Raw genomic sequence first — 57,114 nt, 5'->3', positions numbered from 1 at the left:
GTCTCGATCACCGGCGTGATCGGCTGGTGCTCGCTGACGCCCCGCAGGAACGGCGGCATGGTGTGCGTCGGCACGAACGCGCTGCTCAGGTAGGGCAGGAACAGCATGAGGAAGCTGAACGCGCTCGCCGACTCCACCGACTTCGCCACCGAGCCGAGTCCCGCCGCCAGCCACGACAGCGCCAGCACGTAGAGCAGGAGGAGCCCGGCGGTGGCGAGCCACTCCACCGGTGCCGCGGACGGGCGGAAGCCCATCGCGACCGCCGCGCCGACCACGACCGCGGTGGACAGGGCGTTGCGCGCCACGCTCGCCGTGACGTGCCCGGTCAGCACGGCGAAGCCGCCGACCGGCATCGACCGGAGGCGGTCGACCATGCCGCCGTTCATGTCGTCGGCGACGGACACCGCGGTGGACGCGGCACCGTAACCGGTGCAGAGCAGGACGATCCCGGGCACCACGTAGTTGACGTACGCCGTGCCGGTGGTGATCGCGCCGCCGAAGACGTACACGAACAGCGCCATCATCATCAGCGGCAGGACGATGGACATGACGAGCGTGTCGACGTTGCGCCTGCCGAGCCGGATGCTGCGGCCGACCATCGTCAGCGAGTCGGCGATCGCGTGGCTCATGCGGGCACCCCTTCACGGGTGGTCAGGGCGAGGAAGACGTCGTCGAGGGTGGGCCGGTGCGAGGAGACCCGGACGGGCACGGCGGAAGCCGCGCGCAGGTCGTCCAGCACGGCGTGCAGGTGCGCGGCGCTGCCGTCGGAGCCGACGCTGAGCACCAGCCGCTCGCGGTCGGTGGAGCCGCCGAGCACCGCGGCGGCGACGTCGAGCGCGGCGGCGGAGGCGAAGCGCAGGTCGAGCCGGTCGCCGCCGACCCGGGCCTTGAGGTCGTCCGCGGTGCCCTGGGCGGCGACCTTGCCCCGGTCCAGCACCACGATCCGGTCGGCGAGGCGGTCGGCCTCGTCCAGGTACTGGGTGGTGAGGAAGATCGTGGTGCCGGTGCGGACGAGGTCGCGCAGGGCGTCCCACATCGTCGTGCGGGCGGCCGGGTCGAGGCCGGTGGTCGGCTCGTCCAGGAAGACCACCCTGGGCGCGGCGACCAGGCTCATGGCCAGGTCGAGCCGCCGACGCAGGCCGCCGGAGTAGGTCTTGACCCGGCGGTCGGCGGCGGCCACGAGGTCGAACCTCTCCAGCAGCCCGGCGGCACGCTCCCTCGCCGCGGCCCGGCCCAGGCGCCGCAGCCTGCCGATCATGACCAGGTTCTCCCGGCCGGTCTGCTCGGCGTCCACGGCGGCGTACTGCCCCGTCAGGCTGATCACGTCGCGCACCCGGGCCGGTTCCCGCACCACGTCGAACCCGGCCACCCGCAGCCGCCCGCCGTCCGGGCGGGTCAACGTCGACAGGATGCGGATCGTAGTGGTCTTGCCCGCGCCGTTGGGGCCGAGCAACGCGAAGACCGACCCCTCGGCGACCTCCAGGTCCATCCCGTCCAGCACCGCGGTCGACCCGTACGCCTTGCGCAGGCCGGTCGCCTCGACGATCATCACTGCCCCCTAGATGTGTATCAGGTACGCCTAAAAGCGTATCTCATACGCAGTTGCTCGCGGTAGCCCTAAACTGGCCGGCGGCGGTGACGAGAGGGTGGACATGACCGAGGACGACGGCCTGCCGGCGGAGATCGCGATGCTGTGGGGCCTGCGCGAACCGCCGCGACGAGGCCGCAAGCCGTCCCTCACGGTCGGCGACATCACCCGGGCCGCGATGGAGGTCGCCGACGCCGAGGGGCTCGGCGCGGTGTCCATGGCGCGGGTGGCCAAGGAACTGGGCAACTCCACCATGGCGCTCTACCGGCACGTGGACGACAAGGCGGCGCTGCTCAAGCTGATGGCCGACGCCGCGCTGGACGAGCCGCCGGAGATCCCCGCCGGGGGCGACTGGCGGGCCGGGCTCACCTCGTGGGCCACCAGCGTGCTCACCGCCCTGCGCAAGCACCCCTGGTACTCGCGCGTCCCGCTGCACGGGCCGCCCGCCGGACCGCGCAACCTGGCCTGGTTCGACCGGGCGCTCGGGACGCTCGCCGACACCCCGCTGGAGGAGGCCGAGAAGGTCGGCGTGGTGATGGGGCTGATCACCCTGGTGCACGGGCAGCTGCGGTTCAGCGTCGAGCTGATGGAGGGGTTCCAGGACAACCCGGAGGCGTTCGGCCGCACCTACGGGCACGCGCTGCGGGTGCTGGTCGACCCGAGGCGGATGCCGGCGCTGGCCCGGGTCGTGGAGGCGGGCGTGTTCGACCACGACGAGCGGTACGACGAGAGCGACGTGGACGCCGACTTCACCTTCGCGCTGGGCCTGTACCTCGACGGCGTGGCGGACCACCTGGCCCGTCGGGGGTGATGGCGCCGCGGGGCCGGTCGGGACCCCGCGGCACCGCGATCACCGCCGGGCGACGTCGGCCCGCGCCACCCGTTGCCGCACGGGTGCGTCGGCCGACATGACTGCCAGGCCCGCCGTGATCAGGACCAGGTTCTTGACCACGAACTCGCCGGTCATGGTCAGCAGCAGCGGGTTGCCCGCCTGGAACGCGACGGACGGCTGCACGACGAGCGTGGCGAACGTCCCGGCGAGGTGGAGCACGACCAGCAACGCCACCCAGCGCAACCGGAAGCCCACCACCAGGGCGACGCCCAGCACCACCTCGACCACCCCGAGCCCGCACACGAACGCGGTCGGGTCGAGCCACGGGACGGTCCGGGCGACCAGTTCGGCCACCGGCGTCGTGCCGGTCACCTTGAGCGCGCCGAACCACAGGAAGACCACGCCGAGCGAGCCCCGGAGCAGGGGGACGCTCACCGTGCGCAGGGCGTTCGCGGGCGCGTCCAGACGGGACGGGAACTCCGTCATCCACATCACTTCCTCACGCGTGCGGGACCTCGTCGACCCGTGGCGGAGTCGGCCCGTCGTTCGGTCCACGCTGACCGGACAGTTCTGGGAGCGCTCCCAGAACTGTAACGGTAAGGAAACTCCCTGTGAAGACTCGATTCCACATCGTCCGGACGGCGGTGCCGCGAGCCGGCACCGGTGAGGCCGCTAGTCGTACCACTCGATCGGGTCGTGGAACGCGCCCGCCGGCAGCGGGTCGCCGAAGAACGGCCCGGTGCCCGCCACCGCGCCCGCCGCGCGCCACCACTCGGCCTGCTCGCGCGTCGCCAGCCCGTCGACCAGCACGCGCGCGCCCGCCCGCGCCACCAGCGGCACCAGGTCGGCCAGGTGGTCGGCCTGCCCCGCGGCCTGGCGCGCGACCAGCCGGCCCGCCACCCGCACCGACCGGATCGGCAGCTCCGCGGCCACCGCCAGGTCGTCCGGGCCCAGCCCGAAGTCGTCCAACGACGTGGCCACGCCCAGCTCGGCCAGCACGGTCAGGTTGTCCACCGCGTCGGACTCCGCCAGCACGCCGACCGGCATCCCGATCGTCAGCCGCGCCGGGGGCAGGCCCGTGCCGTCCAGCACCCGGCGCACCCTCCGCACCAGGTCGCCGTCCCGCGACTGGTTCCGGGTCAGCGAGACGTGCAGCGGCGCGGCGGAGCCGGCGCGCCGACCCCACCACCGCACCTGGCCGCACGCGGTCGACAGCTGCCACTCGCCCAGCGGCAGGATCAGGCCGGACCGCTCCGCCAGCGCGACGCACCCGGCGTGGTCCACCGGGTCGTCGCCCCGGTCCCAGTGCAGCGTCGCGACCACGCCCGCCAACGCCCGCTCCGCCAGCCCGACCAGCGGCTGGTAGCGCACGTCGACCTCACCCTGCTCCCACGCGCCCGGCATGGCCACGGCCAGCGCGTCGACCCGCCGCTCCTCCGCGTCCTGCCGCTCGTCGAACAGCGCCCACTGACCGCGACCGCTCGCCTTCGCCCGCCGCAACGCCTGCTCCGCCGCGCGCATCACCTCGGCGGGCTCCCAGCCCGGCGGCGGGCGGCGCACCACGCCCGTGCTCACCGACACGGCCAGCCCGCGGTCGTCGAAGTAGACCGGCTCGGCCAGCTCCCGGTTGATCTCGGCGACGGTGGCGGCCACGTCCGGCGTGGTGGCGGTGTTCTCGACCAGGACGGCGAACTCGTCGCCGTCGAACCGGGCGATCATCGCCTTCTCCCGCGCCAGCACGGCCTTCAGCCGCTGCGCGACGTGCCGGAGCAGCCGCTCGCCGGTGGGTCGGCCGAGGCTGTTGCCCACCATGCCGAACGCGTCCACGTCGAGGTGGAACACGCTGATGCCGCGCACCGGGTCCGCCCGGCGCAGCGCGCTCTCCAGGTAGGTGGTGAAGTACTGCCGGTTCGGCAGCCCGGTCAACACGTCGTGCAACGCCTGCCGCCGCAGCTCCGACTGCAGCAGCATCAGCTCGGTGCCGTCCTCGACCACGGCGACGAAGTGGCCGGGGCGGTCGTCCGCGCCGCGCAGCAGCGACAGGGCGACCGTGATGCGGGCGACGTCGCCGTCCTTGCGCAGCAACCGCTGCGGCTGCCGCACCCGCTCGCGCTCGCCGTCCAGCAGCGAGCGCATCGCGTCGCCGAGGGCGCGCACCGACGCGGGGTGCACGAGGTCGAGCAGGGCGAACCCGGTCAGCTCCTCGGTCGAGTAGCCGAGGATCTCGCCGATCGCTGCGTTGGCCCGCCGGATGCGGCCCTCCGGGTCGACCACGAGGATGCCGCTGGCGGACGAGGTGGCGACCTCCTCGAACCGGGCCTCGCTCTCCCTCAGGTGCCACTGCGCGTCGCGGACCGCCTTGAGCAGCGACAGCTGCATCGACTCCTGCTGCTCGAATACCGCGCGCCTGCTCGCCGCCAGGAACCCCGAGGACAACGCGCCCAGCACCGCCACGACCGGTTCGGCGTACCGCTCCGCGGGCTGGAACTCGGACAGCCCGAGCAGCCCTTTCCCGAGCACGCCGAGGGTGGCGCGCAGGCCGTCCTCGGTGACGTACCCGAGCGCGACGAGCTGTTCGCCGATCTGCTCGCCCGCCGGGTTCACCGACGGACCGGAAGAGGCTCGGGCGTGCACGGCCGCGCACAGGTCGTCCAAGCGGTCGCGCAATTCGCGGTCGAGGTCGGTGCGGCTCAGCGCGACGGCGACGGCGCTGCTGAGCAGGTACGACCACTTCCGCGCGAGCACTTCCCGACCACGTCCGGGTGGTGACGTCGGCCCTTGTCTCTGACTGGGGATAGACATTTCCCGTTGTCCTGTTGTGATATGCGGACTCGCGGGAGTTTACTCACTCCCCACTGGTCGACACTCGACCGGACGTGTGAATCGCGAACACCCGCGGTGACTTTCCGCCGGCTATTTCCGCCTTTTCGTCGGAACCGGGCGCGGGCCGGCGCTCCCGCCTCGGCGGAGCGGCCGACGGGCCGGCCGGGTGCGACCACGCGTCAGCGGTCGCCGAGCGATTCGAGCAGGTGCCTGAGCGCGGCGGCCAGGCGGGACCGCTCCTCGGGCGGCAGCGCCCGGAGGAGGCGGTCCTCCGTGGCCAGGTGGTCGGGCAGCGCCCGGTCGACCAGGTCGCGTCCGGCGTCGGTGAGGGACACGACCACCCCGCGCCCGTCGTGCTCGTTCGGGGCGCGGACCACCAGGCCGCGGGCTTCGAGGCGGTCCAACCGCTGGGTGACCGCGCCCGAGGTGACCATGGAGGCCCGCATCAGCTCGGTCGGGGTCAGCCGGTGCGGCGGCGCGCTGCGGCGCAGGGTGGCCAGGACGTCGAACGACGCCCGGTCGAGGTCGTGGGCGGCGAAGGTCTTGCCCAGCTCGACGTCCACCAGGCGGGCCAGGCGGCCGAGCCTGCCGATCACCGCCATCGGCGAGACGTCGAGGTCGGGCCGCTGCGCGTGCCACTGGCCGAGCACCAGGTCGACGTGGTCTGCCACGGAACTACCTTAGCGGTGAGGTACGTCACGACCGAGATAGCTTAGCGCTGAGCTACTTTGTCTTAGTGCTAAGCAAATGGGTGACCGCGTTCGCCCCGGCCGTGTGGGGCACGACCTACTACGTCACCACCGAGCACCTGCCGCCCGACCGACCGCTGCTGGCGGGCTTGCTGCGGGCGCTGCCCGCCGGGTTGCTGCTGGTGGCGGTCACGCGGCGGCTGCCGAGCGGCGAGTGGTGGTGGCGGTCGCTGGTGCTCGGGACGCTGAACATCGGCGTGTTCCTGCCGCTGCTGTTCCTGGCCGCGTACCGGCTGCCCGGCGGCGTGGCGGCGACGGTCGGCGCGGTGCAGCCGCTGCTCGTGGCCGGGTTGGCGGTGGTGCTGCTCGGGCAGCGGGTGACCGCGCGCGTCGCGCTCGCCGGGCTGGCCGGCGTGGCGGGGGTGGCGCTGCTCGTGCTGCGGGCCGACGCCCGGCTGGACGCGGTCGGCGTGGCGGCGGCGCTGGGTGGCGCGGTGTCGATGGCGGCCGGGGTGGTGCTGGGCAAGCGGTGGGCCGCACCGGCGCCGCTGCCGGCCGTGACGGGGTGGCAGCTGGTCGCGGGCGGCGTGGTGCTGCTGCCGGTCGCGCTGCTGGTCGAAGGGCTGCCGCCCGCGTTGACTGCCGAGAACGTCGGCGGCTTCGCCTACCTGGGGCTGGTCGGTGGCGCGCCGGCGTACGCGCTGTGGTTCCGGGGCGTCCGGGAGCTGGCCGCCACGCAGGTCACGTTCCTCGGCCTGCTCAGCCCGGTCGTGGCGACGGCGGTCGGGTGGTTGGCGCTCGGGCAGGGGTTCACGGCGTGGCAGGCGGTCGGCGCGGCGGTGGTGCTCGGCGCGCTCGTGGTGGCGCAGCGGCGGGTCGCCCCGCGGGAGCGGACCGCAGTCGGGCGGTGAGCGGGGTGGGGGCGGGACGGGCCCGCCCCCACCCGCGGTCACGTCAGTTCCGCGCACGTCCTCGCATCGGGGTCGGCGGCGGCCTTGGGGACCCACCGGATGTTCGCGAAGGACGCCTGGAACGCGCCTTCGGTGTAGACGAGGAACGGCGTGTTGACGTTCTCCAGGTCCAGCCCTCCCTGGGCGAAGCAGGAGATCGGGATCTTGACCGTCGACTTCACGCCGGTCGGCAGCGCGGTGAACAGGCCCGTCGCGTTGACCTCGGCGAAGCACGGGTACTGGCAGTGCGTGCTCACGACGGTCCGGGCGGCGGGCGGCTGGTGGACGATCACGTCGAAGACCAGGGCCGCCCCGGCGTTGAGGTAGCCCCGCAGGTCGGTGCCGCCCGCCGGGTCCTGCACGTAGACCTGGCCCGGGCCGGTGCCGGTCCAGGTGGTCTTCATCGCGTCGCCCTGCACGTTCACGTCGGCCGGGACGACGGTGATCGGGCCGTGCGCGGCCTCGCCGTCCGGCCCCAGCTCGGTGCCGCCCCAGTTGTCCGGGGAGCCGATGTAGCTCTTGTAGGGCGCGACGTCGGTCCGGACGTGCAGTTCCAGGTCCTCGGTCGCGGTGCCGCCACCGCCGCTGCCCGAGCAGCCGGACTCCGGCGAGGTCTCGTCCAGCTCCCCGACCCGGCCGGTCTGCCAGGTGCTCAGGCCGTAACCGGGCTTGAACAGCGGGTCGTAGCCCTCCGCGCCCGGGTTGAGCGGGGTCTGGCAGGCGCTGCGCGGCCAGGAGAATGACAGCTTGCCCGTGTAGCCGGGGTAGGTGTGCCTGCCGCGCACGAGCAGGTCGGCGACGCCGCCGCCCTCGGTGCCGGGCAGCCACGCGGCCACGAAGGCGTCCGAGCGGTTCAGCTCCTTGTTGACGTGCAGCGGGCGGCCGGAGAGGTAGACCGTCACGACCGGGGTGCCCTTGCCGGCGACCTTGTCGAGGACGGCCAGGTCGTTCGGGTAGAGCTTCGCGGCCTCCAGGGTGCGCTTGCCGATGTCCCCGACGCCCTCCGCGTACGGGGTCTCGCCGATCACCGCGACCACGGCGTCGAAGCCCGTCGGGTCGACGTCACCGGTCTCGCTGAAGACCACGTTCCGCTCGCCCAGGGCCTCCTTGAGGCCGCCGAGGACGGTCGTGCCGTTCGGGAAGTCGGCGTTGGTGTTGCCGGTGCCCTGCCAGGTCAGGGTCCAGCCGCCGGTCTGGTTCTGCAGGCTGTCCGCGCTCTTGCCGACGACCAGCACCTTGGAGCGGGGGCTCAGCGGCAGCACGCGGTCGTCGTTCTTGAGCAGGACCTGGCTCTCGCGGACGGCCTTGCGGGCGAGCTCGCGGGCCGCCAGGGCGTCGGCGGACCCGGCGTGGTCGCGCAGGGAGGGCTTCTCGCCGTCGAGCACGCCCGAGCGCAGCTTGACGCGCAGGATGCGGGTCACCGCGTCGTCGATCCGGGCCACCGGGATCCGGCCGTCCTCGACCTGGGCGACGGTGTTGGCGATGAACGCCTTCCAGTCGTTGGGCACCATGACGACGTCGATGCCCGCGTTGATGGCCTGCGGGCAGCTCGCGTTGGTGCAGCCGGCGACCTGGCCGATGCCGTTCCAGTCCGACACGACCAGGCCGTCGAAGCCGATCTTGCCCTTGAGGATGTCGGTCACGGCGAGCTTGCTGCCGTGCAGCTTGCCCTCCTCGATGCCGAGGTCGGGGTTCGTCCAGCTGTTGAACGACACCATGACGGTCTGGGCGCCGGCGGCGAGCGCGCCGTAGTAGCCCTGGCCGTGGATGTTGATCATCTCGGCCTCGGACGAGGGGTTGACGCCCTGGTCCTTGCCGCCGGTCGTGCCGCCGTCACCGATGAAGTGCTTGGCGGTGGCCAGCACGTCGACCCGGTTGCGGCTGCCGCCCTGCAGGCCGCGGGTGGCCTCGTAGCCGTACGCGCGGGTGATCCTCGGGTCCTCGGAGAACCCCTCGTAGGTGCGGCCCCAGCGGTCGTCCCGGGGCACGGCCAGCGTGGGCGAGAACGCCCAGTCCTGGCCGGTGGCGCGGATCTGCTCGGCGGTCGCCCGGCCGATGTCCCGGACCAGGCACGGGTCGTGCGCCGCGCCGAGGCCGATGTTGTGCGGGAAGACCGTCGCGCCGTAGACGTTGTTGTTGCCGTGCACGGCGTCGATGCCCCAGATCACGGGCACCTTCGTGCGGCTGGCCCTGGACGCGTCCCAATAGGCGTCGGCCAGGCGGAGCCACGCCTGCGGTGCGGCGTGCTTGTCGCGGTCGGGCCACGAGCCGCCGCCGTTGAGGACCGAGCCGATGCCGTAGTCGCGCACCTCGTCGGGGGTGATCGCGCCGATCTCCGGCTGGGTCATCTGGCCGACCTTCTCGGCCAGGGTCATGCCGGCGAGGATCTTCTTGACGCGCCGCTCGTCGGCGGGGTTCGACTTCACCCGGCTCTCCACGCGCGGCCACTGGGCCAGCTCCGGGAGGTCCTTCTCGATGCGGGCGCAGCCGTGCTCGGTGCGCGGCTCGCCGATGACCGGCTGGCGCGGGCCGGGTGACGCGGCGGCGCCCCCGGTGAGGAGACCGGCGGCGAGCACCGCGACCAGCGCGGCGCCCAGGTGTCTGCGGGACATCGGTGTTCCGTTCGTCAGACGGCTGTGTCCGCCCGATCCTCGTTACCGGCCGGGACGCGGTCAAGAGTCCCGTGGGAGCGCTTCCTCGCAGGTGGCGGTTACGGTCCGCGATCTTCGTCCCGGTCCGGGTTCGTGAATTGGTTTCGGGTTGGAATTGCTTACTTGACTCCGGAGTAGGTAATCGACCAGACTCGACCGCGGTCAGCAAGGTCCACTCAGGACTCTCTCCGCCAAGTCCTTGCCACGCCTGGAAGAGCACACCATGTCACTGAGGTCACCCCTGTCCCGTCGCGCCCTGATCCTGGCCGCGGCGGTCACCCTCGGCTTCACCGGTGCGGTCGCGCAAGCCGCCGAGAACCCCTACGAACGGGGTCCGGCCCCGTCCAACTCGAGCATCGAGGCCGTCCGCGGGCCGTTCGCGACCAGCCAGACGACCGTGTCGTCGCTGAGCGCGCGCGGCTTCGGCGGTGGCACCATCCACTACCCGACCACGACCGCGGAGGGCACCTTCGGCGCGGTCGCGGTCGCCCCCGGCTACACGGCCTCGCAGTCCAGCCTGTCCTGGCTCGGGCCGCGCCTGGCCTCGCAGGGCTTCGTCGTCTTCATCATCGACACCAACTCCCGGTACGACCAGCCCGCCTCGCGCGGCGACCAGCTCCTGGCCGCGCTGGACTACCTGACGGGCAGCAGCTCCGTGCGCGACCGCGTCGACGCCACGCGACTGGGCGTCATGGGCCACTCGATGGGCGGCGGCGGCGCGCTCGAAGCCGCTCGGGACCGGCCCACCCTGCAGGCCGCGATCCCGTTGACCGCCTGGAACACCACCAAGACGTGGTCGACCGTGCGGACGCCCACCCTGGTCGTCGGCGCGGAGGACGACACGGTCGCGCCGGTCGCCACGCACTCCGAGCGGTTCTACACCGGGCTGCCGTCCACGCTGGACAAGGCGTACCTGGAGCTGGCCGGCGCGAGCCACTTCGCGCCCAACACCTCCAACACCACGATCGCCAAGTACAGCATCGCCTGGCTCAAGCGGTTCGTCGACGACGACACCCGGTACGAGCAGTTCCTGTGCCCCGCGCCGCGCGGGGTGGCGATCTCCGAGTACCGCGACACCTGCCCGCACTCCTGAAGTACCCGTTCACCAGCGTGAATGGTATCGGAAAGCGCTTGCTGCGCTGACCGGCGGTGCGCTACCGTCGCCCCTGGGAACGTTCCCAGAGAGTGGCGTCCCGCAACGCACGGCGGCGGCGTTGACGGGTTCGAGGGGCCGTCGTCGGCACGGCGGGGCGCGGGGCGAGAGCGCTCTCCCCCACGCCTTGGAGACCTCGACGAAGAGGTCAACCCGGCCGGCGACGGCCCTTCGCCGTGCGCCGGCCCAGGACGCGCCCGCTCAGGTCGGTGACACCCCGCGGTAGGGCAGCGTCTGGCGGTAGACCACGTTCGTCGTCGTGGAGCCCAGGCCGGTCAGCGCCTCGACCACCCGCTCCAGGTGCGGCATCGACGTGGCGGCGACCTTGAGCGTGTAGCAGTCGTCGCCCGTGGTGCGCAGGCACTCCAGGATCTCCGCGCGGTCGGCGATCAGCGCGTGCAGCGGCTCGTGCCGGTTCCCCGGGTACTTGAGCCGGACGACGGCGAGCACCGCGTAGCCGACCTTGGCCAGGTCGACCTCGGCCCGATAGCCGGTGATCACGCCGGCGGCCTCCAACCGGCGGACCCGTTCGGTGGTGGCCGAGGCGCTGAGGTTGACCCGGCGACCCAGCTCGCTGAGCGCGATCCGGCCGTCGCGTTGCAGCTCGCCGAGGATGGCCCAGTCGGTCGGATCGAGGTTCCCGGTCACCACGGCATTTTACCGGGGATTCCACGGCCGGACGGCGTGCGGACCGGGGTTGGTCCCTTCAGGAGCGAGGGGGTGCGCGCCTAGCGTTGGCGGCGTGGAACAGGATCGGGCGAACTTGCGCAGGGCGGTCGAGTTGGCGGGGCAGGCGCGTGCGGCGGGCAACCCGCCGTTCGGGTCGTTGCTGGTCGGACCGGACGGGTCGGTGCTGGCGGAGGAGCGCAACACCAGCGTGACGGACGACGACATCACCGCGCACCCGGAGTTGAAGCTGGCGCGGTGGGCGGCGCGGTCGCTGGCGCCGGAGGTGGCGGCGGCGACCACGATGTTCACCAGCTGCCAGCCGTGCGGGATGTGCGCGGGCGCGATCGAGCGGTCGGGGTTGGGGCGGGTGGTGTTCGCGCTGTCGACCGAGCAGCTCAACGCGCTGAAGCCGGGCGGCGGCTTCGCGCCCGTGCCGCAGGAGGGGCCGGCGCTGCCGGAGGAGGGTGCCGCCGCGGTGGCGGAGTACTACCGGGCCTGAGCGTTGAGTTCGAGGGGTCTCAACGTTCGACACACGCGACCCGGGCGTTCGACACACCGGGCTTGAGCGTTCGACACACGTGACCTGAGGGTTCGACACACCGCGCGGGGGGGCGCGGTGTCCGATTCGCGCGGTTGGGGTTCACAGAACGTGTGCGGTTCGCTACCTTGAGGTCTGGGAGCGCTCCCAGCCCGGTAGTCGGTTAATCCTCAACGTGGAGGACACACACATGACCTTCAAACGCGGTCTCCGCTCGGTGATCGGCGTCATCAGCTCCGTCCTGGCGGTCGCGTCCGCCAGCGTCGTCGTGCTGGTCGGCGCGTCGGGCGTCGCGAGCGCGCACGGCTCGGTCACGGACCCGCCGTCGCGCAACTACGGCTGTTGGCAGCGCTGGGGCAGCGACCACCTGAACCCGAACATGGGTCAGACGGACCCGATGTGCGCCCAGGCGTGGAAGACCGACCCGAACGCGATGTGGAACTGGAACGGCCTGTACCGCAACGGCGTCGGCGGCAACCACCAGGGCGCCCTGCCGAACGGCCAGCTGTGCAGCGGCGGGCTGACCGAGAGCGGCCGCTACCGCGCCCTCGACACCGTCGGCGCGTGGAACACCACCACGAAGCCGCGCCAGTTCACGCTCACGATCACCGACCAGGCCAAGCACGGCGCCGACTACCTGCGGATCTACATCACCCGCCAGGGCGTCGACACCACCACCACGCCGCTGCGCTGGAGCGACCTGGAGCTGGTCACGTCGACCGGCCGCTACGGCACCACGGGCCTCTACCAGGCCCAGGTGAACGCGGGCAGCCGCACCGGCCGCCACACGGTGTTCACGATCTGGCAGGCCAGCCACATGGACCAGGCCTACTACCTGTGCAGTGACGTGGTCTTCCAGTAAGACCCCGGCCCCGGTGGCGTGACGCTCGCCGACGGGCGCACGGGGTGCGGCCGCCCTCGCCGCATCCCGTGCGCCCACCCGCGCCAGGGCAGTTCTCGTCAGGGCAGGTACCTCGGGGCAGGTACATCAGGGCAGGTTCGTGGTGGCCCAGAACGCCTCGCCGGCACCAAAGACCCCGGCCGCGTCGGCGTTGTGCGGCAGGAACACCGACTCGCCACCCCGCAGCACGACCTCCTCGCCGCCGCGCCGCACCACGACCGAACCGCTGGTGCACAACAGGAGTTGCGGCCCGCCGCCGGCCAGCACCGCGCCCGGTCGCACGGCGTGCAGCAGGAACTCCGGGTCCGGCGTCCGGTAAGTCCTCAGTGGACCGTTCCCCTCACCGTCGAGCACGGCGGCCGGACCGGACCGGTGGTCCACCAGCGACAGCACCCCCGGCACGTCCACGGGCTTGGTCGTCAGGCCGGCGCGGAGCACGTTGTCGGAGTTCACCATCAGCTCGACGCCCGTGCCGCGCAGGTGCGCGTGCAGGACGCCCGCGCCGACGTGGAGCGCCTGCCCGGGCCGCAGCCGCACCGCGTTGAGCAGCAGCGCGGCCACCACGCCCGCGTCGGCCGGGTAGTCCTCGGCCAGCCCGGCGACGTGCGCGAGCGCCGGCACGCGGGCCGCCGCGTCGGCCACCTCGGCGACCAGGGCCCGATCGGTGCGGCACAACGCCCACCGCAGCGCGCTCCCGGTGTCGTCGGACGAGAGCGCGGCCCGCATCGGCGCGAGCGACGGCAGGCCCAGCTCGTCCAGCAGCGCGACCGTCTCGACGGGCCGGCGGAAGCCGGACAGGGTCTCGAACTCCGTGAGCGCGACCAGGACCTCCGGCTTCGCGCGGTCGTCGCGGTAGCCGCGCTCGGCGAACCCGGTCGCGGCCTGCTCCCGGTTCGGGTGCACCTGCAGTGACAGCGGCGCGTCCACGGCCAGCACCTTGAGCAGGAACGGCAGCCGCGGCCCGAACGCGGCCAGGCTGTCCGGACCCAGCAGCCCGGCGGGGTTGGCCGCGAGGTGGGCGTCCAGCCGCACGTCGCAGCCCGCCAGCCGGGACGGGTCGTCGGGGTGCGCGCCGACCCACAGCTCGGCCTGCGGCACGGGGCTCGGCCCGGTCTCGCCGCGCATCCGCGCCAGCGCGGTGCGCGAACCCCAGTGGTACTCCCGGACGATCGCGTCCAGCTTGCGCACGGTGCTCCCTCAAATCCCCACGGGCAGCGGCGGCACGGGGGCGTCCGCGAGGAGCGCCGCCGCGCCGATCAGCCCCGAGTCGACGCCCAGCACCGCCGGGCGCACCTCGACCCGGCGCATGAACTCCAGCCCCGCGTAGTTCGCGAGCGGCCGGGTGACGGCCGGTTCGAGCAGGTCCCACGCCTGCGCCACGCCACCGCCGATGACCACGCGGTCGATCTCGCACAGCGCCGAGGCGACCGTGACGACCCGCGCGACCGCCGCGCCGGACCGCCCGAACGCCGCCCGCGCGGTCGGGTCGCCCGCCCGTGCCGCCGCGGCGAGCGCGACGCCGTCCGCCGTGCCGCCGAGGGGCTGCCAGCCCTGGTCCAGGGCCCAGCGGACCATCGACGGCCCGCTGGCGATGGCCTCGGCGCAGCCGGTGGCGCCGCAGCCGCACGGCGGGCCCGCCGGGTCGACCACGAAGTGCCCGACGTGGCCCGCGTTGCCGGTGGTGCCGAAGTGCGGCCGGCCGGCGAAGACGAACCCGCCGCCGATGCCGGTCGAGACCACCATGCCGAGCAGGCACTCGCTGCCCCGCCCGTTGCCGTGGTGGTACTCGGCCAGTGCCGTGCACAGCGCGTCGCCGCCCAGCCGCACCGGCAGCCCGGGCAGCAGCTCGCCGACGCGCGTGGTGATCGGGAAGTCGCGCCAGCCCGGGATGTTGACCGGGCTGATGGTGCCGGTGCGCAGGTCCATCGGGGCGGCCGAGGCGATGCCCGCGCCGAGCACGGTCCGGTCCGCGGCCAGGGCGAGCAGCTCGCCGAGCACGCCCGCGAGGCCCGCCCAGACGGTTTCCGCGTCACCGGGCGGCGTTGGCGTGGTGCGGCGGGCCAGGACGGACCCGTCGGACCCGACCAGCGCCGCGGCGAGCTTCGTGCCGCCGATGTCGATGGCGACCGCGATCGGGTCGAGTGCTTGCCCCATGGACTTAGTTAAGCGGTTAAGCAAAGTTTCGTCAAGGTCCGTTGACGCGCCGGTCACCCGAGGTGAAGCGGTTCACCTCGGGTGACCGGGTGGTCACAGGTGCCGTTCGATCTCGGCCAGCTCGTCGTCGTCGAGCGCGAGGTTCGCCGTCGCTGCCACGTTGTCCTCGAGCTGCTTCACGCTGGAGGCGCCCACCAGCGCCGACGTGACGTTGCGCAGCACCCACGCGATCGCGAGCTGGGCGAGCGTCTGCCCGCGCCGCCGCGCGATCCCGTCGAGCGCCCGCACCTTCGCCAGCGTCGCCTCGTCCAGGTTGGACGCCGACAGGAACGGCGACGCGCCGGCCGCGCGCGAGCCCTCCGGCACGCCGTCGAGGTAGCGGTCGGTCAGCACCCCCTGCGCCAGCGGGGAGAACGCGATGCTGCCCGCGCCGACCTCGGCCAGCACGTCGAGCAGGCCGTCCTCGACCCACCGGTTGAGCATCGAGTACGACGGCTGGTGGATCAGCAGCGGCGTGCCCAGCTCGCGCAGCACCCGGGCGGCTTCCCGGGTCTGCTCGGCCGAGTAGTTGGAGATGCCGACGTAGAGCGCCTTGCCCGAGCGGACGAGGTGGTCCAGCGCGCCCATCGTCTCCTCGACGGGCGTGTCCGGGTCCGGCCGGTGGTGGTAGTAGATGTCCACGTAGTCCAGGCCGAGCCGGGTCAGCGACCGGTCGAGCGAGCCGACCAGGTACTTGCGCGAGCCCCACTCGCCGTACGGGCCGTCGAACATGTGGTAGCCGGCCTTGGTGGACACCAGGATCTCGTCCCGGTGCGGCCGGAAGTCCCGCGCGAACAGCCTGCCGAAGTTCTCCTCGGCGCTGCCCGGCGGCGGCCCGTAGTTGTTGGCCAGGTCGAAGTGGGTCACGCCGAGGTCGAACGCGCGGCGCAGGATGGCCCGCTGGTCGTCGAGCCGGCGGTCGTGGCCGAAGTTGTGCCACAGGCCCAGCGACACGGCGGGCAGCTTGAGCCCGCTGCGGCCGGATCGGCGGTAGGGCATGGCGTCGTACCGCGACTCGGCGGCGAGGTAGGTCATGTGGTTGTCCTCATCGGGTGCTCTCCCGCGGGATGAGCGCGGGCTTGGGCGACCAGCGCTCGGCGACCTCCACGCCCTCGATCAGCTCGAGCACGGACTCGGCGACGGTGACCCCGAACTGGTGCACGTCCACGCTCATCGTGGTCAGCGCGGGCGACGCGAGCCGGCACAGCGACGAGTCGTCCCACGCGACCAGGCTGAGCCGGTCGGGCACGGCGACGCCGAGTTCCTTGGCGACGTTCAGGCCGGCGACGGCCATCACGTCGTTGTCGTAGATGATCGCGGTGGGCGGCTCCGGCGCGGTGAGCAGCGCGGTGGTGAGCTTCGCGCCCGACTCCTCGGAGTAGTCGCCCTCCACCACCACGGGCTCGATGCCCGCCTCGGCGCACCCCTCGACCAGGGCGGCGGTGCGCGCCCTGGTGTGCAGCAGGGCGTCCGGGCCGCTGACCCGGGCGATGCGGCGGTGGCCCAGCTCCAGCAGGTAGTCCAACGCCTCGCGCACGGGGGTCGCGTCGTCGGTGCGGACGGCGGGCACGGCCAGCTCGTCCGGCTCGCCGACGTACAGCGCGGGCAGCCCGATCTCCCGCAGCACCGCCGGGCGGTGGTCGTCGACGGTGCGGTTGACCACCACCACGGCGTCGACCACACCGCCCGCCGCCCACCGGCGGTAGGCGGCGATCTCGGCGTCCTGGGTGCCCACGATGTGCAGGAGCACGGACCGGTCGCCCTCGGCGAGCCGCTCCTCGATGCCCGCGATGAACTCCATGAAGAACGGCTCCGCGCCCAGCAGCCGCGCGGGGCGGGCCAGGACCAGGCCGACCGGACCGGTCGAGCCGGAGGTCATGTCCGCACCGCGCACAGGCTGTTGGCCGAGCGCAGCACCAGCGGTCCGGTCAGCTCGGACGGGTCCGCCAGCTCGGCCGAGGTGCGGACCAGGAACGAGTGCGCGGCGCCGGCGGGCAGGCTGACCAGGGCGTCGTCCACGACGGCGTCCTCGGCGACCCGGTCGGCCAGCACGGTCACGTCGCGGGCGAAGGAGGACGCGGTGACGTCCACCCGGTAGCCCTCGGGCACCCGGCGCACCTCGGCGGTCAGCGGCGCGGGGTCGTAGGCCAGCTCCAGGTCCTCGCGGAACAGGTGCGCGGTGCGCGCGTCGGCCGTGCTCGCCACCAGCACCTCCCCCTTCGCGTCACCCGGCGTGACCAGGTCCGCCGCCAGGTCGAGCCCCGCCACCGACCTCGCCGGCACGTCGAGCGGGAGTTTAGCCGTCACGAGCACGTCGCCCGCGAACGTCCGGCGCTCCACCGCCACCTCGCCGGTCCACGGCTCGTCGGTGTCGTTGACGGCGACCAGCACGTCCCGGCCGTCCCGCGGCTGCACGGTGAGCAGGCGCGGCGCGAAGGAGTGCCGCAGCGCGTAGTACAGCGGCTTGGGCCGCTCGTCGCCGTCGATCGCCGCCCACGAGGTGACCGGCCAGCAGTCGTTGAGCTGCCAGACCAGCGCACCGGCCGTGCGCGGCCAGTGCGAGCGGAAGTGCTCGACGCCGAACGCGACCGCGCGGGCCTGGTTGAGCTGGGTGGCCCAGTGCCAGTCCTCGAACGCCTCCGGCGCGGGCAAGTGCGGCGCGAGGCCGCGGTCCAGCTTGCCGTTGCCGTCCTCGGCCTTCTGGTGCAGCAGGAACGCGGGCGAGGTCGGCGTCATCGGCTCGTCGTGCACCCACTTGGTGAGCGTCGCCCAAGTGGGCGGGCCCTGGAAGCCGAACTCGGAGCAGAACCGCGGCACGGAGTCGCGGTAGTGCGCGTAGTCGACCCGGTTCCAGACCTCCCACTCGTGGCGGGTGCCGTGCGTCTCCGCGTTGGGGTGCAGCTCGCCGGGGCTGTACGGGCTGCCCGGCGAGTAGTGCCTGGTCGGGTCGAGTTCGGCGACGATCGCCGGCAGCAGCTCGGTGTAGTAGCGCAGCCCCCAGGAGCGGCCCCGCAACTGCTCCGACCACCCCCAGTCGGCGAAGCCCCACAGGTTCTCGTTGTTGCCGTTCCACAGGGCCAGCGAGGGGTGGGAGGTGAGCCGGGCGACGTTCTCGCGCGCCTCGGCCTCCACCTCCTGCCACAACGGCGGCTCCTCGGCGTACGCGGCGCAGGCGAACAGGAAGTCCTGCCAGACCAGCACGCCCCGCTCGTCGCACACGTCGTAGAAGTCGTCGGTCTCGTAGATCCCGCCGCCCCACACGCGCAGCATGTTCAGGTTCGCCGAGACGGCCTGGTCGACCCGGCGCGCCAGCCGGTCGCGCGTGACGCGGGTGAGGAAGTGGTCGTCGGGGATCCAGTTGGCGCCCTTGGCGAACACCGGCCTGCCGTTGACGACGAACGTGAACGGCGTGCCGATCTCGTCGGGCGTCGTGTCCACCGCGATCGTGCGGAAGCCGATGCGACGATCGACGCGGTCCACCACGCGGTCGTCCGACCGGAGCTCGACGTGGAGGTCGTAGAGGGGGTGGTCGCCGTAGCCCACGGGCCACCACAGCTCGACGTCGGGCACCTCGACGGTCACCGCGGCGGAGTCGCCCTCCACCCGGACGCGCCCCTCGGCGCCGGCGACGGTGGCGACGGCGGTCAGCCCGGTCTGCCGAGCGCGGTCGACCTCCACGTGCACCTCGACCCGGCCGGTGCCGTCTCCGGCCACGGTGACCAGCGGGCGGACCCCCGCCAGGCGCGCCTCGGTCCAGCGCTCCAGCCGCACCGGCTTCCAGATGCCCGCGGTCTGGAGGTCGGGCCCCCAGTCCCAGCCGAACGAGCACGCCATCTTGCGCACGGCGTTCATGGGGTGCGGGTACGCGCGATCGCGCCGGCCCAGCACCTCCTCCTGCCGCTCGGCGTAGGCGAGCGCGGAGTGGAAGGTGACCACGAGGTCGTTCGGGCCGTCCGCCAGGTGCTCCCGCACGTCGAAGCGGTAGGAGCGGAACATGTTGGCCGTCTCGCCCAGGACGTGGCCGTTCAGCTCGACCGTGGCGACGGTGTCGAGGCCGTCGAACGCCAGCTCGACCGCCTCCCCCGGCCGGGCGGCCTCCGCCTCGAACGTCGTCGCGTAGCGCCAGTCCACGCGGTGCATCCACGCCAGCGCGGCTTCGTTGGTGTCGAGGTAGGGCTCGGGGACGAGACCGGCGGCCAGCAGGTCGAGGTGCGTGCTGCCGGGCACGACGGCGGGGACCTCGCGACCGGCGACGCCCTCCGGGACCGGCCCGCCCACCGCGCTCAGGCGCCACCCGTCGTGCAAGGTCGTGCGAATCATCTGTCCTCATTTCCCGGGAGCGGCGGTGGGTTTCTGCCGTGTGACGGTCCAGGTATGGCGATTCTTACGCCAGCAACTAAAGTAAGTCAACGAGGATCACCGCCAGAGAGGAAGACCACAAGTGGCAGACGTGACGCACCTGCGGGCAGCGGGGGTGAGCCTGGTGCTCGACTTCTCCGGGGGCACCCTCCCGCGGGTCCGCCACTGGGGCGCCGACCTCGGTGAGCTCACCCCGGAGGAACTGGCGGCGGTGGTGTCGGCGCAGGCGCCGCACCCGATCGGGTTCTCCGTCGACGGACCGGTGGACGTCGCCGTGCTGCCCGAGCAGTCGGCGGGCTGGCTCGGCACGCCCGGCGTCGTCGGCAACCGCGGCGGGCGCGACTTCTCCACCGCGTTCCGGGTGGTGTCGGTGGACGGCCCCGCGGTGCGCGCGGTGGACGAGGTCGCCGGGCTCGCGCTGGACCTGGTCGTCGAGCTGACCCCCGCCGGGTTGGTGCGGCAGCGGGCCGCGCTGACCAACACCGGGTCCTCGGACTTCGCCGTGGACGCGGTCAACCTGACCCTGCCCGTGCCGCCGCAGGCCGTCGAGATCCTCGACTTCACCGGCCGGTGGGCGCGGGAGCGCAGCCCCCAGCGCACCGCGTGGACGCACGGCCTGCGCGTGCGCGAGAACCGCACCGGCCGCACCGGCTACGACTCGGCCTACCTGTTCGCCGCGGGCACGGCCGGGTTCGGCAACCGCTCCGGCGAGGTCTGGGCCGTGCACACCGCCTGGTCGGGCAACCACCGCACGTTCGCCGAGCGCGGCTACCACCCCGTGTCGCTGCTGGGCTCCGGTGAGCTGCTGCTGTCCGGCGAGGTCGTGCTGGCACCGGGCGAGTCGTACACCTCGCCGTGGCAGTACGCCTCTTACGGCACCGGGTTGGACGAGGTGTCCGCCCGGTTCCACCGGCACCTGCGCGCCCGGCCGTCCCACCCCGCGTCACCGCGGCCGGTCGTGGTGAACACGTGGGAGGCCGTGTACTTCGACCACGACCTGGACCGGCTCAAGGCGCTCGCGGACGCCGCCGCGTCGGTCGGCGCGGAGCGGTTCGTGCTGGACGACGGCTGGTTCGGGTCGCGGCGCGACGACCGGCGCGGCCTGGGCGACTGGTACGTGTCCGACGAGGTGTGGCCCGACGGGCTCGGACCGCTCACCGACCACGTCACCGGGCTGGGCATGCGGTTCGGGATCTGGGTCGAGCCGGAGATGGTCAACCCGGACTCCGACCTCGCGCGGGCGCACCCCGACTGGATCATGGCGGCGGGCGACCGGCTGCCCCGCCCCGCCCGGTCCCAGCAGGTGCTCGACCTGGCCCGGCCCGAGGCGTTCGCGCACGTCCTGGAGCGCCTGGACGACCTGCTGACCACCTACCCCGTGTCGTACCTGAAGTGGGACCACAACCGGGACCTGGTCGAGGCGGGCCACCGGCCGACCGGGCGCGCGGGCGTGCACGGCCAGACCCTCGCGGTGTACCGGCTGCTGGACGAGCTGCGCCGGCGCCACCCGGACGTGGAGGTCGAGTCGTGCTCGTCGGGCGGCGCGCGGGTGGACCTGGAGGTGCTGGAGCGCACCGACCGGGTGTGGGTGTCGGACTGCATCGACGCGCTGGAGCGGCAGTCGATCCAGCGGTGGACCAACGCGCTGATCCCGCTGGAGCTGATGGGCACGCACGTGGGCGCGCCCGAGTCCCACACGACCCACCGGTGGCACCCGGTCGACTTCCGGGCCGGCACGGCGCTGTTCGGGCACTTCGGCATCGAGTGGGACCTCACCGCCGCGTCGGAGGAGGACCTGGCGCGGCTGAGGGCGTGGGTGGCGCTCTACAAGGAGCTGCGGCCCCTGCTGCACACCGGGGTGTCGGTCCACGGCGACCACCCGGACCCGGCGGTCGAGGTGCACGGGGTGGTGGCGGAGGACGGGTCGGACGCCGTGTTCGCGATCGTCGCCCTGGCCACGTCCGCCTCGTACCCGCCCGGCCCGGTGCGCCTGCCCGGCCTGTCGCCCGACACGAGGTACCACGTGCGGCCGCTGCCGCCCGGCGACGTGCCCGACGGGAACGCCGACAACTGGGGCGTGCGCCTGCCGTGGTGGCGCGACGGCGTGACGCTGCCGGGGCGGGCGCTGTCGACGGCGGGCGTGCAGGCGCCCGTGCTGCACCCGGAGCGGCTGGTGCTGGTGCGCGCGACGGCGGTCGGCCGGGACGGCTGACGGCGTACGTCTACGGGGTGAAATCGGGCCCCCGAGCGCCCCGCCTACCGGAGCGGCGGACCCGGAGGCGCTACAGATCACCACTGCCGGTGCAGGGCACGTGCGACGCCACCAGGGAGCGGTGATCACCGTGGAGGGACTTTTCGGCGGGACGGGCGCGGCGGTCGGCGAGGTCGGCCTCCGCGCCGCGCGCCCGGGGGCGAAGCCGTGACCCCCCGCACGGCCCCGACCGGCCTCCTGGTCGCCGTGCTCCTCGGCGCGTCGGCGTGCGCCAACGCGGTCGAGGGCAGACCGGTGCCGCTCGGGGGCTCCGCCTCGCCCGCCCTCGACCGGACCGACCCGTGCGCGCTGGTGGACCGGGAGGACGTCGAACGGGCCGTGGGCCCGCTGGACGAGGAACCCCGCCGCCGCGACCTGGGCACCGCGCGCAGCTGCGAGTACGAGGTGGACTCGCAACTGGTCGTCATCGACATCCGCACCAACGTGGGCCTGGGCGGCGTGAACGCGGCGGGTCCGGTGACCGAGTCGACGCTGGGCGGGCACCGGGTGAAGAGCTGGGTCACCGAGAGCGGCAGCTGCTTCTACGCGTTCGGGGTGACCGTGTCGTCCCGGGTCGACGTCGCCGTGCAGGCCAAGCAGGGCAAGGCCCAGTGCGACCTGGCGAAGCGGCTGGCCGAGGTGGTCGAGCCGGAGCTGCCCTAGCCCGGCGGACCGGTGACCGGAAGCCGGCCGCGGAGTCGGGCCCGGCGCGATCCCGCTCTGCGGACCTTCGGTCTGGTAGCGCTCCCAGAACGTGCGCTACGGTCGGCGCACGGAGTGTCGGTCCCGGTTGTGAGCGTCACCGGGGCGAGGACCGACCGGAACGCCGGCGGCGCGCCCTCACCGCCCTGACCGACCGGGGAACGACCCAGTGAACCCTCGCACCACGCTGGCCGCGGTCGCGGTCCTGCTCACGGCCGTCGCCTGCGGCGGCCCCGCCGACGACCAGGCCGCACCGCCCGCCGCCACCTCGTCGCAGGCGTCCACCGCGCCGCGCGGCGTCGGCCCGGTCAAGGGCGGCCCGCTGGACGGCGTCGACCCGTGCACCCTGCTGACCAAGGCGGAGGCCGAGCGGGTCACCGGACCCCAGACCGCCGAACCCGCGGTCGAGCAGCTCGGCTCCGCGCGGGTCTGCAACTTCGCCCCCCGGCAGGCCCTGCTCGGCGTCGGCGTCCGGACCGCGCAGGGGCTCGACCAGGTGCAGTCCAACGGCAACGTCGTGCAGGAGGTGGTGGTCGGCCGCCACCAGGCCAAGCAGGCCGTCGGCGCGACGGGCAGCTGCGGGGTCTTCATCGGCGTCACCGAGACGTCCCGGGTCGACGTGCTGCTGAACTCGGGCAGCGCGACCGAGGACCCGTGCCCGGCGGCGATGCGGGTCGCCGAGCTGGTCGAGCCGAGGTTGCCCTAGCACCATCACTCGACCGTGGGTCCGTCGGCCGGATGAAGATCTTCACGACCGGGTCGTTTTCCCCGTCACGCCAACGGTTCCGCCGGCCGCTGCGCTTAGGTTCGGGGCGCTGAGCTTCGACGAGTGCCAGTGGAGGGTGACGATGGCTGACCACCAGCAGGAGCGACCGGGCGAGCCGCTCGGCGGCGCGGACCGGCGGGGGTTCCTGAAGGGCACCGCGGCGGCCGCGCTGGGCGCCGGCGCGGCGGCGGTGGCGGGTCCCGCGAGCGCCGCCGCGGCCGAGCGGACCCACCCCGACGGCCTGCCGCCGGTCGGCGCGGAGATCCCGTGCAGCTGCCTCGCCGTGAACACGCCGCTGCGGATCAGGACGAGCCTGGTGACGGTGGACTTCCGGGGCGGCATCAAGGTCCGGGTCGAGACCAACCCGGACGACCCGGAGAACTCGGTGCGGTTGCGGGTGGTCGGCCACCGGGTGTCCGCCGAGCTGCCCGGCGGCGACTCGGCCGACACGTCGGCCGGCACGATCACCATCGAGCAGAACGACGTCGACGTCACGCCCGAGAGCGTGCTGCGGCTGACGCAGAAGTACCCGCCGCGCTACGAGCAGGTGATGGTGCTGCGGTTCACCATGACGATCGACCAGCCCGACGAGGTGCTGCGCCGCGCCGGCGTCCGGTCGCCGAAGGCCTACGAGCCACTCGTGCTGGAGACGAAGAACCCGGCGGTGCTCGTCGGCACCGTGACGCAGTTCCCGCCGAGGGGCGACGTCTACCGGTTGCAGAACCCGGTGGACCTGGTGCTGCCGGACGACCCGGACACCGTCATCGCCACCATCGAGGAGTTCCCCGTCAAGGTCGGCGGGCTCTGACCGCGGGGGGTCGGCCGGAGCCCGCGCCCTGGTGCGCGGGCTCCGGCGCCTCGACCGCGGCGCGTTGCGCCGGGACCGTCCACCCCGGTCGGCCCGCCGCGAGGACGAGGACGCCGGCGCGCAGCACGCAGGTGGTCACCAGGGCGAAGAACAGCCCGAACACGACGTGCAGGTGCACCAGCAGCCCGTAGACCGCGGCCGTGGCCAGGCCGAACGCGACCTGGTTGCGCGGCCGGGTCGGCGTGGTGCCCGGATCGGTGATCATGTAGTTGGTGTAGAGGATGAACGCCGTGCCGGTGATCGGCAGCAGGGCGCTCACCGCCGAGACGTCCGTGACGGCCGCGCGCACGAGCGCCTGCGCCACGAACCCGCCCACCCACGCGGCGATCAGCGGCACCCGCCCGGTCAGCTTGGCGTTGACCAGCGTCCCGGCGATCAGCAGCAGCGCCGGGACGACCGCGTCCCACCACCCGGTGAGCCACTCGGTGAACTCGTAGGGCGGTGCGACGGACACCCACGGGAACAGCAGCAGGACCACGACGATCCCGGCGTTGCTCGGGTTGAGCACGTGCCGGGACCTCCCGCCCACCGGCACCCGCACGACGTACTTGCCGGCGACGCCGACGACCGCGGCCAGCACCGTCGGCAGTAACCGGTCGTTGGCGTACAGCAGCATCGCGCACGCCATGCCGGTGATGTAGGCGGGCAGCAGGAAGTCCACCACCTCGCCGAGCCGGCCCAGGCAGCGCGGCCGACGACCGTCCACGACGGCTTCCAGGCCGTCCAGCACGAGTTCGGCGACCACCGCGGCCGACACCGCGACCACCGGGGTCAGGTACGCCTGCTCGAAGCCGAGCACGGTGTGGCCGAGCGCGGTCAACGCGGTGATCGACACGCCGAACCGCCGCAGCGCCGCGGAGCGCCGGGCGGCGGGTGACTTGGCCACTACTCCTCCTCGATGGAGCCGTCGGGGTGGAGCAGGAGCCGGTGCCAACCCGGGGCGAGCGGCACCGACGCCGCGTGGCGCCGCCCGCAGTCGTCGCGCCACGAGAGGCGCACCGGCACGGTCGCGGGAGGGGCCGGGCCCAGGCCGAAGTGCAGCTCCGGAGCGTTCACGCCGTTGTGGCCGTTGGCCGGGTAGAGCTGCCGCAGCACCGTGCCGCCGGGCACCGGCACCTCGGCCTCCGCGCCGATCGCCGGGGTGGTCGCGCCGGTGGCGACGCCCCCGCACGCGCCCACCGGCTCGCGCAGCCGCAACCCGAGGAACGCGCCCGCCGGCGAGGTGTTGCGGTAGAGGGTGGACCGGGCCCACTGGTTGGCCACCGCGAAGTCGAGCCGCCCGTCGTCGTCCACGTCGCCCACGGCGAAGGCCCGGCTGACCGCGTCCGTGCCGACGCCGACGTCCCGCGCCACGTCCACGAACCGACCGGTCGCGTCCCGGGTGAGGAAGGTGTTGCGGTCGTGGCCGGACAGGTCGGCGTCGCCGGTGAACCGCGGCCACAGCGCCGGGTGGCGCAGCGCGAGGTCGTTCGCCATGGCCAGCTCCTGCAACTGCGGCCAGCCGTCCACCCCGCCCGCGAAGAACCCGGTCGCGTGCATCACCTCGTCGCGGCCGGAGTTGTCGAAGTCGGCCGCCTTGACGTCCCACGACCAGCCCGAGCGGGACAGGCCCAGGTCCTCGGCGAGGTCGTCGTAGGGCGCCTCGCCCCGTGCCAACCGGTCCGCCACGGCGGCGCGGCCGGCGGTGGCGACGAACGCGAAGTTGCTCTCCTGGAGGGCGAACGGCTCGGTGATGTTGCTGACCAGGATGTCCGGCACGCCCCGGGCGTCCAGGTCGGTGAACGCCACGCCCATGCCCTTGAACGAGTCCGCGCCCAGCACCTTGGACTTCGGCGTCGTCGCGTGCCGCCTGCCCCGCACCGCGCGGAAGGACGGGAAGCCGGGCGCGGACTGGTTGACCAGCAGGTGGTCCGGCCCGAAGTCGTTGGCCACGTAGAGGTCCGGCAGCCCGCGCCCACCGAGGTCCTGGGCGCCCAGGGCCAGCGCCCAGCCCGTGCGGACGCGCGCCGGGAACGCGTCGGGGGCTTCGGTGAACCGACCGCCGCCGGCGGCGCGGAACAGCCGCAGCGGGCCGCCGTTGGTCGCCTGCGAGAGCGAGTCGGGCATCGGCTGCGGCCCGGTCGCGGCCGGGTCGAGCAGCCGGGCGCCGCCCGGGAAGTAGTCGCCGAACACGAGGTCGACGTGGCCGTCGCCGTCGAAGTCGCCGACGGTCGCCGCGTTGGTGTTCCACACCCGCCGCGGCTCGACCAGCTCCCGGGCGCGGAACGCGGACGCCGAGGGCGGTTCGCCCGGCGACCGCAGGAACAGCACCGGGGAACGACCCCAGTAGTACACGACGACGTCCTGCCACCCGTCCTCGTCCAGGTCGACCGGCAGGCACCCCATCGGCGCGGTGGGCGGGTCCGCCGCCGGGCCGCCCGGTTCGAGCGCGAACGGCGCGTAGCGCGGGCCGGTGGTCGGCGCGGGCCGGACCTCGACCCGGTCGGCGCGCGGGTCCACCAGGCAGACGTCGCGGGACACCGCGCCGCCGTCCACCGCGAACAGGGCGGCGGCCGCGCCCATCGAGGAGATCCACGACCTGATCCCCTCGTACCCCGGCGCCACGGTCCGCGCGCCGGCGGCCCGGCCCTCCGCGCCGAGCGGGTGGGCGGTGAACCCGAACCGCTGCGCCAACGCGGCCCGTTCGGCGGGCGGCGGTGCGGGCGTGACCGTGAAGCCGACCACGGCCAGGCACCCGAGCAGCGCCACCGCGCGCACGAGGTGGCGGCGGACCAGGGCCCTCACCGGGCGCCGTTCCCGATCAGCGCCCGCTCCATCAGGGCGGTCGTCAGGTACGGCCGGGCGAGCCGCTGGAAGTCCGCGTCCGGGTCGAACTCGCGCACGGTCCCCTCCAGCACCAGCAGCGACAGGATCGGGAAGGCGAACCGGGGGTCGGCGGCGTACCCGTGCCGCCGCTGGGCGTCGAACAGCCCGGCGGCGAACGCGGCCAGGTCGAACGCACCCGCCCGGCGACCGGCGTGCACCGCGACGAGCGCGGCGAGGTCGGCGCGGAACGCCACCGGGTCCGCGCCGCGCGCCGGGGTGGCCGTGGACAGCACGATGTCCGCGCACGCCTCGCCGTCGCCCTGGCCCAGGCAGTAGAAGAACGCGGCGAACTTCTCCCGCGCCGCGTCCGGCAGCCGGACCGCGAACCCGGCGTCGAGGAGGACGACCGTGCCGTCCGGCCGGAAGTAGAGGTTGCCCGGGTGCAGGTCGCAGTGCACGACGCCGTCGACGAACAGCATCCGGTACACCGCGCGCAACGCCGACGCCACCGCGGCCCGCCGCTCCCGCTCGCCCAGGTCGCCGGGCCGCCGCCGGTCCAGCCCGTCGACGTACTCCATCACCACCATGTCGTCGGTGGACAGCAGGCGGTCGACGCGCGGCACGAAGACCCCGGGCACCTCGCGCAGGGCGTCGCGGAAGCCGTCGAGCAGCTCGGCCTCGCGGGCGAGGTCGAGCTGGGCCAGGACGCGCTCGCCGACCTGCTCGACGACCTCGACCACCGGCGCACCGCGCAGGGCGGGCCACCGCGCCACGACCCGGGCCACCGCGTCGACCAGCGCGAGGTCGGCCGCGAGCGCCCGCTCCACCCCCGGTTTGCGCACCTTGACCGCGAGCACGCCGCGCCCCGGCACCACCAGCCGGTAGACGCAGGCGATGCTCCCGGCCCGGACCAGGACCGGGTGCGCGCCCCCGAACCGCGCCCGCAGCCTGCGGACCGCCGACCGCGAGGGCACGGGTCGGGCGCGGTCGTGCAGCGGCGCGAGCGCCCGGCGCCACCGGAGCGGCAGCACGTCGGCCCGGGTGCTGAGCAACTGCGCCACCTTGACGTACGCGGGGCCCAGCGCCACGACCGCGTCCGACAGCCACCGGTCGACCGCGGGCCGCTCGCCCCGGACCCGCGCCGACACCGCCGCCAGGGCGATGAGCGCACCGCGCCCGAGGACGACGGCCACCGCGCGGGCCGCCCGGCCGATCACCACACCAGTGCCGAGCGCGCGCGAAGTCATCGGTCGGGTCACTCCTCGGGTCGGGCGCCGGGCTCCTGCCGCCGGCGCCCTCCTCGATAACGACCCGGGCCGCGGCCGGGCAAGCCGCTTAACGCTTCCGGGGACCGCTGTCACCGATCGGGGTGAACCTCTCCGGACGGCGTGCCGCGAGGTGGCCCGACCGGGCCACCCTCATGCGGTGGCCTCCTCCCACGCCCCGGTGGTGTGGTCGTACGCGGCGGCGGCCCCGGCGCGCTCGACGTCGGCCGGGTCGATGTCGACGGACCGGCCGCGCGCCTCGGGGTTCGGCGCGGCGGAGGCCAGGATCTTCGTGTACGGGTGCCGCGGGTCGAGGATCACGTCGTCGGCCGGCCCCCGCTCGACCACGCGCCCCTTGTAGAGCACGAGGATGTCGTCGGAGAAGTGGCGGGCGGTGGCCAGGTCGTGCGTGATGTAGAGGACGGCCAGGTCCTCCTCGCGCTGCAACCGGGCCAGGAGGTTCAGCACGCCCAGCCGGATGGAGACGTCCAGCATCGACACCGGCTCGTCGGCGACGACGACCTTCGCGCCCGGCGCGAGGGCCCGGGCGATGGCCACCCGCTGCCGCTGGCCGCCGGACAGCTCGTGCGGCCGCCGCCCGGCGATGTCGCGGCCGGGCAGCGACACGCGTTCCAGCAGCCGCACGACCTCCTCCCGGCCGTGCGGCCTGCCGTGCAGCTCCAGCGGCCGGGCGAGGTGGTGCTCGATGGTGTGGAACGGGTTCAGCGAGGCGAACGGGTCCTGGAACACCATCTGCACGTTGTCGCGGTACTGCCGGTCGGGCACCGCGCGGCCGTCCGGCCCGGTCAGCGCGATCGCGCCGCCGGTGGGCTTCTCCAGCCGGGCGATCATCCGGGCGATGGTCGACTTGCCCGAGCCGGACTCGCCGACCAGGGCGACCGTGCGGCCGGGCGTGAGGGTGAACGACACGTGGTCCACCGCGCGCAGCCGGACCCGGCGCAGGCCGACCCGGACGTGGAAGTCCTTGACCAGGTCGCGAGCTTCCAGCGTGGTCATCGGACGCCTCCCGGCGAAGTGGGCTCGCCGGACCGGTCGACCGGCGTCGCGCGCTCCCCGGAGCGGACGAACGAGCCGCGTTCGCCGGTCAGGCTGGGGAACGAGTCGAGCAGTTGGCGGGTGTAGGGGTGCGCGGGCCTGGTCAGGACGTCCTCCGCGGTGGCGTACTCGACCACCTCGCCCTCCTTCATGACGGCGATGCGGTCGGCGAGTTCGAGCAGCAGCGGCAGGTCGTGGGTGATGAACAGGACGGCGAAGCCGATCTCGTCGCGCAGCCGCAGGATCTCCCGCAGGATGCCGCGCTGCACGACCACGTCCAGCGCGGTCGTCGGCTCGTCCATGATCATGACCTGCGGGTCGAGCAGCAGCGCCATGGCGATCACCACGCGCTGCCGCATGCCGCCGGACAGCTCGTGCGGGAAGGAGCCGAGCCGCCGCGCGTCCACGCCGACCAGTTCGAGCACTTCCTCGCACCGGGCCTTGCGCTGGGCCCTGGTCATCCCCGGCCGGTGGGTGGTCAGCACGTCGTCCAGCTGGGCGCGGACGGAGGTGACCGGGTTGAGGGCGTTCATCGCGCCCTGGAAGACCATCGACAGCTTCGACCAGCGGAACGCGCGCAGCTCGCCCGGTGCCAGCGCGAGGACGTCGACGTCGCCGCCCTCGCGGTCGTGGAACGTGACGGAGCCCGCGGTCACCTCGGCGGGCGGGCGGTGCAACCGGTTGACCGCGTAGGCCAGGGTCGTCTTGCCGCAGCCGGACTCGCCGGCCAGGCCCAGGATCTCGCCGCGCCGCAGGGTGATCGACACGTCCTTGACCGCGTGCACCGGCCGGTCCACCCGGTAGACGACCGACAGGTCCTTCACGGTGAGCACCACGTCGTCGTCCACGCGCCGCACGGGCTCGGGCGTGCGCACGTCGTCGGCCCGGGCGCGGCGGGGGATGTCGCGCAGCTTCGGGTTGATGATCTCGTCGATGCTGAAGTTGACCAGCGCGAGGCCGCACCCGAACAGGGCGATGACCAGGCCCGGCGGCACGAACCACCACCACGCGTCGCGTTGCAGCGCGAACCCGTTCTGGGCGTAGTAGAGCATCGTGCCCAGCGTGGAGGAGTTGGACGCGCCCAGGCCGAGGAACGACAGGCCGGCCTCGCTCAGGATCGCGTAGATCACCGAGAACACGAACTGCGAGGCCAGCAGTGGCAGCAGGTTGGGCAGGATCTCGACGGTGATGACGCGCCACGGCTTCTCGCCGGAGACCTTGGCCGCGGCCACGTAGTCCCGGTTGCGCAGCGACAGCGTCTGCGCCCGCAGCACGCGTGCCGACGCGGCCCAGCCGGTGATCGCCAGCACCACCGCGATCGTCCACGAGCCGCGCTGGTCGGCGGGCACGAACGCGGAGATCACGATCACCAGCGGCAGGCCGGGTATCACCAGCACGACGTTGGAGAACAGCGAGAACGCCTCGTCGACGTACCCGCCGACGTAGCTGCCGACGATGCCGAACAACGCCGACAGCGCGGTCGCCATCACGCCGACCAGCAGGCCGACGTAGAGCGAGCCGCGGGTGGCGTGCGCGAGCTGCGCCACGATGTCCTGGCCGGTCAGGGTGGTGCCGAGCCAGAACTCGCCGCCGGGCGGGGTCAGGCCGATGTCGCGGATCGCGTCGGGGTCGCCGACCAGCAGGGGGCCGACCACGCCGAGCAGCGTGATCAGCCCGATGAGGACCACGCCGACGACGAGCTTGGGCGACCGGCGCGGCAGCGTGGACCGCCACCCGGCCCGGCCGCGCGAGGGCTCGACGGCGACGGCGCTGAGGTTCGTCACGGTGTCCGTTCCCCTTCTCAGCCGCTCGCCCGGGTGCGCGGGTCGATGACGGCGTAGAGCAGGTCGATCACGAGGTTCGCGCCGAGGACGGCGACCGTGATGACCAGGAAGATGCCCTGCATCAGGGCGTAGTCGTTGTTCTGCACGGCCTGCAGGAGCTTCGAGCCGATGCCGGGGTAGGAGAAGACCTGCTCGGTGATGATGGAGCCGGCCACCACGAACCCGAGCGAGATCGCGAACCCGGCCACGGACGGCAGCACGGCGTTGCGCGCCGCGTACCTGATCATGATCCGGGAGTCGCGCAGCCCCTTGGCCCTGGCCGTGAGCACGTAGTCCTCGGCGGTGGCCGACACCATCATGTTCCGCATGCCCAGCAGCCAGCCGCCGACCGAGGAGATGACGATCGTCAACGCGGGCAGCGTGCCGTAGTGGATCGCCGAGCCGATGAAGTCGGCGTTCCAACCCGGTGACAGGACCACGTCGTAGCCGCCCTGCAACGGGAACCAGCCCCAGGCGGAGGACAGCAGCGCGACCAGGATCAGCGCCAGCCAGAAGTACGGCACGGCGGCGAGCACGGTGGTGGCGGGCACCAGGCCGTCCAGCCAGGTGCCGCGCCGCCAGCCGACGAACGCGCCCAGGACGATGCCGAGGGCGAACGACAGGAACGTCGCGATGCCGACGAGCACCAGGGTCCAGGGCAGGGCTTCCGAGATGATCCGCGACACCGGCGCGGGGAACGCGCTGACGGAGATGCCGAGGTCACCCCGGACCATGTTGCCCAGGTAGGACAGGTACTGCCGGGCGAGCGACTCGCCGCTGTTCGTGCCGAGCAGCAGTTCGTACGCCCTGCGGGCCGACGGGTCCACGGTGCCGCCCCGCTGGGCGAGCTTCGCCATGAGGATGTCCACCGGGTTGCCCGGCATCAGCCTCGGGATGAAGAAGTTCAGCGTCAGCGCCGCCCAGAGGGCGACCAGGTAGAACGCGAACTTTCGGGCGTAGTACCTCATCGGTCCGCCTATCGCCTCACTCGGTCGTTCACTGCCCGGTCGGCTTGAGCTTCAGGTAGATCTCGGAGTGCTCGGGGCGCGCCCAGACGGCCGGGAACGCGTAGAGGTCCTCCTCGGTGGGCCAGCCGGTGAACTTCTTGGCGTTGAACTCGCTGGTGGTGCCGCCGGTCAGGACCGGGATGTAGGGGATCGACTCCTCGATCTCGGTCTGGATGGTGTCGAAGTACGGCCGGCGGGCGGCGTCGTCCTCGGGGTCGATGCCCTTCAGCGCGGCGAGCGCCGCGTCCACGTCGGGGTTGGAGAAGCGGGCGAAGTTCGGGTTCGCGACCTCGCCGACCTTGGCCGTGGTGGCGGTGCTGAAGAAGTAGGAGGCGTTGTAGAACGGGTCGGGCGCCGGGCCCTGGTTCAGGGAGTCGATCAGCAGCTCGAACTCGCCGCGGCCGCGCGCGTCGGACCACTCGTTCCAGGACAGCTGCTGCGCGGTGATCTTGATGCCGACCTGCTGGAGCTGCTGCGTCATCGTGTCGACGGCGGTGATGTAGTCGGTCCAGCCGGCCACGACCTTCAGCGTCAGCGCCAGCGGCTTGCCGTCCTTCTGGTAGATGCCGTCGCCGCCCTTGGTGTAGCCCGCGCCCTCCAGCAGTTGCGCCGCCTTGGCCACGTCCGGCTGCATCGGCGCGGTCTTCTCCTTGAGCTTGCCGGAGATCTGCGCCTTGTCCCGCTCCACGAGGGCCGCGCCCGGCGAGACCTCGCCCGCGGTGTTCTCGAAGGCCAGCGAGTTGATCTGGGTGCGGTTGATGCCGTAGTAGATCGCCTTGCGCACGGCCGCGTCGGTCTGCGGGCCCTGGCAGCCCAGCGCCGCGTTGGAGCAGGTGAAGAGGGCGACCTGGTTCATCGGGACGGTGATCGCCCGGTAGCCGGGGTAGTTCTTCTCGACATCGGCGATGTCCGGGACCGGGCCGGTCTGCCAGTCGATCTGCCCGGCCTTCAGCGCGGCCTCACCGGACTGGTTGCCCGACAGGGCGAGGTAGCGGACCTTCTTCAGCGCGGGCTCGCCGGAGTGGTAGTCGGGGTTGGCCTTGAGCGTGAACGCCTGGGCCTTGAACTCCTCCAGCAGGAACGGGCCGGTGCCCACGGGCTCCTTGACGACGTCGGTCGCCGGGGTCGCGATGTCCTTCCACTTGTGCTCGGGCACCATCCACACCCGGCCCAGGACCTGCGGGCCCTCCATGAAGGACGGCTCGGGGAACTCGATCGACACGTGGGTGTCGTCCACGGCGGTGGCGACGCCCTTGTAGCCCGTGCCGTTCATGGCCGGGTTCTTGGTGATCATGTCGAGGGTGAAGACGACGTCCTTGGCGGTGAACCTCTGACCGTCGGTCCACTTGGCGTCGTCGCGCAGCTCGACGTCGAGTCGGGTGCCGTCGGCGTTCCAGGTGAAGCTCTTGCCCAGCCGCGGCCGAGGTTCCACGTCGCGGATGTTGTTGAAGAAGAACAGCGGCTCGAAGATGGTGCCCGGGCCCTCGAGCGTGGTGGGCGAGAACGGGTTGAAGTTCAGCTGCCAGTCACCGGACTGGCCGGTGTAGACGACCAGAGTGTCCTTGTTCGCGTCGCCGCCCGACGCCGATCCGCCGCACGCCGTCGCGAGCACGGCGACCGCGGCCAGCCCGGCCGCCGCCCTGCGCGCCCGCGAGGAGCGCCTTGCCTTCAGGAACATCGTCGTTTCCTCTCGTGGCCCGAGACCGGCCGCGGTCCCGCGTTGAGGCAGATTGTTAAGTCATCGAAGAAACGAAGTCAACACCTCGGCGTCATCTGCCGGCCAAGTTGCTACCCTTCGTCCAACGAACGAACTAAGACGGACGCGGGGGACCACGTGAGCGGACCGGCGCGGGCGACGCACCACGCGAGCAGCAAGTCCGCGGTGCTCGACGTCATCCGCGCGGCGGGCACCATCAGCCGCGTCGGCCTCATCAACGCCACCGGCTTCACCGGCGCCACCATCTCGACCGTCGTCCGCAAGCTCATCGACGAGGGACTGGTCGTGGAGACCGGGCGCGCCGAGTCGACCGGCGGCAAGCGCCGGGTGCTGCTCCAGCTCAACCACTCCTCCCGCTACGCCGTGGGCGTGCACCTCGACCACGCGGGCATCACGTACGTGCTGACCGACCTCGGCGGGTCGGTGGTGGCGCGCATCTCCAGGGCCGGTGCCGGCGCGGCCGAGCCGCGCACCGTCGTGGGGCGGATGGCGGCCGAGGTCAAGGCGTTGATCGACGGCGTCGGCGTCGAGCACCAGCGCGTGCTGGGGCTCGGCCTGGTCTCCCCCGGACCGCTCAGCTCCGACACCGGCATGGGCCTCACCCCGCCGGCCATGCGCAAGTGGGAGGACTTCCCGCTCGACCAGGAGCTGGAGCGGGCCACGGGCCTGCCGGTCGTGCTGGACAACGACGCCACGGCGGCGGCGCTGGGCGAGCACTGGTCGGGCGGCATCGGCGGTACGGCCGTCTCCGCCGCGCTGTACATGGGCACGGGCATCGGCGCGGGGCTGATCATCAACGGCATCACCTACCGCGGCACCAGCGGCAACGCCGGGGAGATCGGGCACATCTGCGTCGACGCGAACGGGCCGCGGTGCTGGTGCGGCGCGCGGGGGTGCGTGGAGGCGCTGGCGGGGCCCGCGGCCGTGGTCGCGGCGGCCCGCGCGGACACCGCGCTGGCCGGGTCGGCGGGCCTGACCGGGCGGGCGCGGTCGGTGTCGTCGGACTTCGCCGCGGTGAGCCGGGCGGCGCGGCGGGGCGAGCCGGCGGCGCTGGCGATCCTGGAGCGGTCCGCGCGCTACATCGCCGTGGCGGCCCGGACGCTGGCGAACGTCATGGACCTGGACGTGCTGGTGCTGACCGGGCCCAGCTTCGCCATCGCGGGCTCCGTCTACCTGCCCGTGGTGCGCGACGAGCTGGACCGCACGTTCTTCTCCCGCGCCGCGCACGGCGTGGACGTGCGGCTGTCCCGCTCGGCCGCCACGGCGTCCGCGATCGGCGGCGCGGCGCTCGTGCTGCAGTCCGAGCTGGTGCCGCTGCACGAGGGCCTGCGGCTGCCGGAGAACCTGGCCGACTCCGAGCCCGCCGCCCTGCCCGCCTCGGGCGGGTGACGCGCGAACACCGCCGCCGCCTCAACGCCTGCGGACGGCTGCGGTGTCGACCACCGATTTTCCGTACGACGTACGGAATGACGTTCTTATGATGGGCGCATGGCCGACACGGGAAGCAGTGGCAGCGGGGACCCGGCACGCACGATCGCCACGCTGTGGGGCACCCGGCAGCCACCGCGGCGCGGGCCCCGGCACACCCTGACCACCGCGCGGGTGGTGGAGGCGGCCATCGGCATCGCGGACGGCGACCAGGACCTGGCGGCCCTGTCCATGCGGCGGGTCGCGGAGGCGTTGGGCGTGGGCACGATGTCGCTCTACACCTACGTGGCGTCGCGGGACGACCTGGTGGAGGCCATGCTCGACACGGTGTACGGGGAGGCGGTGGAGCGGCTCGACGTGCCCGCCGGCCTGCCGTGGCAGGAAGGGCTGCGGCGGGTCGCGCGGGTCAACTGGGACCTGTGCGTGCGGCACCCGTGGGTGTTGCAGGTGTTCACCGGCCGCCCGCCGCTCGGGCCGCACACGATGGCCAAGTACGAGCGCGAGCTGGGCGTGCTGGAGGGCATCGGGCTGACCGACGTCGAGATGGACGCCGTGATCACGCTCGTGCAGACGCACGTCGAGGGGGTCGCCCGCCGCCGGGTCGAGGCGGACCGCGCGGTGCGGCGCACGGGCCTGACCGACGAGGAGTGGTGGCGCCGGGTCGGCCCGCTGGTGGCCGAGGTGGTCGACCCGGCCCGCTACCCGGTCGCCGCCCGCGTGGGCTCGGCCGCGGGTCGGGCGCACCGCTCCGCCCACAACCCGGAACACGCCTACGCCTTCGGCCTGGACCGCCTGATCGACGGCATCACCACCCTGATCACCACCCGCCCCTGACCCCTCCCGTGCGTCGCCCCCCACCCCCGTGTGTCGAACGCTCAGGTCCCGTGTGTCGAACCTCCAGGTCCCGTGTGTCGAACGCTCGTGACCCCCGTGTCGAACGCTCGGGTACCGGACGTCGACCCGTCCCACCGGCGTTCCCGACCTGAACGTCGAACTCGGGGGTCGCGAGCGTTCGACACGGTGGGCGTGAGCGTTCGACACACGGGGGCTGGGGGTTCGACACACGGGGTCAGCGGCGGGCGGACCAGAGCAGGCCCCGTTCGACCAGGGTGCGGACCGGCTGGGCGGCCAGGTCGGACGGGTGGTGGCCGATCGTGCACGCGAAGACGCGGCCCGCGCCCCAGCGGCGGGTCCACACGGCGGGCACGGTCAGCGGCGCGTGCCACGGCTCCGCGCCGGCGAACGTCGTGGTCGCGTGCACGTCGTTGAGCGCGTCCGTCAGCACCCAGTACTGCTCGGTCCGCAGGTCGAACCCCTCGATCCCGGCCACGATCGGGTGCGTCGAGGTGATCTCCACCCGGTGGTCCACGAAATCACCCGGGTGGGCGACGAACTGGCCACCGACCATCCGCAGGTACCCCCGGGAGTGGCGGAACGCGTCCACCAGGCCCCCGTGCCACCCGGCGAGCCCCGTCCCGCCCAGCACCGCCGCCTCCAGGCACGCGAACCGGTCGTCGGTCAGCACGCCGTCGCTCCAGCACTGGACGATCAGGTCGTACGAGCCGAGGCGGTCGTCGTAGACCTCCAGCGACTCCGCCACGTCGACCGCGAACCCGGACGACCGCAGGAACGGCAGGAACAGCTCGGTGGCCTCCACCGGCGAGTGCCCGGCCCAACCACCGCGAACCACGAGTGCCTTCACGACCACGACCCTAGGGCCGCGCGCCCCCCGCTCGGGCGACCAACCCGGCCAGCTGGTTCACCAGGCCCTCCACCAACCCGGAGCGCACCAGCTCGTCCGCCGGCGGCCCGCCCAGATCCCGCACCGCCTGCGCGACCGCCGGGGTCGGGTTCGCGTGCGGCCACAGGCCGGCCGTCATCACCAGCACCGCGCCGGCGAAGTGCCGCGCCGCCGCCTCGTCGAGCACCGGCACGCGGGCCCGCACGAGGTCGGCCAACCGGGCCGTGCGCGCGTTCGCCCGCCGTTTGAACGCCCGCGCGAAGTCGACGCCGACGTTGCGCTCCAGCACCCCCGCCATCCCGCTGACCAGCTCGCACAGCGACGACCGGGCCAGCAGCGACGTCGCCACCGCCGTCGCCACCCCCTCCGCGCCCGTCGCCGGCAGCCCCTCCGCCAGCTCGTCCAGCCAGGCGTCCCACTCCCGGTCGAGCAGCTCCAGGAAGATCGCCTCCCGGCTGTCGAAGTACCGCAGCACGTTCGACTTGGCCAGGCCGACCCGGTGGCTCAGCTCCCGCAGGCTGACCTCGGCGACGCGCCGCTCCCGCAGCATCGCGCCCGCCACGTCGAGGATCGCGCGCCGCCGCTGCTCCACCTGGTCGGGTCGCCGGGCGCGCTGGAACTCCACGGCCGCAGGTTAACAGCCCACCGGTCTGTTGCCGTCCGCGCGCTTGACCGCCCGCACCCGGGGTAGGCCGCTGGGGTGCAGACGTTCCTCCCCTGCGTCACGTTCGCCCGCAGCGCCGCCGTGCTGGACTCGCGGCGGCTGGGCAAGCAGCGCGTGGAGACCCTCCAGATCCTGCGCGCCCTGGTCTGGCCCGCCTACGGCTGGAAGCGGCACCCGGCGGTGCGGATGTGGCGCGGGTTCACGCCCGCGCTGGTCGCCTACGGCGTGGCCGTCTGCGACGAGTGGCGCCGCCGCGGCCACCGGGACGGCACGCGCGCCGCCCTCCTCGACTTCACCGGCGGCCGGGAGCCGACCTGGTCGTGGTGCCTGGCCGAGGGGCTCCTCCCGCCCTGGCTCGGCGACGAGGAGCTGCACCGCAGCCACCGCTCCGCCCTCCTGCGCAAGGACCCGGACCACTACCGCCCCCTGTTCCCCGACGTGCCCGACGACCTCGCCTACTCCTGGCCCCCGCCGGTGTTCCCGCTGGACGTCCCCGACACCGACGGCCTGGTCGCGTGCCGGGTCGACCGACCGGCCCTGCCCGACGAGGAGCACCCGCCGCCACCGCCGCCGGACCACCGCCCCGGCCCGTCGATCGCCCGCGCCCCGACCGAGGCCGACCTGGCGGCCATGCGCGCCGAGGCGGCCGACCCCCGCCGGGTCCGCTTCTTCCGCCGCGGCCAACCCCTGCCGGCTCCGACCGGCCGGTTCACCCTCCGGCTCGACTTCGTGGGAAGAAGTTCGGAGGACGTGTCGATCCGGCCGGGCTCCCGTTCGTCCTCCGGGTGACACCACCGAGAAGGGGAGCCCGAGATGACCACCACGACCGACGCCCGCACCGCCACCCAGGACGCCACCGCCAAGCGGAACGACGTGGTGCTCGCCGCGTTCCGCGTCGTCGCGTCGTTCCTGTTCGGCCTGCACGGCCTGCAGGGCCTCGGCTTCCTCGGCGGCGTCGACGGCCGGGGCGGCGCCGTCCCGTTCGGCTCGTGGCCGGGCTGGTACGGCAGCGTGCTCGAACTGGTCGGCGCGGCCCTGGTCCTGGTGGGCGTGGCCGCACGCCCGGCCGCGTTCCTGCTGTCCGGCGTCATGGCCTACGCCTACTTCACCGTCCACCAGCCGCAGGCCCTGCTGCCGATGCACAACGGGGGCGAGTTGGCCGCCGTCTACAGCTGGGTGTTCCTGCTGCTCGCCGTCCTCGGCCCGGGGGCGTTCACGCTGCGTCGCGCCCTGCGCCGCTGACCCCGCCGGACCACCACCCGCCCGTGGGCACGCCTCCACCCGGAGGCGTGCCCCGTCGCGTGTTCAGGTCGCACCGGCCTGGGCACCCTGCGGGCATGGCCGAGACCCCCATCAAGCACCCCGGGTTGACCGACGACGTCCACCCCACCCCCGACCACGGTGAGCAGACCTACCGCGGCACGGGACGGCTCACCGACAAGCGGGCCGTCATCACCGGCGGCGACTCCGGCATCGGCCGCGCGGTCGCGCTGGCGTTCGCCCGGGAGGGCGCGGACGTGCTCATCTCCTACCTGCCCGAGGAGGAGAAGGACGCCCGTGACACCGCGCGGCTGATCGAGGAGGCCGGGCGCAAGGCGGTCACCGTGCCGGGCGACCTGGTCGAGGAGTCGCAGTGCGCGAGCGTCGTGGCCCGCGCGGTCGAGGAGTTCGGCGGGATCGACGTCCTGGTCAGCAACGCCGCCTACCAGATGTCGCAGGACGAGGGCCTGCTCGACATCACCACCGAGCAGTTCGACCGGGTCATGAAGACCAACGTGTACGCGATGTTCTGGCTGTGCAAGGCGGCCGTGCCGCACATGCCCGAGGGCTCCGCGATCATCACCACGTCGTCCATCCAGGGCTTCCAGCCCTCCCCGCAGCTCCTGGACTACGCCACCAGCAAGGCCGCGATCGTGAACTTCACCAAGGGCCTGGCGCAGAACCTGGTCGACCGCGAGATCCGGGTGAACTCCGTCGCGCCCGGTCCGGTGTGGACGCCGCTCATCCCGGCCACCATGCCGCCGGAGAAGGTGGAGAGCTTCGGCGAGCAGGCGCCGATGGGCCGCGCCGGGCAGCCCGCCGAACTCGCCCCGCTGTACGTCTTCCTCGCCTCGGCGGAGTCCAGCTACATCACCGGCGAGGTCATCGGCGTCACCGGCGGCTCGCCCATCACGTGATCGCGCCGGCCGGGGCCCGCGAAAAAATCTTCGGAGGAATCGGTCCGCGGTGTCGATCCCGGCCCCCGGTCGATCGTCGCGTCGGTGACGGTCAGGATGGGCCGGACGAACGGACCGACAGGGAGATCGAGATGCGTTTCATGGTGATCGTGAAGGCGACGGAGGACACCGAGCGCGGCGTGCAGCCGACCGCGGAGCAGCTCAACGAGATGGCCGCGTTCAACGAGGAGCTGGTCAAGGCGGGTGTGCTGCTCGCCGGTGAGGGCCTGCACCCCAGCTCCCGGGGTGCGCGCGTCTACTTCTCCGGCGACAAGCGCACCGTGGTCGACGGTCCGTTCACCGAGACCAAGGAGCTGATCGCCGGCTTCTGGCTGATCGAGGTGAAGTCGCTGGAGGAGGCCGTCGAGTGGGTGAAGCGGGTGCCGAACCCGACCGGTGACGAGTCCCAGATCGAGATCCGGCAGGTCTTCGGCGAGGACGACTTCGTCAACGCCTCCGAGGAGTTGAAGGACCGCGAGCGCGAGCTGCGGGCGCGGCAGGAGTCGCGCGCCTGAGCCCACCGCGCCGCTTGCCGACGCGCGTCGGTAGCTGATCTGATCCCGGTCGTGATGGCTACCGACGCGCGTCGCGCGGTCGAGGCGGTGTGGCGGATCGAGTCGGCCCGCCTGGTCGCGGGGCTCGCCCGGGTGGTCCGCGACGTCGGCCTCGCCGAGGAGCTGGCCCAGGAGGCCCTGGTCACGGCCCTGGAGCAGTGGCCGGAGCACGGCGTGCCGCGCAACCCGGGCGCGTGGCTGATGACCGCGGCGAAGAACCGGGCCGTGGACCGGTTCCGGCGCGAGCGGAACTACCGGCTCAAGCTGGAGCAGATCGGCCGGGACAGCGGGGACTTCCACGTCGCGGACGCCGCCGCCACCGTCGGTGAGATCGACGACGACCTGCTGCGCCTGGTGTTCACCGCGTGCCACCCGGTGCTGTCGACCGAGGCGCGGGTGGCGCTGACCCTGCGCGTGCTCGGCGGTCTGGGCACCGACGAGATCGCCCGCGCGTTCCTGGTGCCCGAGGCCACCGTCGCGCAGCGGATCGTGCGGGCGAAGAAGGCGCTGGCGAAGGCCGGCGTGCCGTTCGAGGTGCCGGCCGAGGACGAGCGGCCCGCCCGGCTGGCGTCCGTGCTGGGCGTCGTCTACCTCATCTTCAACGAGGGCTACTCGGCCACCGCGGGCGACGACTGGATGCGCCCCGCGCTGTGCGAGGACGCGCTGCGGCTGGCCCGCGTGCTGGCCGGGCTGATGCCCCGGGAGCCCGAGGTGCACGGGCTGGTGGCGCTGCTGGAGATCCAGGCGTCCCGGACCAGGGCGCGCACGGGACCGAACGGCGAGCCCGTGCTGCTGCTGGAGCAGAACCGGGCCCGCTGGGACCAGCTGCTGATCCGCCGGGGCCTGGCGGCGCTGGCGCGGGCCGAGTCGCTGGGCGGCGCGGGCGGGCCGTACGCGTTGCAGGCGGCCATCGCCGCGTGCCACGCGCGGGCCCGCGTGCCGGAGGACACCGACTGGACCCGGATCGCCGGCCTGTACGAGGCGTTGTCGCTGGTCGCGCCCTCGCCGATCGTGGAGCTGAACCACGCGGTGGCGATCGGGATGGCGTTCGGGCCCGAGGTCGGGCTGGAACTGGTGGATGAGCTGGCGGACGAGCCCGCGCTGCGGGGCTACCACCTGCTGCCGAGCGTGCGCGGCGACCTGCTGGCCAAGGTGGGCAGGCACGCCGAGGCGCGGGCGGAGTTCGAGCGCGCGGCCGGCCTGACCCGCAACGAGCGGGAGCGCGGGCTGCTGCTGGACCGCGCCGCCGCCTGCGGTGCCGGGTGAGGAGGTTGGCGGTGCGGGAGGAGGACCACGAGCTCGGCGGCGGGTGGGACAGCGTGGCGCGCCTGGTGGCCGGCCGGTGGGTCGTGCGGCGGCCGAGGCGTCCCGACGTGGTGCCCCAGCTGCGCCGGGAGACCCGGCTGATGCCGTGGCTCGCGCCCCGCCTGCCGCTGCCCGTGCCGGTGCCCGAGGTGGTGTCCGAGGAGCCGTTCGCGGTGCGGCACGCCCTGGTGCCCGGCGAGCCCCTGACCCACCCCGCGCACGGGCGCGAGCTGGGGTCGTTCCTCCGCGCCCTGCACGACTGCCCGGCCGACGAGGCGGTGCGCCTCGGGGTGCCGACCCGGCCGCCGGGCGACGGCCCGGCGCGGTTCGAGGCGGAGGTGCTGCCGCTGCTGCCCGCCGAGCTGCACCCGGCCGCGCGGGCGCTGCTCGCGGCGGGGCGGCGGCTGACCGGCGACGCGCTCGTGCACGGCGACCTGGGACCGGAGCACGTCCTGACCGACGGCGACGCGCTGACGGGCGTGATCGACTTCGGTGACGCGCACGTCGGCGACCCGGCGATCGACCTGGCGTGGGCGCTGCACGGCACCCCGCGCGCGTTCGCCGACGACCTGGCCGAGGCGTACGGCGTGACCGGGGACGAGCGGGCCCGCGCGCTGACCTGGCACCGGCTCGGCCCGTGGCACCACGTCACCTTCGGCCTCGACCGGGGCGACCCGTCGATCGTCCGCGAAGGGCTGGCCGGCGTCGTCGAACGGCTGGCCGCGTGACGCCGTTTTCCGCCCGCGACCGCTAGCAGTACGTCGCCGCGGGCAGGTCCCCCGCCAGGTACGCGCCCGGCGGCACGCCCATCGCGGCCCGGAACTCGCGGGTCAGGTGGGCCTGGTCGTAGTAGCCCAGCTCGGCCGCGAGGCGGGCCCACCCGCCGCGACCGCCCCGCGCCACGACCCGCCGCACCCGGTCCACCCGCGCGTACCGCTTGGGCGACAGCCCGACCGCCCTGGTGAACAGCGTCCGCAGGTGCCGCTCGCTCACGTCCAGCGCCCGCGCCGTCTCCGCGACGCCCCGCGCGCGCAGCAGCCGTGCCGCCGCGTGCACCAGGTCGGAGTGCCTCGGGTCGGTGGCCGCGAGCCGGCTCAGCAGCGCCGACCGCAACGCCTCCTCGTCACCGATCGGGCGGCCCCACAGCTCGCCCAGCGGCACGACCCGGCCGGCCAGCTCGTCCACCGGCACGTCCAGCACCGCCTGCGCCCGGCCCGGCGTCAGCCGCACGACGGTCCGCCGCGCCCGTTGACCGGCCGTGTAGCGGGCCCGGTCGCGCGGGCCCACCACGAACGCGCCCTCCGACGCCGTGCACAGCACCAGCGTGGTGGCCGTGTCCGGTGCGTGGACGAACCTCCCACCCTCGAACCGCTGGGTGCCGATGCCGGCCACCCACGGCCGCAAGCGCTGCTCCACGTCCGACGACAACCGCCGAAACGTCCAAGACCTTCCCGCCCCGCGGGGCCGAGACTCGTCCCATGTTGCTGATCACGGGTGCCACCGGCACCACCGGCCGCGAAGTCGTCCGCCTCCTCGACGACCGCGGCGTCGCGTTCCGCGCCATGTCCCGCACGCCGACCGGCGACCAGGTGCGCGGCGACCACACCGACCCGGCGTCGCTGGACCGGGCGCTGGAGGGCGTGTCCGGGCTGTACCTGGTCGGTCCGGGCACCGCCGACCTGCCCGCCTACGAGTCGGCCGTGCTGGACGCGGCCCGGCGGGCGGGGGTGGCGAAGGTGGTGAAGCTGTCCTCGATCCCCGTCGGCCCGGTCGCCCGGTGGCACGGGCCGGGTGAGGAGGGCGTCCGCGCGTTCCCCGCGTGGGCGGTGCTGCGCGCGAGCCTGTTCGCGTCGAACTCGGCGCAGTGGGCTCCGCTGATCGCCGCGGGCGAGCCGATCCCGAACCCGACGGGCACCGCCCGGCTCGGCGTCGTGGACCCGCGCGACCTGGCCGAGGTGGCGGTGGCGGCGCTGCTCGGCGACCACGGCGGCACGTACACGCTCACCGGCCCGGAACTGCTGGACGTGCCCGAGCAGGTGGCCGTGCTGGCCGACGTCCTCGGCCGCCCGCTGTCCACCGCGGACGTCCCGCCGGACGCGCTGCCGCCTGCCTATGCCGAGGGCGCGCGGGCGGTGCGCGAGGGTGGCGGTTCGGTGCTGTCCGACGACGTGGCCGCGATCCTGGGTCGGCCGCCGCGCGCGTACGCCACCTGGGTCCGCGAGTGCTTCCCGGGGCTCGCGACCACGTAGTCCGCACCGGTACCGGTCAGCCCGACGCGCCCAGCCGCCTGATGCCCTCGCGGGCGATGTCGGTGCGGGAGCGGACGCCCAGCTTCGCCAGCACGTGCGAGACGTGCGTGGCGACCGTGCGGCCGGACAGGAACAGCCGTTCCCCGATCTGCCGGTTCGACAGGCCGGCCACGACCAGCTCGGTGACCTTCAGCTCCATCGGGGTCAGGCTCTCCCACCCGTGCGTGGCCCGCCGGTGCTTGGCGTGCGGGCCGCGCCGGATGCCGTGCTCGCGCAACCGCGCCAGCAGCCGGGTCGAGTCCCAGTCCGCGCCCAGCTCGGCGTGCACGTCCACGGCGTGGCTCAGCGCGGCCCGCGCCGACGTGCGGTCGCCGGCCGAGGCGAACAGCTCCGCGGCCGCCGCCAGCGCCTTGGCCCGGTACAGCGGCCGGCCCGCCACCCGGTACTCCTCGGCCGCGTGCAGCAGGCCGACCGGGTCGGCGGCCACCAGCGCCCGGCAGTACGCGGCGGACGCGCGCCGGTGCGGCACGGCGGGCTCGGCGGCCAGCGCCTCGGCGTGCGCGACGGCGGCGGAGGCGTCCTCGCCCAGCTCGACGGCCAGCCGCACGAAGTCCGGCAGCAGGTCTTCCGCGCAGTCCCAGCCGGTCAGCACCGACCACGCCTCGCGCACCCGCCCGGCCTGCTCCGAAGACAGGCTCACGGCCAGCGCCAACGGCCCGATCACGTGCCCTTCCAGCCCGGTGCCCGCCGCGTCGAGGTGCCGCCGCGCGCCGGCCGCGTCACCGCGGTGCAGGTGGATCAGCGCCGCCACGCCGTGGTCGCAGCGCGACACCATCGGGTGCTTCAGGTCGTCGGCCAGCAGGTCGACGTCGACCAGCGCCTCGTCCCACCGGCCGGCGTCCAGCAGGAGCTGCCCGAGCGCGCTCTGCGCCTGCGCGAGCCGCACGAGGTTGCCGACCTGGTCGGCCGCGTGCCGGACCACCTGGGCGGACGAGATGGCCTCCGCGCCGCGGTCCAGCTCGCCCAGGGTCACGGCCTGGTTGATCTGGAGCAGCAGCCTGAGGTCCGACGTGGCCGGTTCGCCCATGGCCACGGCGAGCGCCCGGTCGAACAGCGGCAGCGCCTCGGCCATCCGGCCCCGGGCCATCGCCACGATGGTGCGCACGTGCAGCGCCCAGCTCGTGGCCCACCGGTCGCCGCCGACCAGCGCGGCCTGCGCGAGCCGTTCGGCGTCGTCCAGCCCGCCGACGTCCCAGTGCGCGCGGGCGGCCAGCACCAGCAGCCTGGCCCGGTCCACCGCCGTGACGTCCGGCGCGGCGAGCGCGCGCTGCACCTCCACCAACGTCTCCGCCGACCGCCCGGTCATGCTGCGGCACTGCGCCAGCGTCCAGTGCAGGTCCACGAGCGTGCCGTGCTCCAGCCCGGCCAGCGCGACGGCCTCCGCGCCGTGGTGGTCGCCCAGCCGGAACCGCGCCTCCGCCAGGTGCGCCAGCAGCACACCGCGCCGCGCGCCCGCGTTCGGCGCGACCACGACCCGGCCGAACAGGTCCACGGCGGCCTCGGGCGCGTGGGCGACGAGCACCGAGCCGTGCTGGACGAGCCAGTCCGTCACCCAGTCGGGCACCCGGTCGTCGGCCGCGAGGAGCTGCCGGGTCACCCGGTCGACGCCCGCGCCCGTGTCGGCCAGCGCCCGCGCCGCCTCGACGTGCCACGCGCCGCGGGCCGCCTCGGGCACCTCGTCGTACAGCGCGGTGCGCACCAGCGGGTGCCGGAACGACAGGCCGGCCGTGCCGTCCACCAGCACGCCGGCCACGGTCGCCTCCTGCAGCGCGGGCAGCAGCTCGACCACGCGCACGCCGAGCACGGCGGCCAGGTCGGCGACCGGGAAGTCCACGCCCAGCAGCGCGGCGGCCACGAGCACGCGCCGCACGTCCGCGCCGAGGAAGCCGATGCGGTCGGCGATCGCGGCCGACAGCGACGGCGGCACACCCGCCGCGACCAGCCGGGCCACGCCGGCGTCCACGACGACCGCCGAGCCGCGCAGCAGCGCCTCGACCAGCTCGACCAGGTAGAGGGGGTTGCCGCCGGCGTCCTCGGCCAGCCGCGCCAGCCCGTCGTCGGGCGTGCCGCCCGCCAACCGCCCGACCAGTTCGGCGACGGCGGAGGGCGCCAGGCGCGCGAGCGGCAGCCGGGCCACGCCCTTGCGCAGCACGGCCAGGTCGTCGCGGCGCGGCAGCGGTCGCAGCACGCCGACCAGCAGCAGGGGCAGCTGCGGCACGAGACCGGCCAGCCGCCGCCACACCGCGACGCTGGCCTCGTCCGCCCACTGCAGGTCGTCCAGCACCAGCACCACCGGGCCGATGGCGCACAGGTCGTCCACGCGGGCCAGCAGGCGCTCGGCGGTGACGGCGGCGCTCTCGGACCGGGCCACGGCGAGCGCGTCGAGCAGCGGCAGCAGCGGGAGGGGGCGGCCCAGCTCGTCGCCCGCGCCCCGGCACACCCGGAACCCGCGGGCCGCCGCGGCGTCGCAGGCCGCGCGGACCAGCGCCGTCTTGCCGATGCCCGGCTCGCCCTCCACGAGCAGCGCGGCGCCCCGCCCCTGGGACAGGTCGTCCACCAACCCCAGGAGGCGGTCCAGCTCGCGCTCGCGGCCCGCGAGACGCACTGTGACGGCGCGCACACCGCGAGAATACGGCGCTAACTCCCGGTTAACAAGATGTTACATTGCGTCGCAATTTACCTGGTCGTCAACCAGTTACCGGATTGTTCACACCGATTTCGCCGCACACCGGTCCGAGGGCTGCCAGGGTAATCGCCGAAATTCCCCCGACCCGTCCACTGGAGAACGCATGCGAATCGCCCGAGTGCTCGTCGCCGCCCTGCTGATCGCGGTCTTCACGACCGCCGCGCAGGTCTCCACCAGCCCGTTCGGTGGGATGCCGTACAACTGACCGGCGATATTCCAACTCGGTCGGAAACATTCCACCCGACGTGTGGTGGGCAACGGCGAATAGGGTCGCCCGGACAACGGAGTCCGGCGAACCCGTCGCCGGTCGCCGAACATTCGTTCTTCTTCAGCCCCGGACGGGCCGCTACGCTCCGGAAGCGTGGCACCGACGCCGACCCGAGGAGCCGCGCGCGCCCTGCGCTGCGGCGCGGTCGGCCTGTCCACCGGCCTGCTGGCCGTGCTCGCCCACGCGAGCGCCGGCGGCCACCTGCCGTCGCTGCCCCACGTGCTGGTGTTCGCGCTGGCCATCGCGTGGACGTGCGTGCCGCTGACCGACCGGCAGCTCGGGTTCGCCGAGCTGCTCGGGCTGGTCGGCGTGGTGCAGGTCGCCGCGCACGTGTTCCTCGCCGTGCTGTCGCGGGAGCCGCGCGAGGTGATGCCCGCGCCGCCCGCGCTGCTGACCCACCTCGTGGCCACGGTGGTCGTCGTGGTCGCCCTCACCGGCTTCGAGCGGGCCGTGTTCCGGCTGGCCGCCGTCGTGGCGGCCGTGCTGCCGCGCCGGCTGGCCCCGCCGCCCGCGTTCGCGCCCCTGCGCATCCCGATCGCCGCCCACCCGCAGCAGCCCCTCTCGGAGGTGCTGCGCCGCCGCGCGCTCCCCCGTCGCGGCCCGCCCCGCTCCTAGGTACCCGCGCTCCCCGACCACCGTCCCGCGTCCGCCGGGACCGGTGGCATCCCCCCGTACCCAGGAGTTGTCCCCATGACCGAGTCCTGGCGCGGCCTCGTGCTGCGCTTCCACTTCTACGCCGGCGTGCTCGTCGGCCCGTTCGTGCTCATCGCCGCCCTCACCGGCGTGCTCTACGCCGCGACGCCGCAACTGGAGTCGTGGCTGTACTCCGACCACCTGCGGGTGCCGGCCGCCACGTCGTCCGTGCCGCTGTCGGAGCAGGTCAAGGCGGCCATGGCCAGCCGACCGGGTGACGTGCCCGCCGCCATCCGGCCCGCGCCCGAACCGGGCGCGACGACCCGCGTGCTCTTCGCCGCCGACGGCGACGCCCGGCCGACCGTGTTCGTCAACCCGGCCGACGGGACCGTGGTCGGCGAGCTGATGACCTACGGCACCAGCGGCGTGCTGCCGCTGCGCACCACGATCGACTCGATCCACCGCAACCTGCTGCTCGGCGAACCCGGCCGGCTCTACAGCGAGCTGGCCGCGTCCTGGCTGTGGGTGGTGGCGCTGGGCGGCGTGTTCCTGTGGTTCAGCCGCCGCCGCGCCCAGCGCACCAGGCCGACCACCCGCCGGCACGCCACCGTCGGGCTGACCGTGCTCGTCGGCGCGCTGTTCCTGTCCGCCACCGGCCTGACCTGGTCCGCCTACGCCGGTGAGAACGTCGCCGACCTGCGGCAGGCGCTCAACTGGTCGACGCCCGCCCTGGAGGGCGGCGGCGACCACGCCGGGCACGACATGACCAACCCCATCCCGCCCTCGCCCGGCCAGGTGGACTCCGTGCTGGCGACCGCCCGCTCGGCGGGCATCGACGCGGGGCTCATCGAGATCACCGTGCCGCCGATGGCCGGCATGGCGTGGAACGTCACCGAGATCGACCGCTCCTGGCCGACCCAGGTCGACGCGGTGTCCGTCAACGGCGGCGAGGTGGTCGACGAGGTGCGGTTCGCCGACTACCCGTTCGCGGCGAAGCTCGCCCGGTGGGGCATCGACGTCCACATGGGCGTGCTGTTCGGCTGGCCCAACCAGCTGCTGATGCTGGCGATCGGCCTCGGTCTGGTGGCGCTCGTGGTCCTCGGCTACCGGATCTGGTGGCTGCGCAGGCCCACGGCCGGCTTCGGCCGGCCGGTGCCGCGCGGCCAGTGGCGCAAGGTGCCGCGGGCGCAGCTCGTCGTGGTGCTCGTGGTGGCCGCGGCCATCGGCTGGTTCCTCCCGCTGCTCGGGCTGAGCCTGCTGGCGTTCCTGGTGGTGGACGCGGTGCTGAGCGCCCGGTCGCGGCGGCGGCGGACGACGTCGGAGGTGGAGTCGTCGCCGGTCGCCGGGTAGCTCGCGCGGCGGTCGGGCCGGGTGCGGCCCAACCTCAACCGGCCCAGCCTCAACCGCGCGCTCCGGTTGACGCTCCCCGCCCGGCCCGGCCGCCTCGGTGCCCGCGTTCCGCCTCCTGTTCCCGGCCGGGAACGCACCCGGCCGGGACCGGACGGCGCGGTCGTTTCACCAGCGTGAACGTTGTTGACGGCTGTGGTCCAGACCACACAAACTCCGTGGCATGGTTGGGAAATCGGTCTTCACCGCCATCGTGGTGGCGGTCGGCTTGGTGGTGGTGCCGGCGCAGTCGACGGCGGCGCCCGCCACGTTCACCCACCCCGGGGTGCTGGTGAGCAAGGGGCAACTGGACTTCGTGCGGGCCAAGGTGAACGCGGGCGCGCAGCCGTGGCGCGGCGCGTACGACCAGATGCTGGCGCACCCGTTCGCGTCGCTGTCGCGGGTGCCGAAACCGCGTGCCGTGGTGGAGTGCGGGTCGTACTCCAACCCCAACTACGGGTGCACCGACGAGCGCGAGGACGCGTTGGCCGCGTACACGTTGTCGTTGGCGTGGTACGTGACGCGGGACGACCGCTACGCCGCGAAGGCGATCGAGATCATGGACGCGTGGTCGGCGACGATCCGCGACCACACCAACAGCAACGCGCCGCTGCAGACCGCGTGGGCCGGGTCGTCGTGGCCGCGCGCGGCGGAGATCATCAAGCACGTGCGCGGGAACTGGCCGAACGCCGACCGGTTCGCCACCATGCTGCGCGACGTGTACCTGCCGGAGGTCGTCGGCGGGCGGCCGGCGACGAACGGCAACTGGGAGCTGTCCATGATGGAGGCGGCGCTCGGGATCTCGGTGTTCCTGGAGGACCGGGCCACGTACGACCGGGCGGTCTCGACCTTCCGCACCCGGCTGCCCGCGTACGTCTACCTGACCACGGACGGCGCGCTGCCGAGAACGCCGCCCGGCAGCGGCATCGACACCCCGGACGAGATCATCTCGTACTGGCACGGGCAGACGACGTTCGTGAACGGGGTGTCGCAGGAGACGTGCCGCGACTTCACCCACACCGGTTACGGCCTGGCCGCCGCCGCGCACATCGCCGAGACGACCCACCACCAGGGCCAGGACCTGTGGGGCGAGGTGAGCGAGCGGTTGCGGCACGCGTACGGCCTGCACTCCCGGTACCAGCTGGAGCCGATGCCGAGCTGGCTGTGCGGCGGCACCCGCACCCAGGCCCTCGGCCCGACCACGGAGGTCGCGTTCAACGCCCTCAACACCCGCCTGGGCATCGCCATGACGAACACCCAGGCCCTGACCGAGCGCCAACGCCCGGCCGGCACCGACCGCCTGTTCGTCGCCTGGGAAACCCTGACCCACGCCACCAACCCCAACTGACCCGCGAGAGTCCTACGTTCACCGCGCGAGAGTCCTACGTTCGCGATGCGTGAGTTGAACGCTCAGCGTTGAACTCACGTGTCCTGAACGTAGGACTCTCGACGCTTGGGCGTTGGACTCTCGAGGGGGAGGTGGTTGGTCTCCTGGTAGGTGGGGAGGTCCGGCGGGGGCGGGGTGCCGGCGCGGACGGCGGCGGCGGTGCGCACGGCGGCGGACAGGGCGGCGCGGAACGGGAGCGAGCCCGTGCTCACCCGCCGCACGCCCAGGTCCCGCAACGTCGGCACGGGCAGGTCCGGCAGCACGTTCAGCGGCACGGGGACCGCCGCGACCGCGGCGGCGATCCCGGCCTCCTCCCGCAACCCCGGGACGAACACGCCGTCCGCCCCCGCCTCCACGTAAGCCGCCGCGCGCACGAGGGTCGACGCCCGGTCCACCCCCAGCCAGTGCGTGTCCACGCGGGCGTTCACGAACAACCCCGGCGCGGCCCTCTTCATCGCGCGCACGACCCGCGCCTGCGCAGCCGGCTCCGCCAGACCCGCGCCCCGCCCGTCCTCCACGTTCACCCCCGCGACCCCCAGCTCCCACAACCGCGCCGCCAGCTCCCCCGGGTCCCCGCCGAACCCGGCCTCCACGTCCACCGTCACCGGCACGGGCAGCCGCACCAGCAGCCGCGCCAACGCCACCGTCTCCTCCCCCGCCACCCCCGCCGCGTCGGGCAGCCCGTGCGCGACCGCCACCCCGAGGCTGGTCGTACCCACCGCCGCGAACCCCGCCCGCACGAACGCCGCCGCCGACGCGAAGTCCCACGCGTTCGGCAGCACCAGGAAGTCCTCGTGCAACCGGTGGAACGCCCGCGACCCCTCCACCAGCGCGAGCGCGTGCTCCCGCCCGGGGCACGCGTGCCGCCCCGCGCCGAACCACGCGTCACGCAGGTCGACCTCCACCTCCGACCCGTCCGGCCCGACCCGCCGCGTCACGGGCACCGGGGGTTCGACCCCCGCGATCAGCGCCCGGGTCGCCGCACCGGCCTGCACCAGCACCCCGATCCGGTTCGCCGTCCCCTCGTCCCACACCCCGCCGCAGGCCGCCACGAGCCGAGCCACCGCCGCGTCCGCCGCCGCGGTGACGGGCACGTGCGGCTGGTAGCACGCGGCCACCGCGGTGACGTCCGGCGCGACGGCCCGGGGCAGCCCCATCGCCTCGGCCAGCACCGCCACCGGGTCGCCGGGCCGCCGCAACGACCCGGGGTCCACCCCGTCCAGCACCCGCGCGACCAGCGCCCGCCGCCGCACGTGGTCCGCCCCCTCGCTGAACCGCGCCACCCCCGCCCGCAACCAGGCCACCCCGCTCGCCGCCGCGGGCACGGGTGGGACCACGTAAGTCGGATCCGCCAAGACGTCCATGCCGCGACCGTAGGCCGCCGTCACTTCGGCGCACGCCGAACCGTCCGCGGCGCACAATGGCCGGGTGGCGGCGGACGACCTGGCGACCCTGGCCGCGCTGCTGGCCGACCGCAGCCGCGCCCGGTTCCTGCTCGCGCTGCTGGACGGCCGGGCGTGGACGTCGGGCGAGCTGGCCCGGGCGGCCGACGTCGCGCCGTCCACGGCCAGCGAGCACCTGACCCGCCTGGTCGCGGGCGGCCTGCTGGTCGAGCACCGCCAGGGCCGCCACCGCTACGTGCGGCTCGCCGGCCCGCGGCAGGCCCGCCTGCTGGAGGACCTGCTCGCCTACCTCGGCCCGACCGACCCGCCGAGGCCGACCCTGGCCGCGGCCACCGCCACCGAGGCGTTGCGCCGGGGCCGGACGTGCTACGACCACCTGGCCGGGCGGCTGGGCGTGGCCATCACCGACGCCATGACGGCCCGCGGGCTGCTCACCGGCGACCTGGCCGTCACCGACGACGGCCTGGCGTGGCTGACGGCGGAACTGGCCTTCGCACCGCCGCCGAGCCGCCGCCCGCTGGCCAGGGCGTGCCTGGACTGGACCGAGCGCCGCTCCCACCTGGCGGGCGCGGCGGGCGCGCACGTGTGCGCCCACCTGCGCGAGCGCGGCTGGGTGCGCGGGATCGGCACGGGCCGCGCCGTGCGGCTCACCCCGGCGGGCGAGACGGCGCTGCGCGACCTGCTGGGCGTCACGCCACCGCCGTGACCGGGGACGGCCCTAGCCCGCGGGCAGCACGTCGATCACGACGCAGGTGATGTTGTCCGGGCCGCCGCGCGCGTTGGCCGCCGCGATCAGCGCCCGCACGGTCTGGTCGCCGTCCGGGTCGGCCGTCAGCAGCTCGGCGATCTCGGCCGCGCTCACCACGTCCGACAGCCCGTCCGAGCAGATCAGGTACCGGTCGCCCGCCTCGACCTGCTGGAAGAACAGGTCGGGGTCGTGCGCGCTGCCCGCCTGCAACGCGCGCATGAGCATGGACCGGCCGGGGTGCTCGGCGGCCTGCTCGGCGGCCATCCGGCCGTCGTCCACCAGCGCCTGCACCATGGTGTGGTCGCGGGTGACCTGGGTCAGCACGCCCGCGCGGATGACGTAGCAGCGCGAGTCGCCGATGTGCCCGACCGCGAACCGCTCGCCGTCCCAGACCAGCGCGGTGAGCGTGGTGCCCATGCCGCGCATGTCGAAGTTCTCCTCGGCCAGGTCGGTCAGCCGGATGGCGATCTCCCGCGCCGCGCCCGCCAGCTCGCCGAGCGGGTCGTCGGCCTCCACGTCGAGGTCGGCCAGCACCGCCACCGCGATCGAACTCGCCACTTCGCCGTACGCGTGCCCGCCCATGCCGTCGGCGACGGCGAACAGGCGTTCGCTGAAGTACACGGAGTCCTCGTTCGCTTCACGGCGCAGGCCGGGGTCGGTGCCGACGGCGTACCGGAGCGCATACATGCCGCACAGTGAATCACCCGCCCGAGTGCCCGTGAGCAGGGCATGTCCAATCGGGGCGGCCGGTGGTCAGCGCGGACGCCCGTAGAACTCGCTCAGCACGAGCATGGCCGCCCCCGCCGCGACCACGTCATCACCCAGCGGGGTGATCGACACGTCCACCGGCAGCCACTCGTCCTTGGGCAGCCGGGCGCGCACGCCCTCGAGGTACGCGGTGGGTTCGGCGAGGACCGCGCGACCGGCCAGCACCACGTGGTCGATGTCGAGCAGCTGCACCAGGTCGGCCACGGCGACGCCCACGACGGACGTGGCCTCGACCAGGTCGCCCCGGGAGGCGGCCAGGTTGTGCAGCGCCTCGATGCACCCGCTGCGCCCGCAGACGCACGGCGGCCCGTCGAGCTGGAGGGTGGTGTGGCCGTACTCGCCCGCGTTCGTGCGCACGCCCCGGTGCACGCGGCCGTCGAGCAGCATCCCGATGCCCAGGCCCGTGCCGACGAGCACGAGCACCGCGTCGCGCAGCTCCTCGCCCCGCCGCCACGCCTCGGCCACGACCGCCGTGTTCGTGTCCTTGTCGAGCACCACGGGCAGGCCGAGCCGTTCCTCGGCCAACGCCCGCAGCGGCACGTCCTGCCACGCCGTCAACCCGGTCGGGTAGTGCACGACGCCGCTGCGGTGGTCGAGCGGGCCGACGAACCCGATGCCGACGCCGAGGAGCCGTTCGCTGCGCAGGCCGTCGACCAGGCGGGTCAGCTCGGCCACGAACGTCGGCGGGTCGAAGTCGGGCGGCAGCGGCGCGACCGCGCGGTCCAGCACGGTGCCGGCGAGGTCGGTGAGCACGACCCGCAGCTCGTCGCGCTCGACCTGCGCGCCGAGCGCGAGGCGGGAGTCGGCGACCAGCTTGAGCAGGGTCCGGGGCTTGCCGACGCCGACGTTGCGGGTGCCGGACTCGACCAGCAGGCCGTCGTCGATGAGCCTGCTCACGACCTTGGACACCGCCTGCGGGGTGAGCCCGCTGCGGTCGGCCAGCTCGACCCTCGTGACGGCTCCGGAACGGGCCAACCCGAGCACCACCGCGTCGTTGTACCCCCGCAGGAAGCGCAAGTTCGCCACGGACCCATCATCGCACCTGGCGTTTATCTACACACCGTTGCTTTAATCGGCACATGCCCCTCCGCACCGGACTGCTCGGCTACGGCATCGCCGGCCGGGTGTTCCACGCACCGCTGATCGCGACGACGCCCGGGCTGGAGCTGAGCGCCGTCGTCACCGCCGACCCGACCCGCCGGGCGCACGCCCGGGCCACCTACCCCGACGTGGCGCTGCCGCACGCGGTGGAGGACCTCTTCGCGCTGGACCTGGACGTCGTCGTGGTCGCCACGCCGAACCGCACGCACGTGCCGCTGGCGCTCGCGGCGGTCGAGGCGGGGCTGGCGGTCGTCGTGGACAAGCCCTTCGCCCCGTCCGCGGCCGACGCCCGCCGGGTGATCCAGGCGGCGGCCTACCGGGACGTGCCCGTGACGGTGTTCCAGAACCGGCGGTGGGACAGCGACTTCCGCACGCTCCGGTCGCTGCTGGCCGAGGGCGCGCTGGGCGAGGTGACGCGGTTCGAGTCGCGGTTCGAGCGCTGGGTGCCCGACGTCTGGGACAACTGGCGGGAGTACAGCGCGCCGGAGGAGGCGGGCGGGCTGCTGTACGACCTCGGCGCGCACCTGGTCGACCAGGCGTTGGAGCTGTTCGGCCCGGTGTCGGCCGTCTACGCGGAGCTGGACCGGCGGCGGGCCGGCGTCGAGGTGGACGACGACGTGTTCGTGGCCCTGACGCACACGAACGGCGTGCGGTCACACCTCTGGGCGAGTTCCGCCGCGCCGCACCACGGACCCCGGCTGCGCGTGCTGGGATCGACCGGCGCGTACGTCTCGCACGGGCTGGACCGGCAGGAGGACGCCCTGGCCGCCGGCAAGCCGTTCGAGGACTTGTCGACCAGCGGCCGGTTGGGGTTGCTGGACGACGCCGAGGAGGTCGTCGGCTTGCCCGGCGCGTACTCGGAGTTCTACCGGCTGCTGGTGACCGCGCTGACCGACGGCGGCCCGCTGCCGGTCGAGCCCGAGTCGGCCGTGCGGTCGCTGGAAGTGATCGAGGCGGCGTTCACCTCCGCCCGGACCGGACAGGTGGTGGCGCTGTGAGCCTGCTGGAGGCGTTGGCCGAGCAGGAGGCCCGGCTGGTGTTCACGTCGTTCGACAACGACGTCGCGCTGGCCCTGGGCGCGTTCCTGCTCGAAGCCGCCCGCGAGCGCTCGCTGCCCGTGACGATCTCCGTGCGGCGGGGCCGGCAGCGGCTGTTCCACGCCGCGCTGCCGGGCACGTCGGCGGACAACGACGAGTGGATCGACCGCAAGAGCCGGGTCGTGGACCGGTACGGGCAGAGCTCCTACCGGGTCGGTGAGGGCTTCCGCGCCAAGGGCTCCACGTTCGAGGCCGACTCGCGCCTGGACCCCGACCGCTACGCGGCGCACGGCGGCGTGTTCCCGGTCAACGTCGCCGGCGTCGGCCTCGTCGGCACGGTCGGCGTCTCCGGCCTGCCGCAGGCCGAGGACCACGCGTTCGTCGTGGAGCAGCTCGAGCGGTTCCTCGCCACCCGATGACCCCGGGCGCGCAGGCCACCGCCCGGCCGACGCGCCCGTGCCGGCCGACGCGTCTCGCCCCGGACGCGCCGGCGGAGGGTGGTGAGGGGCTTCCCCACCCCCGGAAGCCCCTCACCACCTCAGCAGAACACCTCGTTCAGCAGCTCCTCGACGCCCGTGACGGCGCCGGGGTCGGGCGCGGAGGTCACGGACGCCGTCAGGCGGGTCTTCGCGTCCGGGGTGCCGACCATCAGGCTGGAGTAGCCCGGGATGTCACCGCCGTGACCCCACACCGTGACGCCGCACGGCAGCTGGGTCGCCTCGACGCCGAGGCCGTAGCCGTTGCTGATCGGGGTGGTCGACGTCAGCTCGGCCTGCTGCGCCGGGCGGAGCAGGCGGCCGGCCAGCAGCGCGTCCAGGAACCGGTCGAGGTCCGCCGTCGTGGAGATCATCTCGCCCGCGGCGGAGGCGACCGACGGGTTCAGCTCGGTGATGTCCACGACCTGCCCGCCCGCCCGGACGTACCCGTGGGCGTGCGGGCCGGGGACGTCGGTGCGCGTGCCGGGCAGGAACGTCGACCGCAGGCCCAGCGGCCGCAGGACGCGCTGCGCCACGGCCTCCCGGTACGGCCGACCGGTGACCTCCTCCACCAGCATCCCGGCCACGACGTAGTTCGTGTTCGAGTAGCGCCAGCCCGTGCCCGGCTCGAAGTCCAGCGGCCGGGCGGTGGACAGGGCGACCAGCTCGGCCGGCGTCCACGTCCGGTACCGGTTGGCCAGCAGGCCGTCCGGGTCGAGCGGCAGCGCTGCGGTGTAGTTGTAGAGCCCGCTGGTGTGCTGCAACAGGTGCCGCACGGTGATCCGGTCGCCCTGCGGGAGCAGCCCCGGCAGGTACCGCTGCACGGGCGCGTCCAGCTCGACCCGGCCCTCGCCGACGAGCTGGAGCACGACCGTCGACACGAACGTCTTGGTGATGCTCCCGACCCGGAACCGGCCGTCGGTCGGCACGGGCCGCGGCGAGCCGACCTCGGCCGTGCCGGCGCGGGCGGTCCACTGCCGCCGCCCGTCGGTGATCCGGACCTGGACCCCCTGCGCCCCCGTGCGCGCCATCTCGTCCACGGCCCGCTGGACGACCTGCCGGTCGACCCGGCCCGCCCGGTCGGCCGGCGGTTCGGCCACCGCCGTGCCCCCGGTGCCCACGACCGCCAGCCCCACGACCGCCGACCCCACGATGGCGGCCAGGGCGGTTCCCCTCTTGCCCATCGACGAACTCCTGCCTGTCGGATGCGTCGAGTCCCCCTCGACGGCACCGAGTCTGGCGGCACGGCGGGCGGCGCACGTCGGACCCAGGTCTGGGTCCCGATCAGACTTTCGACCGACCCACCCCTAGTGGTCGATCGTGTTCGGAACCGGTTCCGAAAGGTTTCCCACTACTCCGTTCGAGTGACACAAATGGTCTAGACCTTGACCGTGAAGT

General features: G+C 73.9%; 51 protein-coding genes (1 of these 51 cut by a window edge). 24 read left to right on the top strand and 27 right to left on the bottom strand.

The features are described from left to right. On the bottom strand, positions 1-629 hold the 5' portion of the coding sequence (locus tag ACIGNX_RS23115) for an ABC transporter permease (RefSeq protein WP_396542755.1). The gene continues 130 nt to the left of window position 1, outside the view; 629 of the gene's 759 nt are visible here — the first part of the coding sequence; its start codon is at positions 627-629; its stop codon lies beyond the left edge, outside the window. Then, positions 626-1,549: an ATP-binding cassette domain-containing protein gene (locus ACIGNX_RS23110; RefSeq protein WP_396542754.1), complete on the bottom strand. Its 924-nt coding sequence runs from the start codon at positions 1,547-1,549 to the stop codon at positions 626-628. The genes ACIGNX_RS23115 and ACIGNX_RS23110 overlap by 4 nt, the downstream gene beginning before the upstream one ends. A 103-nt stretch (positions 1,550-1,652) precedes the next feature. Here ACIGNX_RS23110 and ACIGNX_RS23105 point away from each other — a divergent pair, with 103 nt between their 5' ends. Next, positions 1,653-2,399: a TetR/AcrR family transcriptional regulator gene (locus ACIGNX_RS23105; RefSeq protein WP_396542753.1), complete on the top strand. Its 747-nt coding sequence runs from the start codon at positions 1,653-1,655 to the stop codon at positions 2,397-2,399. A 39-nt stretch (positions 2,400-2,438) separates the two neighbouring features. Here the strand turns inward: ACIGNX_RS23105 and ACIGNX_RS23100 are convergent, their stop codons facing one another. The 3 genes from ACIGNX_RS23100 to ACIGNX_RS23090 all read right to left on the bottom strand — a co-directional run bounded on the left by ACIGNX_RS23100 (position 2,439) and on the right by ACIGNX_RS23090 (position 5,914). Further along, positions 2,439-2,906 carry a DUF417 family protein gene (locus ACIGNX_RS23100; protein ID WP_396542752.1) on the bottom strand — a complete coding sequence of 156 codons (468 nt, stop codon included), beginning with the start codon at positions 2,904-2,906 and terminating at the stop codon, positions 2,439-2,441. 186 nt (positions 2,907-3,092) lie between these two features. Further along, positions 3,093-5,165, bottom strand: a complete 2,073-nt coding sequence (locus ACIGNX_RS23095) for a putative bifunctional diguanylate cyclase/phosphodiesterase (protein ID WP_396542751.1) — start codon at positions 5,163-5,165, stop codon at positions 3,093-3,095. A gap of 257 nt (positions 5,166-5,422) precedes the next feature. Next, the gene (locus tag ACIGNX_RS23090; RefSeq protein WP_396542750.1) at positions 5,423-5,914 is read right to left on the bottom strand and encodes a MarR family winged helix-turn-helix transcriptional regulator; all 492 of its coding nucleotides are present in this window, start codon (positions 5,912-5,914) and stop codon (positions 5,423-5,425) included. A gap of 65 nt (positions 5,915-5,979) precedes the next feature. Here ACIGNX_RS23090 and ACIGNX_RS23085 point away from each other — a divergent pair, with 65 nt between their 5' ends. Next, on the top strand, positions 5,980-6,843 hold the full coding sequence (locus tag ACIGNX_RS23085; protein WP_396542749.1) for an EamA family transporter: 864 nt from the start codon (positions 5,980-5,982) through the stop codon (positions 6,841-6,843). Positions 6,844-6,881: 38 nt separating this feature from the next. Here the strand turns inward: ACIGNX_RS23085 and ACIGNX_RS23080 are convergent, their stop codons facing one another. After that, a complete protein-coding gene (locus ACIGNX_RS23080) occupies positions 6,882-9,494 on the bottom strand; it encodes a glycoside hydrolase family 3 protein (RefSeq protein ID WP_396542748.1) in 2,613 nt (870 codons plus the stop codon). Positions 9,495-9,756: 262 nt separating this feature from the next. Here ACIGNX_RS23080 and ACIGNX_RS23075 point away from each other — a divergent pair, with 262 nt between their 5' ends. Next, on the top strand, positions 9,757-10,626 hold the full coding sequence (locus tag ACIGNX_RS23075) for an alpha/beta hydrolase family protein (RefSeq protein ID WP_396542747.1): 870 nt from the start codon (positions 9,757-9,759) through the stop codon (positions 10,624-10,626). 261 nt (positions 10,627-10,887) lie between these two features. Here the strand turns inward: ACIGNX_RS23075 and ACIGNX_RS23070 are convergent, their stop codons facing one another. Continuing rightward, on the bottom strand, positions 10,888-11,334 hold the full coding sequence (locus ACIGNX_RS23070) for an Lrp/AsnC family transcriptional regulator (RefSeq protein ID WP_396542746.1): 447 nt from the start codon (positions 11,332-11,334) through the stop codon (positions 10,888-10,890). 94 nt (positions 11,335-11,428) lie between these two features. Between ACIGNX_RS23070 and ACIGNX_RS23065 the strand changes: the two genes are divergently transcribed. Both ACIGNX_RS23065 and ACIGNX_RS23060 read left to right on the top strand, forming a co-directional pair. Beyond that, the gene (locus tag ACIGNX_RS23065) at positions 11,429-11,854 is read left to right on the top strand and encodes a nucleoside deaminase (RefSeq protein ID WP_396542745.1); all 426 of its coding nucleotides are present in this window, start codon (positions 11,429-11,431) and stop codon (positions 11,852-11,854) included. A gap of 229 nt (positions 11,855-12,083) precedes the next feature. Continuing rightward, positions 12,084-12,755 (top strand): lytic polysaccharide monooxygenase, encoded by a 672-nt coding sequence (locus tag ACIGNX_RS23060; RefSeq protein WP_396542744.1) that lies wholly within the window; start codon positions 12,084-12,086, stop codon positions 12,753-12,755. A 126-nt stretch (positions 12,756-12,881) separates the two neighbouring features. Here ACIGNX_RS23060 and manA read toward each other — a convergent pair whose 3' ends face one another. The 5 genes from manA to ACIGNX_RS23035 form a co-directional block, all read right to left on the bottom strand. Then, entirely contained in the window at positions 12,882-13,982 is a 1,101-nt protein-coding gene (gene manA, locus ACIGNX_RS23055) for a mannose-6-phosphate isomerase, class I (RefSeq protein ID WP_396542743.1), read from the bottom strand. A gap of 9 nt (positions 13,983-13,991) precedes the next feature. Continuing rightward, positions 13,992-14,948, bottom strand: a complete 957-nt coding sequence (locus ACIGNX_RS23050) for an ROK family protein (RefSeq protein ID WP_396542742.1) — start codon at positions 14,946-14,948, stop codon at positions 13,992-13,994. Positions 14,949-15,041: 93 nt separating this feature from the next. Further along, entirely contained in the window at positions 15,042-16,022 is a 981-nt protein-coding gene (mgrA, locus tag ACIGNX_RS23045; protein WP_396542741.1) for an L-glyceraldehyde 3-phosphate reductase, read from the bottom strand. A 10-nt stretch (positions 16,023-16,032) separates the two neighbouring features. Further along, the gene (locus tag ACIGNX_RS23040; protein WP_396542740.1) at positions 16,033-16,866 is read right to left on the bottom strand and encodes a LacI family DNA-binding transcriptional regulator; all 834 of its coding nucleotides are present in this window, start codon (positions 16,864-16,866) and stop codon (positions 16,033-16,035) included. Then, entirely contained in the window at positions 16,863-19,307 is a 2,445-nt protein-coding gene (locus ACIGNX_RS23035; RefSeq protein ID WP_396542739.1) for a glycoside hydrolase family 2 protein, read from the bottom strand. The genes ACIGNX_RS23040 and ACIGNX_RS23035 overlap by 4 nt, the downstream gene beginning before the upstream one ends. Before the next feature lie 121 nt (positions 19,308-19,428). On the opposite strand from ACIGNX_RS23035, the gene ACIGNX_RS23030 reads away from it, so the two are divergent. From ACIGNX_RS23030 to ACIGNX_RS23015, 4 genes are all read left to right on the top strand, one after another. Continuing rightward, positions 19,429-21,558, top strand: coding sequence for an alpha-galactosidase (locus ACIGNX_RS23030; RefSeq protein ID WP_396542738.1), 2,130 nt, complete (start codon positions 19,429-19,431; stop codon positions 21,556-21,558). Positions 21,559-21,765: 207 nt separating this feature from the next. Then, positions 21,766-22,260 (top strand): DUF3558 family protein, encoded by a 495-nt coding sequence (locus ACIGNX_RS23025; RefSeq protein ID WP_396542737.1) that lies wholly within the window; start codon positions 21,766-21,768, stop codon positions 22,258-22,260. A gap of 208 nt (positions 22,261-22,468) precedes the next feature. Continuing rightward, positions 22,469-23,005 carry a DUF3558 domain-containing protein gene (locus ACIGNX_RS23020; protein ID WP_396542736.1) on the top strand — a complete coding sequence of 179 codons (537 nt, stop codon included), beginning with the start codon at positions 22,469-22,471 and terminating at the stop codon, positions 23,003-23,005. Positions 23,006-23,147: 142 nt separating this feature from the next. Continuing rightward, entirely contained in the window at positions 23,148-23,873 is a 726-nt protein-coding gene (locus ACIGNX_RS23015) for a twin-arginine translocation signal domain-containing protein (RefSeq protein ID WP_396542735.1), read from the top strand. On the opposite strand, the gene ACIGNX_RS23010 is transcribed toward ACIGNX_RS23015, so the two are convergent. From ACIGNX_RS23010 to ACIGNX_RS22980, 7 genes are all read right to left on the bottom strand, one after another. Continuing rightward, the gene (locus ACIGNX_RS23010; protein ID WP_396542734.1) at positions 23,854-24,819 is read right to left on the bottom strand and encodes an enediyne biosynthesis protein UnbU; all 966 of its coding nucleotides are present in this window, start codon (positions 24,817-24,819) and stop codon (positions 23,854-23,856) included. The two genes, ACIGNX_RS23015 and ACIGNX_RS23010, sit on opposite strands and share 20 nt — an antisense overlap. Beyond that, a complete protein-coding gene (locus ACIGNX_RS23005) occupies positions 24,819-26,717 on the bottom strand; it encodes a CRTAC1 family protein (protein ID WP_396542733.1) in 1,899 nt (632 codons plus the stop codon). The genes ACIGNX_RS23010 and ACIGNX_RS23005 overlap by 1 nt, the downstream gene beginning before the upstream one ends. Next, on the bottom strand, positions 26,714-27,985 hold the full coding sequence (locus ACIGNX_RS23000) for an ABC1 kinase family protein (protein ID WP_396542732.1): 1,272 nt from the start codon (positions 27,983-27,985) through the stop codon (positions 26,714-26,716). The genes ACIGNX_RS23005 and ACIGNX_RS23000 overlap by 4 nt, the downstream gene beginning before the upstream one ends. Positions 27,986-28,156: 171 nt before the next feature. After that, positions 28,157-29,020, bottom strand: a complete 864-nt coding sequence (locus tag ACIGNX_RS22995) for an ABC transporter ATP-binding protein (RefSeq protein WP_396542731.1) — start codon at positions 29,018-29,020, stop codon at positions 28,157-28,159. Further along, positions 29,017-30,843 (bottom strand): dipeptide/oligopeptide/nickel ABC transporter permease/ATP-binding protein, encoded by a 1,827-nt coding sequence (locus ACIGNX_RS22990; RefSeq protein ID WP_396542730.1) that lies wholly within the window; start codon positions 30,841-30,843, stop codon positions 29,017-29,019. Before ACIGNX_RS22990 ends, ACIGNX_RS22995 begins: the two co-directional genes overlap by 4 nt. A gap of 17 nt (positions 30,844-30,860) precedes the next feature. Beyond that, on the bottom strand, positions 30,861-31,850 hold the full coding sequence (locus ACIGNX_RS22985; RefSeq protein WP_396542729.1) for an ABC transporter permease: 990 nt from the start codon (positions 31,848-31,850) through the stop codon (positions 30,861-30,863). A 28-nt stretch (positions 31,851-31,878) separates the two neighbouring features. After that, positions 31,879-33,567, bottom strand: coding sequence for an ABC transporter substrate-binding protein (locus tag ACIGNX_RS22980; RefSeq protein ID WP_396542728.1), 1,689 nt, complete (start codon positions 33,565-33,567; stop codon positions 31,879-31,881). Positions 33,568-33,723: 156 nt separating this feature from the next. Here ACIGNX_RS22980 and ACIGNX_RS22975 point away from each other — a divergent pair, with 156 nt between their 5' ends. Then, a complete protein-coding gene (locus ACIGNX_RS22975) occupies positions 33,724-34,995 on the top strand; it encodes an ROK family protein (RefSeq protein ID WP_396542727.1) in 1,272 nt (423 codons plus the stop codon). 99 nt (positions 34,996-35,094) lie between these two features. Then, positions 35,095-35,868, top strand: a complete 774-nt coding sequence (locus tag ACIGNX_RS22970; protein WP_396542726.1) for a TetR/AcrR family transcriptional regulator — start codon at positions 35,095-35,097, stop codon at positions 35,866-35,868. A gap of 235 nt (positions 35,869-36,103) precedes the next feature. Here the strand turns inward: ACIGNX_RS22970 and ACIGNX_RS22965 are convergent, their stop codons facing one another. Next, positions 36,104-36,736 (bottom strand): ThuA domain-containing protein, encoded by a 633-nt coding sequence (locus ACIGNX_RS22965; RefSeq protein ID WP_396542725.1) that lies wholly within the window; start codon positions 36,734-36,736, stop codon positions 36,104-36,106. A gap of 10 nt (positions 36,737-36,746) precedes the next feature. Further along, a complete protein-coding gene (locus tag ACIGNX_RS22960) occupies positions 36,747-37,400 on the bottom strand; it encodes a TetR family transcriptional regulator (RefSeq protein WP_396542724.1) in 654 nt (217 codons plus the stop codon). Positions 37,401-37,475: 75 nt separating this feature from the next. Between ACIGNX_RS22960 and ACIGNX_RS22955 the strand changes: the two genes are divergently transcribed. The 6 genes from ACIGNX_RS22955 (at position 37,476) to ACIGNX_RS22930 (ending at position 42,242) form a co-directional block, all read left to right on the top strand. Next, positions 37,476-38,228, top strand: a complete 753-nt coding sequence (locus ACIGNX_RS22955) for an MSMEG_6728 family protein (protein WP_396542723.1) — start codon at positions 37,476-37,478, stop codon at positions 38,226-38,228. A gap of 24 nt (positions 38,229-38,252) precedes the next feature. Beyond that, positions 38,253-38,681, top strand: coding sequence for a DoxX family protein (locus ACIGNX_RS22950; RefSeq protein ID WP_396542722.1), 429 nt, complete (start codon positions 38,253-38,255; stop codon positions 38,679-38,681). Between the two features lie 95 nt (positions 38,682-38,776). Further along, positions 38,777-39,616, top strand: a complete 840-nt coding sequence (locus ACIGNX_RS22945) for an SDR family oxidoreductase (protein WP_396542721.1) — start codon at positions 38,777-38,779, stop codon at positions 39,614-39,616. Positions 39,617-39,747: 131 nt separating this feature from the next. Then, entirely contained in the window at positions 39,748-40,170 is a 423-nt protein-coding gene (locus ACIGNX_RS22940) for a YciI family protein (protein WP_396542720.1), read from the top strand. Between the two features lie 54 nt (positions 40,171-40,224). Continuing rightward, on the top strand, positions 40,225-41,475 hold the full coding sequence (locus ACIGNX_RS22935) for an RNA polymerase sigma factor (RefSeq protein ID WP_396542719.1): 1,251 nt from the start codon (positions 40,225-40,227) through the stop codon (positions 41,473-41,475). 11 nt (positions 41,476-41,486) lie between these two features. Continuing rightward, the gene (locus ACIGNX_RS22930) at positions 41,487-42,242 is read left to right on the top strand and encodes an aminoglycoside phosphotransferase family protein (RefSeq protein ID WP_396542718.1); all 756 of its coding nucleotides are present in this window, start codon (positions 41,487-41,489) and stop codon (positions 42,240-42,242) included. A 22-nt stretch (positions 42,243-42,264) separates the two neighbouring features. Here the strand turns inward: ACIGNX_RS22930 and ACIGNX_RS22925 are convergent, their stop codons facing one another. Continuing rightward, entirely contained in the window at positions 42,265-42,942 is a 678-nt protein-coding gene (locus tag ACIGNX_RS22925; protein ID WP_396542717.1) for a helix-turn-helix domain-containing protein, read from the bottom strand. A 50-nt stretch (positions 42,943-42,992) separates the two neighbouring features. On the opposite strand from ACIGNX_RS22925, the gene ACIGNX_RS22920 reads away from it, so the two are divergent. Further along, positions 42,993-43,763, top strand: coding sequence for an NAD(P)H-binding protein (locus tag ACIGNX_RS22920; protein WP_396542716.1), 771 nt, complete (start codon positions 42,993-42,995; stop codon positions 43,761-43,763). A 16-nt stretch (positions 43,764-43,779) separates the two neighbouring features. Here ACIGNX_RS22920 and ACIGNX_RS22915 read toward each other — a convergent pair whose 3' ends face one another. Then, positions 43,780-46,443: an ATP-binding protein gene (locus ACIGNX_RS22915; RefSeq protein ID WP_396542715.1), complete on the bottom strand. Its 2,664-nt coding sequence runs from the start codon at positions 46,441-46,443 to the stop codon at positions 43,780-43,782. Between the two features lie 427 nt (positions 46,444-46,870). Here ACIGNX_RS22915 and ACIGNX_RS22910 point away from each other — a divergent pair, with 427 nt between their 5' ends. The 3 genes from ACIGNX_RS22910 (at position 46,871) to ACIGNX_RS22900 (ending at position 50,144) form a co-directional block, all read left to right on the top strand. Then, entirely contained in the window at positions 46,871-47,392 is a 522-nt protein-coding gene (locus ACIGNX_RS22910; RefSeq protein ID WP_396542714.1) for a hypothetical protein, read from the top strand. Positions 47,393-47,467: 75 nt separating this feature from the next. After that, positions 47,468-48,760: a PepSY-associated TM helix domain-containing protein gene (locus tag ACIGNX_RS22905; protein ID WP_396542713.1), complete on the top strand. Its 1,293-nt coding sequence runs from the start codon at positions 47,468-47,470 to the stop codon at positions 48,758-48,760. Positions 48,761-48,980: 220 nt separating this feature from the next. Continuing rightward, entirely contained in the window at positions 48,981-50,144 is a 1,164-nt protein-coding gene (locus ACIGNX_RS22900; RefSeq protein ID WP_396542712.1) for an alginate lyase family protein, read from the top strand. Positions 50,145-50,218: 74 nt separating this feature from the next. On the opposite strand, the gene ACIGNX_RS22895 is transcribed toward ACIGNX_RS22900, so the two are convergent. Then, positions 50,219-51,547 (bottom strand): isocitrate lyase/phosphoenolpyruvate mutase family protein, encoded by a 1,329-nt coding sequence (locus ACIGNX_RS22895; RefSeq protein ID WP_396542711.1) that lies wholly within the window; start codon positions 51,545-51,547, stop codon positions 50,219-50,221. Positions 51,548-51,611: 64 nt separating this feature from the next. On the opposite strand from ACIGNX_RS22895, the gene ACIGNX_RS22890 reads away from it, so the two are divergent. After that, positions 51,612-52,292, top strand: a complete 681-nt coding sequence (locus ACIGNX_RS22890) for an ArsR/SmtB family transcription factor (RefSeq protein WP_396542710.1) — start codon at positions 51,612-51,614, stop codon at positions 52,290-52,292. A gap of 12 nt (positions 52,293-52,304) precedes the next feature. Here ACIGNX_RS22890 and ACIGNX_RS22885 read toward each other — a convergent pair whose 3' ends face one another. Together ACIGNX_RS22885 and ACIGNX_RS22880 are read right to left on the bottom strand one after the other, a co-directional pair. Beyond that, positions 52,305-53,021, bottom strand: coding sequence for a PP2C family protein-serine/threonine phosphatase (locus ACIGNX_RS22885; RefSeq protein WP_396542709.1), 717 nt, complete (start codon positions 53,019-53,021; stop codon positions 52,305-52,307). Positions 53,022-53,087: 66 nt separating this feature from the next. Continuing rightward, positions 53,088-54,128: an ROK family protein gene (locus ACIGNX_RS22880; protein ID WP_396542708.1), complete on the bottom strand. Its 1,041-nt coding sequence runs from the start codon at positions 54,126-54,128 to the stop codon at positions 53,088-53,090. A 53-nt stretch (positions 54,129-54,181) separates the two neighbouring features. Between ACIGNX_RS22880 and ACIGNX_RS22875 the strand changes: the two genes are divergently transcribed. After that, complete coding sequence (locus ACIGNX_RS22875; RefSeq protein ID WP_396542707.1) at positions 54,182-55,201, top strand: Gfo/Idh/MocA family oxidoreductase; 1,020 nt, start codon at positions 54,182-54,184, stop codon at positions 55,199-55,201. After that, positions 55,198-55,659: a heme-degrading domain-containing protein gene (locus ACIGNX_RS22870; RefSeq protein WP_396542706.1), complete on the top strand. Its 462-nt coding sequence runs from the start codon at positions 55,198-55,200 to the stop codon at positions 55,657-55,659. The genes ACIGNX_RS22875 and ACIGNX_RS22870 overlap by 4 nt, the downstream gene beginning before the upstream one ends. A 119-nt stretch (positions 55,660-55,778) precedes the next feature. Here the strand turns inward: ACIGNX_RS22870 and ACIGNX_RS22865 are convergent, their stop codons facing one another. Further along, a complete protein-coding gene (locus ACIGNX_RS22865; protein ID WP_396542705.1) occupies positions 55,779-56,900 on the bottom strand; it encodes a serine hydrolase domain-containing protein in 1,122 nt (373 codons plus the stop codon). Positions 56,901-57,114 lie beyond the last annotated feature (214 nt).

This window comes from Actinosynnema sp. NPDC053489 (genome assembly GCF_044544865.1).
Lineage (GTDB): Bacteria > Actinomycetota > Actinomycetes > Mycobacteriales > Pseudonocardiaceae > Actinosynnema.
The sequence above is the reverse complement of the archived record's forward strand: the minus strand, read 5'-3'. Positions and strand labels throughout refer to the sequence as shown.

Bases quoted from the DNA above. Each gene is read 5' to 3' on its own strand.
- ACIGNX_RS23105 (WP_396542753.1), top strand. From the start codon at position 1,653: ATGACCGAGGACGACGGCCTGCCGGCGGAGATCGCGATGCTGTGGGGC.
- ACIGNX_RS23050 (WP_396542742.1), bottom strand. From the start codon at position 14,948: ATGGGGCAAGCACTCGACCCGATCGCGGTCGCCATCGACATCGGCGGC.
- ACIGNX_RS23035 (WP_396542739.1), bottom strand. From the start codon at position 19,307: ATGATTCGCACGACCTTGCACGACGGGTGGCGCCTGAGCGCGGTGGGC.
- ACIGNX_RS22940 (WP_396542720.1), top strand. From the start codon at position 39,748: ATGCGTTTCATGGTGATCGTGAAGGCGACGGAGGACACCGAGCGCGGC.
- ACIGNX_RS22865 (WP_396542705.1), bottom strand. From the start codon at position 56,900: ATGGGCAAGAGGGGAACCGCCCTGGCCGCCATCGTGGGGTCGGCGGTC.
- ACIGNX_RS22900 (WP_396542712.1), top strand. From the start codon at position 48,981: ATGGTTGGGAAATCGGTCTTCACCGCCATCGTGGTGGCGGTCGGCTTG.
- ACIGNX_RS22995 (WP_396542731.1), bottom strand. From the start codon at position 29,020: ATGACCACGCTGGAAGCTCGCGACCTGGTCAAGGACTTCCACGTCCGG.
- ACIGNX_RS22905 (WP_396542713.1), top strand. From the start codon at position 47,468: ATGACCGAGTCCTGGCGCGGCCTCGTGCTGCGCTTCCACTTCTACGCC.
- ACIGNX_RS22935 (WP_396542719.1), top strand. From the start codon at position 40,225: ATGGCTACCGACGCGCGTCGCGCGGTCGAGGCGGTGTGGCGGATCGAG.
- ACIGNX_RS23060 (WP_396542744.1), top strand. From the start codon at position 12,084: ATGACCTTCAAACGCGGTCTCCGCTCGGTGATCGGCGTCATCAGCTCC.
- ACIGNX_RS23015 (WP_396542735.1), top strand. From the start codon at position 23,148: ATGGCTGACCACCAGCAGGAGCGACCGGGCGAGCCGCTCGGCGGCGCG.
- ACIGNX_RS22945 (WP_396542721.1), top strand. From the start codon at position 38,777: ATGGCCGAGACCCCCATCAAGCACCCCGGGTTGACCGACGACGTCCAC.
- ACIGNX_RS22950 (WP_396542722.1), top strand. From the start codon at position 38,253: ATGACCACCACGACCGACGCCCGCACCGCCACCCAGGACGCCACCGCC.
- ACIGNX_RS22970 (WP_396542726.1), top strand. From the start codon at position 35,095: ATGGCCGACACGGGAAGCAGTGGCAGCGGGGACCCGGCACGCACGATC.
- ACIGNX_RS23100 (WP_396542752.1), bottom strand. From the start codon at position 2,906: ATGACGGAGTTCCCGTCCCGTCTGGACGCGCCCGCGAACGCCCTGCGC.
- ACIGNX_RS23000 (WP_396542732.1), bottom strand. From the start codon at position 27,985: ATGACTTCGCGCGCGCTCGGCACTGGTGTGGTGATCGGCCGGGCGGCC.
- ACIGNX_RS22885 (WP_396542709.1), bottom strand. From the start codon at position 53,021: ATGTATGCGCTCCGGTACGCCGTCGGCACCGACCCCGGCCTGCGCCGT.
- ACIGNX_RS23075 (WP_396542747.1), top strand. From the start codon at position 9,757: ATGTCACTGAGGTCACCCCTGTCCCGTCGCGCCCTGATCCTGGCCGCG.
- ACIGNX_RS22920 (WP_396542716.1), top strand. From the start codon at position 42,993: ATGTTGCTGATCACGGGTGCCACCGGCACCACCGGCCGCGAAGTCGTC.
- ACIGNX_RS22980 (WP_396542728.1), bottom strand. From the start codon at position 33,567: ATGTTCCTGAAGGCAAGGCGCTCCTCGCGGGCGCGCAGGGCGGCGGCC.
- ACIGNX_RS23110 (WP_396542754.1), bottom strand. From the start codon at position 1,549: ATGATCGTCGAGGCGACCGGCCTGCGCAAGGCGTACGGGTCGACCGCG.
- ACIGNX_RS22985 (WP_396542729.1), bottom strand. From the start codon at position 31,850: ATGAGGTACTACGCCCGAAAGTTCGCGTTCTACCTGGTCGCCCTCTGG.
- mgrA (WP_396542741.1), bottom strand. From the start codon at position 16,022: ATGACCTACCTCGCCGCCGAGTCGCGGTACGACGCCATGCCCTACCGC.
- ACIGNX_RS23040 (WP_396542740.1), bottom strand. From the start codon at position 16,866: ATGACCTCCGGCTCGACCGGTCCGGTCGGCCTGGTCCTGGCCCGCCCC.
- ACIGNX_RS22895 (WP_396542711.1), bottom strand. From the start codon at position 51,547: ATGGACGTCTTGGCGGATCCGACTTACGTGGTCCCACCCGTGCCCGCG.
- ACIGNX_RS22875 (WP_396542707.1), top strand. From the start codon at position 54,182: ATGCCCCTCCGCACCGGACTGCTCGGCTACGGCATCGCCGGCCGGGTG.
- ACIGNX_RS23080 (WP_396542748.1), bottom strand. From the start codon at position 9,494: ATGTCCCGCAGACACCTGGGCGCCGCGCTGGTCGCGGTGCTCGCCGCC.